Raw genomic sequence first — 56,081 nt, forward strand, 5'->3', positions numbered from 1 at the left:
CGTCTCCATGCGTGAGCTGGGCTGGTCCGGCTTCGTGACGATGATGGTCTTCATCGCCGAGTTTGTGGTCGGTTTTTGGTATATCTGGAAGAAAGGTGCCCTTGATTGGGAATAAGCCATGTCAATTGAAGGCGTATTAAACGAAGGTTTCATCACCACGACAGCAGACAAGCTGATCAACTGGGCGCGTACCGGGTCGATGTTCCCGATGACGTTCGGCCTGGCTTGCTGCGCCGTCGAAATGATGCACACGGGCGCGGCCCGCTACGACATGGACCGCTTCGGCGTCGTGTTCCGTCCCTCGCCGCGCCAGTCCGACGTGATGATCGTCGCCGGCACGCTGTGCAACAAGATGGCCCCGGCCCTGCGCAAGGTCTACGACCAGATGCCGGAGCCGCGCTGGGTCATCTCGATGGGCTCGTGCGCCAACGGCGGCGGCTACTATCACTATTCGTACTCGGTGGTGCGCGGTTGCGACCGCATTGTGCCGGTCGATGTCTACGTGCCGGGCTGTCCGCCGACCGCTGAAGCGCTGCTGTACGGGATTCTGCAACTGCAGAACAAGATCAAGCGCACCAATACCATCGCACGTTAAGAAGCGGTTTCCACCATGACGACAAAACTCGAAGCCCTTGAACTCGCCCTGCGCACCGCACTGGGTGAGGGCGCCGCTATCAGCGTGGCGCTGGGCGAGGTGACCGTAGTGGTCAAGGCCGCCGGCTATATCGCCGCGATGCAGACCCTGCGCGACCACCCGGCGCTCAAATTTGAACAATTGCTCGACCTGTGCGGTGTGGATTACTCCACCTACGGCGAAGGCACCTGGGATGGCGCGCGCTTCGCGGCCGTCTCGCATCTGCTGTCGATCGAACATAACTGGCGTGTGCGCGTGCGCGTGTTCGCCGAGGACGACGACACGCCGGTACTGGCCTCGGTCGTCGAGCTGTGGCGTTCGGCCAACTGGTACGAGCGCGAAGCGTTCGACCTGTACGGCATCCTGTTCGAAGGCCACAACGACCTGCGCCGCATCCTGACCGACTACGGTTTCATCGGCCATCCGTTCCGCAAGGACTTCCCGATGTCCGGTTACGTCGAAATGCGTTACGACCCCGAACAGAAGCGCGTGATCTACCAAGCCGTGACGATCGAGCCGCGTGAAATCATTCCGCGCGTGATCCGCGAAGAAACCTACGGGATGAATCCTGGGAGCAAAAACCTTGGCTGAAATTAAGAACTACACCCTCAACTTCGGTCCGCAGCACCCGGCCGCGCACGGCGTGCTGCGCCTGGTGCTCGAGCTCGACGGCGAAGTGATCCAGCGTGCCGATCCGCACATCGGCCTGTTGCACCGCGCCACCGAAAAGCTGGCCGAAACCCGCACCTACCTGCAATCGGTGCCCTACATGGACCGTCTCGACTATGTGTCGATGATGAGCAACGAGCACGGCTATGTGATGGCGATCGAGAAGCTGCTCGGTATTGAAGTACCGGTGCGCGCCCAATATATCCGCGTCATGTTCGACGAAATCACGCGCCTGCTGAACCACCTGATGTGGCTCGGCACGCACGCGCTCGACGTCGGCGCGATGGGTCCGTTCCTGTACGCCTTCCGCGACCGCGAAGATTTGTTCGACTGCTACGAAGCGGTCTCCGGCGCGCGTATGCACGCCGCTTACTACCGCCCGGGCGGCGTGTACCGCGACCTGCCGGACGCGATGCCGAAGCACAAGGCCTCGATCATCCGCAGCGCCAAGGCGATCGACGAACTGAACGAACACCGCCAGGGCTCGCTGCTCGACTTCCTCGACGACTTCTGCAAGCGTTTCGTCACCTATGTGGACGAGTACGAAACCCTGCTGACCGATAACCGCATCTGGAAACAGCGTACGGTCGGCATCGGCGTGGTGAGCCCGGAAGCGGCGAAAGCCATGGGCTTTACCGGCGCCATGCTGCGCGGCTCGGGCGTGGAGTGGGATCTGCGCAAGAAGCAGCCGTACGCCGTGTACGACAAGATGGATTTCGACGTCCCGGTCGGCACCAATGGCGATTGCTACGACCGCTACCTGGTGCGCGTGGAAGAGATGCGCCAGTCGAACCGCATCATCAAGCAGGCGTCCGCCTGGCTGCGCGCCAACCCGGGCCCGGTGATGACCGACAACCACAAGGTCGCGCCACCCAAGCGCACCGAGATGAAGTCGAACATGGAATCGCTGATTCACCACTTCAAGCTGTTTACCGAAGGCTTCCACGTGCCGCCGGGCGAGGCGTATGCCGCGGTCGAGCATCCGAAGGGCGAGTTCGGCATCTACATCGTGTCGGACGGCGCCAACAAGCCGTACCGCCTGAAGATCCGCACCCCGGACTATGCGCACTTGCAGAGCCTGGACGAAATGGCGCGCGGGCACATGCTCGCCGACGCCGTCACCATCATCGGCACCCAGGACATCGTATTCGGCAGTATCGACCGCTAAGCTGTCGATTAATTGAGGCACAACCATGTTGTTATCAGAGCAGTCATACAAAAAAATCGACCGTGAAGTCGCCAAGTATCCGCCCGACCATAAAGAGTCCGCGGTCATGGCGGCGCTCGCCATTGCGCAGGATGAAAAAGGCTGGCTTCCGCCGGAAGTGATGCAGGACGTCGCCGATTACCTCGGCATGCCCGCCATCGCCGTGCAGGAAGTGGCCACGTTCTACAATATGTACAACGTCAAGCCGGTCGGCAAGTACAAGATCACCGTGTGCACCAACCTGCCGTGCGCCCTGTCGGGCGGCGAGCACGCCGGTCACTATCTGCAGGAAAAACTCGGCATCGGCTACCGCGCCACCTCGGCCGACGGCCAGTTCACGCTGGTCGAAGGCGAGTGCATGGGCGCCTGCGCCGATGCGCCCGTGATGCTGGTCAATAACAAGCGCATGTGCAGCCTGATGTCGGATAGCAAAATCGATGAATTGATTGATACTCTGGTCGAGGAAGCGAAGAAATGACATCCCTCCACTCACGTCACATCGACCCGGTCATCCTGGCCGGCCTCGACGGCCAGAACTGGCACCTGCAGGATTACGTGAACCGCGGCGGCTATTCCGCGCTGCGCCGCATCCTGGAAGAGAAAATCACGCCGGAAACGATCATCGCCGAACTGAAAGCCGGTTCCCTGCGCGGCCGCGGCGGCGCCGGTTTCCCGACGGGCCTGAAGTGGAGCTTCATGCCACGCCAGTTCCCGGGCCAGAAATACCTCGTCTGCAACACCGACGAAGGCGAGCCGGGCACGTTCAAGGACCGCGACATCATTCGCTACAATCCGCACGCGCTGATCGAAGGCATGGCCATCGGCGCCTACGCGATGGGCATCACGGTCGGCTACAACTACATCCACGGCGAAATCTGGGCCGAATACGCGCGCTTTGAAGACGCACTGGACGAGGCGCGTGCCGCCGGCTTCCTGGGCGACAAGATCATGGGCAGCGAATTCAACTTCCAGCTGCACGCCGCGCACGGCTACGGCGCCTACATCTGCGGCGAAGAAACCGCGCTGCTCGAATCGCTCGAAGGCAAGAAGGGACAGCCGCGCTTCAAGCCGCCGTTCCCGGCTTCGTTCGGCCTGTACGGCAAGCCGACCACGATCAACAACACCGAAACGTTTGCCGCCGTGCCGTTCCTGCTGAACATGGGTGGCGAGAAATACGCCGCCATCGGCAAGCCGAACAATGGCGGCAGCAAGATTTTCTCGATCTCGGGCGACGTCAACCTGCCGGGCAACTACGAAGTGCCGCTCGGTACGCCGTTCGCCAAGCTGCTGGAACTGGCTGGCGGCATGCGCGGCGATAAAAAGATCAAGGCGGTCATTCCCGGCGGTTCGTCCGCCCCGGTGATCCGCGGCGACGTCATGATGAACACCGATCTCGACTACGATTCGATCGCCAAGGCCGGCTCGATGCTCGGTTCGGGCGCCGTGATCGTCATGGACGAGACGCGCTGCATGGTCAAGTCGCTGCTGCGCCTGTCGTATTTCTATTATGAAGAGTCTTGCGGCCAGTGCACGCCGTGCCGCGAAGGCACGGGCTGGATGTACCGCATGGTCCACCGCATCGAGCACGGCCAGGGCCGTCCCGACGACCTGGACATGCTCAACTCGATCGCCGACAACATCCAGGGCCGCACCATTTGCGCCCTCGGTGATGCGGCGGCGATGCCGGTACGCGCTTTCGTGAAGAACTTCCGCGAAGAATTTGAATATCACATCGAGCACAAGCACTGTCTGGTGCCCGCTTATATCTAAGGCCAGAGAACTCTCATGGTTGAAATTGAAATTGACGGTAAGAAGGTAGAAGTCCCACCGGGTAGCATGGTGATGGACGCAGCCAACAAGCTGGGCACCTACATTCCGCACTTCTGCTATCACAAGAAATTGTCGATCGCAGCGAACTGCCGCATGTGCCTGGTTGAAGTCGAGAAGGCACCGAAGCCTTTGCCGGCTTGCGCCACGCCGGTGTCGGCGGGCATGATCGTGCGCTCGAACAGCGAGAAGGCGGTACAGGCACAGAAATCCGTGATGGAATTCCTGCTGATTAACCACCCGCTCGACTGCCCGATCTGCGACCAGGGCGGCGAATGCCAGTTGCAAGACCTGGCGGTTGGCTACGGCAAATCGAACTCGCGCTACGAAGAAGAAAAACGCGTGGTTCCGCCGAAAGATGCCGGCCCGCTGATCTCGATGCAGGAAATGACCCGTTGCATCCACTGCACCCGCTGCGTGCGTTTCGGCCAGGAAGTGGCCGGCGTCATGGAACTGGGCATGCTGGGCCGCGGCGAACACGCCGAAATCACTTCCTTCGTCGGCAAGACCGTCGACTCTGAAGTGTCGGGCAATATGATCGACCTGTGCCCGGTCGGCGCACTGACCTCGAAGCCGTTCCGCTATAGCGCCCGTACCTGGGAACTGTCGCGCCGCAAATCGGTCAGCCCGCACGATTCGCTTGGCACCAACCTGATCGTCCAGGTCAAGGGCGGCAAAGTCATGCGCGTCTTGCCGCTGGAAAACGATAGCATCAACGAATGCTGGATTTCGGACAAAGACCGTTTCTCGTACGAAGCGCTGGATAACCAGTCGCGTCTGACCAAGCCGATGATCAAGCAGGGCGGCCAGTGGGCCGAGACCGACTGGCAGACCGCGCTCGAATACGTGGCGCACGGCTTGCGCAATATCAAGCATGAGCATGGCGCCGACAGCATCGCCGCCGTCGCCACCGCGCATTCGACCGTCGAAGAGCTGCATTTGCTGCAAAAGGCGATCCGCGGCATCGGTTCCGAGAACATCGACTTCCGCCTGCGCCAGAGCGACTTCGCGCTGGACGGCCAGGTCACGCCATGGCTGGGCATGCCGATCGCCGAACTCTCGACGGTCAAGCGCGCCCTCGTCATTGGTTCGTTCGTGCGCAAGGATCACCCGCTGGTCGCCACGCGCCTGCGCGCCGCGGTCAAGAGCGGCGCCAAGCTGTCGCTGGTGCACGCGTCGGATGACGAACTCTTGATCCCGACCGCCAACAAGATCATCGCCGCGCCGTCCGACTGGCTGGCCGCCTTGTCAGGCATCGTTGCCGCTGTCGCCGCCGCCAAGGGCGTGGCCGCCCCAGCCGGTTTCGAATCGATTGAAGCCACCGACGCCGCCAAGGCCATCGCCGCCAGCCTGAACACCGGCGACGAGAACCTGCCGGGCGTGGTCTTGCTGGGCAACGCCGCCGCGCACCACCCGCAAGCGTCCGCGCTGCATGCGGCTGCGCAGTGGATCGCCGAACAGACCGGCGCCAAGTTCGGCTACCTGACGGAAGCTGCCAACACGGTTGGCGGTTACCTGGTCGGTGCATTTGCCAAGAACGCGGTTCCGGTTTTCTCGGCACCGAAAAAAGCTTACGTGCTGCTCAACGCCGAGCCCGAGCTCGATTGCGCCAACCCGCAGCAAGCCCGCGCCGCGCTCGATAGTGCCGAAATGGTCGTCGTCATGTCGGCCTTCCAGCATGGTTTCGAGTACGCCGACGTGCTGCTGCCGATTTCGCCATTCAGCGAAACCTCGGGCACCTTCGTGAACTGCGAAGGCCGCGCGCAAAGTTTCAACGGCACCGTCAAGCCGCTCGGCGACACCCGTCCGGCATGGAAAGTGCTGCGCGTGCTGGGCAACCTGCTGGGCCTGTCCGGTTTTGAATACGACACCTCCGAAGCGATCCGCGACGAGCTGTTCGGCAAAGGCGTGACCGACCTCTCGGCCAAGCTGAACAACACCGGCAAGGCCGCCCTGAAGTCCGCGACCTTCGGCACCAGTGGTGCCCTCGAGCGCGTGACCGACGTGCCGATCTATTTTGCCGACGCCATCGCGCGCCGTTCCGAGCCGCTGCTGCGCACCGCCGACGCCAACGCGCCGCTGGTCACCCTGCCGTCCGCCCTGGCCGAGAAGCTTGGCGTGCAGGCTGGTGCCAGAGTCTTGGTGTCGCAGGGTTCCGGCTCCGCGATCCTGGTGGCCGGCATCGATGCGCGCCTGCCGGCGAACACCGTGCGTGTCGCCTCGGCCCACCCGCTGACCGCCACGCTGGGCGCGATGTTCGGTGCTATCACAGTTGAAAAAGCAGGGGAGGGGGTCTGATGGCTCTGCCTGAAATGATTGACGGCATCAACGCCTGGGGCGCGACCAACGTCGGCTACATCTGGCCGCTGATCTGGACCATGGCCAAGATCATGTGCGTCTTGCTGCCGCTGATGGGCCTGGTTGCCTACGCGACCCTGTGGGAACGCAAGCTGATCGGCTGGATCCAGATCCGCGTCGGTCCCAACCGCGTCGGCCCGATGGGTCTGCTGCAGCCGATCGCCGATGCGCTCAAGCTGCTCTTCAAAGAGATCGTGGTCCCGGCCAAGGCATCGAGCGGCCTGTTCGTGCTCGGTCCGATCATGACCATCATGCCGGCCCTGGCCGCCTGGGTGGTGGTGCCGTTCGGTCCCGGCATCGCCCTGGCCGACGTCAATGCCGGCCTGCTGCTGCTGATGGCGATCACCTCGATCGAGGTGTACGGCATCATCATCGCCGGCTGGGCGTCGAACTCGAAATACTCGTTCATGGGTGCGATGCGCGCATCGGCCCAGATGATTTCGTACGAAATTCCCATCGGCTTCGTGCTGGTGGTGATCCTGATGGTTTCGGGCAGCCTGAACTTCTCCGACATCGTCGCCGGCCAGAACATGGGCTGGGGCGTGGCGCACGGCGTCTCCATGCTGTCGTGGAACGTGTGGCCGCTGCTGCCGCTGTTCGTGGTCTACCTGACCTCCGGTCTGGCCGAATGCAACCGTTCCCCGTTCGACGTGGTCGAGGGCGAATCGGAAATCGTGGCCGGCCACATGGTCGAGTACTCGGGCATGTCCTACGCCATGTTCATGCTGGCCGAATACGCCAACATGATCCTGATCGGCACCCTGGCATCGATCATGTTCCTGGGCGGCTGGCACGCGCCGTTCGCCTTCATGGAAGTTGGCGGCGTGCTGGGCGGCTTCCTCGGCTTCTTCTGGCTGTTCGCCAAGGCCTTTGTGATTGTCTCGCTGTTCATCTGGGTTCGCGGCACCTTCCCGCGCTATCGCTATGACCAGATCATGCGCCTCGGCTGGAAGATTTTCATTCCGATTTGCCTGGTCTGGCTGGTCCTGGTCGCAGGCTGGATGCAGACATCCTGGAATATTTGGAAGTAAGGAAGAGATAATGGAACGAGTGAAAGACTTTTTCAGCAGCATGCTGCTGACCGAACTGATCAAGGGATTGGCGCTGACCGGACGCTACGCGTTCTCGCGCAAGATCACCGTGCAGTATCCGGAAGAGAAGACCCCGATGTCGCCGCGTTTCCGCGGCCTGCATGCGCTGCGCCGCTATCCCAACGGGGAAGAGCGCTGCATCGCCTGCAAGCTGTGCGAAGCGGTGTGCCCGGCCATGGCGATCACGATCGAATCGGAACAGCGCGACGACGGTTCGCGCCGCACGACGCGTTACGACATCGACCTGACCAAGTGCATTTTCTGCGGCTTTTGCGAAGAATCCTGCCCGGTTGACTCGATCGTCGAGACGCACGTGCTGGAATACCACGGCGAAAAACGCGGCGATCTGTACTATACGAAAGAGATGTTGCTGGCTGTCGGCGATCGCTACGAAGGCGACATCGCCGCCGCGCGCGCGGCCGATGCCCCTTACCGCTAGTCGTTAGCCAACGATGTATTTAGCAAATTCAATTGCAAGAACTCTGGGTTAGTTATGGAATTTAAAACTGTGTTGTTCTACGTGTTCTCGGCGATTATGATCCTCGCCGCGACCCGCGTTATCACCGCCCGCAATCCGGTCCACGCGGCACTGTTCCTGGTGCTGGCGTTCTTCAATGCGGCCGGCATCTGGATGCTGCTCAAGGCCGAGTTCCTGGCCATCGTGCTGGTGCTCGTGTATGTCGGCGCGGTGATGGTGCTGTTCCTGTTCGTGGTCATGATGCTCGATATTAATATGGACCGCATGCGGGAGGGCTTCTGGTCCTACCTGCCGCTGGCCACCGGCATCGGCGCGCTCATCGTGCTGGAAATGGCGGCGGTGCTGTGGCGCGGTTTCATGAAGTTCGAGCAGGAGGCCGAAACGGTCGGCGCGAACATCGGCGGCACCAAGGAATTGGGCTTGCTGATCTACACCAAGTACATCCTCGGCTTCGAGATCGCCGCGGCGATCCTGCTGGTGGCCATCGTCGCCGCCGTCGCGCTGACCCTGCGCCGCCGCAAGGACACCAAGGCCTTCAACCCGGGCGATGCCGTGCGCGTCAAGCGTAACGACCGCCTGCGCATCGTGAAGATGGCCACGGTCGACCAGCCCGCCATCGACGCGGCATCGAAAGCGGCCGCGCTGGCCGCCGCCGAAGCCCAGGCCGCCACCGCGCCTGACGGCGCTGCCGCTCCCAAGGAGACAAAATGACCTTATCGCTCGCACACTACCTGGTCCTGGGCGCGATCCTGTTCGCGATCTCGATCGTCGGGATCTTCCTGAACCGCAAAAACGTCATCGTCCTGCTGATGGCGATTGAATTGATGCTGCTGGCCGTGAATTTGAACTTCATCGCGTTTTCCCACTACCTGGGCGACGCGGCGGGGCAAATCTTCGTCTTCTTCATCCTGACCGTGGCCGCCGCCGAATCGGCAATCGGCCTCGCGATTCTGGTGGTCATGTTCCGAAACCTGGACACGATCAATGTGGAAGACCTCGATACCCTCAAAGGCTAATCCGGTCCGTTTGGCGCTTACATTCATACTCGAATACATAACGATTAAGGTTCAACATGGCGGGGCAACTTCTTAACCCTAACGTCCTTCTTGCCGTACCACTGGCGCCGCTGGCTGGTGCTGTGATTGCGGGCTTGTTCGGAACAAAATTCTTCGGTAACCTGGTCGGCCGTAAAACGTCGCATACCGTCACGATTTTGGGCGTGCTGATCGCGCTGGTCCTGTCGGTGCAGACCTTGATGGCCGTGCTCGACGGCGCCAGCTTCAACGGCACCATCTATAACTGGATGACCGTCGGCACGCTGAAAATGGAAGTCGGCTTCCAGATCGATTCGCTGTCGGCGATGATGATGTGCGTGGTCACCTTCGTCTCGCTCATGGTGCACATCTACACCATCGGCTACATGGCCGAAGATGAAGGCTACAACCGCTTCTTCGCCTACATTTCGCTGTTTACGTTCTCGATGCTGATGCTGGTCATGGCCAACAACTTCCTGCAGCTGTTCTTCGGCTGGGAAGCGGTGGGCCTGGTCTCCTATCTGTTGATCGGTTTCTGGTACACCCGCCCGACCGCGATCTTTGCGAACATGAAAGCGTTCCTGGTCAACCGCGTGGGCGACTTCGGCTTCATCCTGGGTATTGGACTGCTGCTGGCGTACGCAGGTTCCATGAATTACACCGAAGTCTTCGCCAAAAAAGAAGCGCTGGCCCTGATGACCTTGCCCGGTTCGGACTGGATGCTGCTCACCGTTGCCTGCATCTGCCTGTTCATCGGCGCGATGGGCAAATCGGCCCAGTTCCCGCTGCACGTCTGGCTGCCCGATTCGATGGAAGGCCCGACCCCGATCTCGGCACTGATCCACGCCGCGACCATGGTGACCGCCGGCATCTTCATGGTGGCGCGCATGTCGCCGCTGTTCGAGCTGTCGGATACCGCGCTCTCGTTCGTGCTGGTGATCGGTTCGATCACGGCGCTGTTCATGGGCTTTTTGGGCATCATCCAGAACGACATCAAGCGCGTGGTCGCTTACTCGACCCTGTCGCAGCTCGGCTACATGACGGTCGCACTCGGTTCGTCCGCCTACTCGGTCGCCGTATTCCACCTGATGACGCACGCATTCTTCAAAGCGCTGCTGTTCCTCGGCGCCGGCTCGGTCATCATCGGCATGCACCACGACCAGGACATCCGCAACATGGGCGGCCTGCGCAAGTACATGCCGATCACCTGGATCACCGCGCTGCTCGGCTCCCTGGCGCTGATCGGTACCCCGTTCTTCTCCGGTTTCTACTCGAAGGACAGCATCATCGAAGCGGTGCACGCGACCCATATCTGGGGCGCTGGCTTTGCCAACTTCGCGGTGCTTGCCGGCGTGTTCGTCACGGCGTTCTACTCCTTCCGCATGTACTTCCTGGTATTCCACGGCGAAGAGCGTTTCGGCAAGGCGCATGCGCATGACCATCATGCGCACGACGCGAAGCACGATGCCAAGCACGATGCGAAGCAAGCCAAGAAGAACGCCAAGAAGAACGCTGCAAAACACGACGCTAAGCACGACGCCAAGCACGCCGATGCGCATGCGCACGCGCACGACTCCGACGCGCATCACGAAGAGGCTGCGCACGCGCACCACGACGAGGACACGCACGCGCACCACGGCCTGGCCCCGGGCCAGAAGCCGCACGAGTCGCCGCTGGTGGTGACCCTGCCGCTGATCCTGCTGGCCATTCCATCGGTGATCATTGGCTTCCTGACCATCGAGCCTATGCTGTTCGGTAAATTCTTCGAGGGTGTCATCACCGTCGGCGACAACCACGGTGCCATGAAGGCACTGGCCGAAGGCTTCCATGGCCCGGTCGGCATGGTCGTCCACGGCCTGCAAACCGCGCCGTTCTGGCTGGCCCTGGGCGGCGTGGCCGCGGCTTACTACTGCTACATGATCAATCCGCGTGTACCGGCCTGGTTCTATGCCAAGTTCAAAGCCATCCATACGCTGCTGGACAACAAGTACTACATGGACAAGTTCAACGACGTGGTGTTCGCCGGTGGCGCGCGCCTGCTTGGCAACGGCCTGTGGAATATCGGCGACAAGGGCCTGATCGATGGCCTGGTCGTCAACGGAAGCGCGAAAGTGGTTGGCTGGTTCTCGTCCATCGTCCGTCTCGGACAGACCGGCTATATCTACCATTACGCGTTCGTGATGATCATCGGCGTGCTTGGCGCACTGATGTACTTCCTCCCGTTCTGGCACGCTTAATCAGACACGCAAAGACAACAAAACATGATGCAGTCTACGATTTCTAACTTCCCTCCGTATCTGAGCCTGGCGATCTGGCTCCCGATCGTCCTTGGCGCGGCCATTCTTGCGATAGGCCGCGACGACAAGCCGGGCATGACCCGGTGGATGGCGCTGATCGCCTCCATCGCCAGCTTCCTGGTGACGCTGCCGCTGATCCAGCACTTCGATAACGTCGCTCACGGCATGCAGTTCGTCGAAAGCACGCCGTGGATCGGCCGCTTCAACATCATGTACTCGCTGGCGATCGACGGCCTGTCGCTGTGGTTCGTGCCGCTGACGGCTTTCATCACCGTGATCGTCGTGATCTCGGCCTGGGAAGTGATCGAAAAGCGCGTGGCCCAGTACATGGGTTCCTTCCTGATTTTGTCGGGCCTGATGATCGGCGTGTTCTGCGCCATGGACGGCTTGCTGTTCTACTTCTTCTTCGAAGCGACCCTGATCCCGATGTTCATCATCATCGGCGTGTTCGGTGGCGAGAATCGCGTGTACGCGTCGTTCAAGTTCTTCCTGTACACCTTCCTCGGTTCGCTGCTGACGCTGGTCGCGATCATCTACCTGTACAACGTCTCGGGCGGCAGCTTCGACATCCTGACGTGGCACAAGCTGCCGCTGACGATGAAAGAGCAGATCTTCATCTTCCTGGCCTTCCTGATGGCGTTTGCCGTCAAGGTGCCGATGTTCCCGGTCCACACCTGGCTGCCGGACGTCCACGTCGAAGCGCCAACGGGCGGTTCGGCCGTGCTGGCCGCGATCATGCTGAAACTGGGCGCGTACGGCTTCCTGCGTTTTTCGCTGCCGATCACCCCTGACGCATCGCACTACATGGGCGGCTTCATCATCACCCTGTCGCTGATCGCCGTGATCTACATCGGCCTGGTGGCGCTGGTCCAGAAGGACATGAAAAAACTGGTCGCCTATTCGTCGATCGCGCACATGGGTTTCGTGACCCTGGGCTTTTTCATGTTCAACCAGATGTCGGTGTCGGGTGGCATCGTGCAAATGATCTCGCACGGCTTCATCTCGGGCGCCATGTTCCTGTGTATCGGCGTTCTGTACGACCGCATGCACTCGCGCCAGATCGCCGACTACGGAGGGGTGGTCAACCGCATGCCCAAGTTCGCCGCCTTTATCGTGCTGTTCTCGATGGCCAACTGCGGCCTGCCGGCGACCTCCGGTTTCGTGGGCGAGTTCATGGTCATCCTGGGCGCCGTCGAATTCAATTTCTGGATCGGCATGCTGGCGGCGACCGCCCTGATCTTCGGCGCGGCTTACTCGCTGTGGATGGTCAAGCGCGTTGTCTTCGGCGCTGTCGCCAACAAGCACGTCGCCGAACTGACGGACCTGAACACGCGCGAATTCGTCATGCTCGGCATCCTGGCCATCGCCGTGATCGCCATGGGCCTGTACCCGGCGCCGTTCACGGACACGATGCAAACCTCGGTCGCGGACCTGCTCCAGCATGTCTCCGTGTCGAAACTGCCGCAATAAAGAAGACTATGATCCAGACTACGAATCCCAACCTGATCCCGGTTTACGCCGAAATCTTCCTGCTGGTCGCCGCTTCGGCGATCCTGCTGATCGACATGTTCCTCAAGGATGGCAAGCGCGTCCTGACCTACTGGCTGTCGCTGGCGGCACTGGTCGGCTGCGCCGCCCTGACTTACTCGGACTACGCGGCCGGCACCACGGTCTACACGTTCCACAACATGTTCGTGTCGGACCCGATGGCGAACCTGCTCAAGCTGTTTACCTACCTGGCCATCGGCATCACCCTGGTCTACTCGCGCACCTATGCGACCGAACGCGGCATGTTGTCCGGTAACTTGGGCGGCGAATTCTATGTGCTGGCGCTGTTCTCGATGCTCGGCCAGATGATCATGATCTCCGGTAACAACATGCTGATCATTTACCTGGGCCTGGAACTGATGTCGCTGTCGCTGTACGCCCTCGTTGCGCTGCGCCGCGATCACGCCGTCTCGACCGAAGCGTCGATGAAGTACTTCATCCTCGGCGCGCTGGCATCCGGCTTCCTGCTGTATGGTATTTCGATGCTGTACGGCGCCACCGGTTCGCTCGACATCAACGAAATCTCGAAGGCGGCGGCATCGTCCACCGCCAACCTGAACATCCTGGTGTTCGGCCTGGTGTTCCTGGTGGCCGGCCTGGCGTTCAAGCTCGGCGTCGTTCCGTTCCACATGTGGGTGCCGGACGTGTACCAGGGCGCGCCGACCGCGGTGACCCTGCTGCTGGGCGGCGCGCCGAAACTGGCGGCGTTCGCGATCTGCATCCGCCTGCTGGTGGAAGGCTTGCTGCCGATGGCGATCGACTGGCAGCAGATGCTGATGGTGCTGGCCGTGCTGTCGCTGGCGATCGGTAACCTGACCGCGATTGCCCAGACCAACCTGAAACGCATGCTCGCGTATTCGACCATCGCGCAGATGGGCTTCGTGCTGCTGGGCCTCCTGGCCGGCGTGGTCGCCAATCCGCTTGATGCCAACGCGATTCCCGACGCCAGCAATGCCGCTTCCGCCTACAGCGCCGCCATGTACTACTCGATCACGTATGTGCTGACCACCCTCGGTACCTTCGGCCTGATCATGATGCTGGCGCGTACCGGCTTCGAAGCGGAAGAACTGAACGACTTCAAGGGCCTGGCCAAGCGCAGCCCGTGGTTCGCGGCCGTCATGGCGATCCTGCTGTTCTCGCTGGCCGGCGTGCCGCCGATGATGGGCTTCGCCGCCAAGTTCGCGGTGCTCGAATCGGTGCTCTCGACCGGTGCCGTGTGGCTGACCGTGCTGGCGGTGATGTTCTCGCTGATCGGCGCGTTCTACTACCTGCGCGTGGTCAAGGTGATGTACTTTGACGAACCGCTTGATACCACCCCGATCGTGGCGCCATTCGACATGCGCGCCGTGCTCTCGATGAACGGGATCGCGACCGTGCTGCTGGGCGTGTTCGCAGGTCCGCTGCTGGCCGCTTGCCTGAACGCGATGACGAAGACTATCGGTTCCTGATGGACGTGTCGGCATCGAGCTGGTTGGCCATCGCCCTGGCATTGGCGGCGGCCAACCTGCCGTTCATGAATGAACGGCTGTTCGGCTTTATCCCGGTCGGCCGCGCGAGCGCCGACCAGGGGCCGGTCAAGGCCGGCTGGTGGCGCGTGCTGGAACTGGTGGTGCTGTACTTTGCCGTCGGCGGCATCGCCTATCTGCTGGAAGCGCGCATCGGGAACGTCTTTAGCCAGACCAAGGAGTTCTACATGATCACCGTGCCGCTGTTCGTGGTGCTGGCGTTCCCCGGCTTCGTCATGCGCTACCTGCGCAAGCGCCATCACTAATTCATCGGAGGGCGCATGGAGCCGAACCTGAACGAGGACCATCTGACGGAGCGCCGCATCGACGGCGAGTTGGCCTACGAGGGCAGCTTTCTGAAGGTCTCGCGCGACCGCGTCAGCCTGCCCGACGGCGCCATCGCCACCCGCGAATACATCCGCCATCCGGGCGCCGTCGTCATCCTGCCGCTGCTGGACGACGGCCGGGTACTGCTCGAACGCCAGTTCCGCTATCCGCTGGGACGCGTCTTCATCGAATTCCCGGCCGGGAAAATCGATGCGGGCGAGGAGCCGCTGGCCTGCGCCAGGCGCGAGCTGCAGGAAGAAACCGGCTACACGGCGACCGACTGGCAATTCATCAGCACCATCCACAACGCGATTGCCTACTCCGACGAGCACCTTGAGCTGTTCGTCGCGCGCGGCCTTACCGCCGGCCAGGCGCGCCTGGACGAGGGCGAGTTCCTGGAGACCTTCAGCGCCACCGTTCCCGAGCTGCTCGAGATGGTGCGCAGCGGCCAGATCACGGACGTGAAGACCATCATCGGCGCCTTCTGGCTCGATAAACTCCTCGGCGGAAGCTGGCCGCCGGCTTGATCCGCCATGAAAATGCTGGCATTCGTGGTCGCCATCCTCTGCTCGTCCAGCGGCTGGGCGGCGCGCAGCGCCTTCCAGGCGCAGTGCGAGGACGCGATGGACAAGGGGATCTCGGTGCTGCACTCTATCCCGAGCGGCTACACCATCAATAATACGGTGTCCTTCCACGGCCTTACCGCCATGAAGCCGGGCGCGGCCGGTACCTTTGTGCTGGGCCTGACCCGGACCGAGTCGCGCTCGACGATTTCGCTCAAGGCACCGATGCTGATCGATCCCGTCACCGGCTACGAGTGCGTGGCGCCGCGGATCACCGTCTCGCTGCTGTACAGCCCGGTAGTGGTGTACGTCGGACGCGAGTTTCGCCCGGGTTCTTGTGCATATCAGGAAATTCTTGCGCATGAGATGCGGCATCTCAAGACCTATCTCGACCATTTGCCGAAAGTGGAAGTAACGGTGCGCGCGGCACTGGCACGGCGCTTCACCGACAAACCCCTGTACGCGCCGCGCGGCCAGGCCATGGCCTTGCTACAGCAGGAACTCAATACCGGCTGGGCGCCGTACATACAAAAAGAGATGGCCAAAGTAGACCCGCTACAAGCCGCCATCGACACGCCGCAAGAGTATGCGCGCCTGAGCAAAGTTTGCGCAGGTGAGGTACAGTCCCTTGTAAGACCGGCTAACCGAGACAGATGAAGACAGCCATGAAGCAGATCGCACCGCGCTATGTTGCCCTGATCCCCGCCGCCGGCGTCGGCGCGCGCATGGCATCGAGCAGTCCAAAGCAGTATCTGCCCATCGGCGCCAAGCCGATGCTGCGTCATACGCTCGACGCCTTCGTGTCGAGCCCCCTGATCGCCCATACCTACGTCGTGGTCAGCGCGCACGACGAGTATATCGACGCCATCGTGCCGTCCGGCGCAGCCACCGTGCTGCGTTGCGGCGGCGCCAGTCGCATGGAGTCGGTCCGCAACGCCCTGCGGGCGCTGGAGGGCGAGCTGCACGAACATGACTGGGTGCTGGTGCACGACGCGGCGCGGCCGGGACTGAATGCCGCGCTGATCGGAAAATTGATCGATGCGGTCGGCAACGATCCGGTCGGCGGCCTGCTGGCCTTGCCCGTGGTCGACACCGTCAAGCGTGGCGGCGATCACGTCAGCACCGTCGCACGCGGCGGCCTGTGGCTGGCGCAGACCCCGCAGATGTTTCGCTACAAGCTGCTGTGCGATGCACTGGCGGCGGCCACCGACGCCAGCGTCATTACCGATGACGCCAGTGCGGTCGAGGCCCTGGGCTTGTCGCCCAAACTGGTTGAAGGACATCCCCGTAATTTAAAAGTGACGCTGCCGGCGGACATCCGGATCGCCGAGATGTACCTGGCCGCGCCTTAACCTGAAATGAGTGAGACCATGGCACTGGCATCCTACAATCCCACCCCGCCGTTCCGTGTCGGAACCGGCTACGACTGCCACGCCCTCGTCGAGGGCCGCAAACTGATCATCGGCGGGGTGGCAATCCCGCACCGCATGGGCCTGTTGGGCCATTCGGACGCCGACGTCTTGCTGCACGCGATCATCGATGCGATGCTCGGCGCGGCCGGCCTCGGTGACATCGGCAAGCATTTCCCGGACACCGACCCGATGTTCGCCGGCGCCGACTCGCGCACCCTGCTGCGCGAAGTGGCGCACCGCGTGGTCGCCACCGGCTATACCATCGGCAACATCGACGCCACCATCATCGCCCAGGCGCCGAAGATGGCGCCGCATATTGCGCAGATGATTTCGCGCATCGCCGAAGACATCGGCGTGTCGCCCCAGCAGGTCAACGTCAAGGCCAAGACCAACGAAAAGCTCGGCTACCTGGGGCGGGAAGAGGGCATGGCCGCCGAGGCGATCTGCATGCTGATCAAGTCCGCCTCCGCGTAAGCATCGGCGGCAACGCCTGCCGGAAAGGCGACCGGGAACCTTGATCGCCGTCAGGCGGGCCTGAAAACGCGCCCCTAGACTTGAGCTTGATTCATCAGGTTCAACCACGGGGAGAAAGATCATGAAATCCGCATTATCGGCCCTCGCCGCCGCTCTGGCGTTCGCGAGCGGCCCGGCGCTGGCGCAGGTGTTCGTCGACACCACCCAGCAGGGCAGCGGCAACAAGAGCAATGTCGAGCAGCGCGAGAGCAACGACTATGCCCAGGTTACCGTGACGCAAATCGGTACCGACAACGTCATCGGCGACCCGGCCTTGGGTGAAAGTGGCATTGTCCAGATCGCCACTGTGGCGCGTGTGCATGTTCGTCAGGAAGGCAGGGCGAACTACGCCAACATCCTGCAGGACCATACGGACCGCAGCGACAACAACATGCTCCAGATCGGCCAGGGTAACGTGGCCGTGTTCAGGCAGGACCATGCGAACAGTTCAACCCTGACCCTCGAACAGCGCGGCAGCGCCAACTACACTTCCATCAACCAGAAGGACATTCCCACCTTCTCGGTGCGCGCGCGCCAGACCGGAGCGGATAACCGGATCGTGGTGCAGCATTACTTTTCGGGATACGGCGGACCGGACATCGAGCAGGCCGGCAGCGCCAACAAGGTACTCATCGACCAGTCCGAAGCCGCCTATTCCTTCGTCCGGGTCGAGCAGGCCGGCACCTTGAACGCCGCCTACGTGCGCCAGAACGGCACCACCTTCACGGTCGACCAGTCGATCGTGCAACGGGGCGAGCGCAACGTCGCCCGCGCCGATGAAAGCGGGCAGGTCAACGGCTCGACCATCGTCCAGACCGGGAACGAGAACCTTGCCTCGGCGACGTCGACCTTGAACGGCAGCGTATCGGAGATCGTCCAGACCGGCAGCTACAACCGCGCCACCGCGCTGCAGAACGGCGCGCTCAGCTGGACGACCGGCAACTTCTCGAGCATCACGCAAACCGGCAATGCCTTCACGGTCGGCGTGCTGCAAAATGGCAGCGGCAATTTCAGCATCATCAACCAGCGCTGATCTCGAACACCAGGCAGGTTGTCGTCGCAAAGGCGTACAGCTTGCCATTCGCATCGGTGATGCGCGCTTCGGCCACGCCGACCTGGCCTCCCACGCTGACCACCGTCGCCTCGGCCCGCACCGGCCCGGTCGTATCGGTCATCGCGCGGATATAGTTCACCTTCAGCTCCAGGGTCGTGTATCCCTTGCCGGCCGGGAGCATCGTGTGGATCGCGCAGCCGAGCGCGGTGTCGAGCATGGTCGCCGCGTAGCCGCCGTGCACCACGCCGCTCGGATTGTAGTGCGCCCGCTCCGGGGTTCCCTGGAATACGGCGAGGCCGGGCTCCACCGACATCGGCAGGATCCCCATCAAGTGCGCGATCGGCGCCGGGGGCAGGGCGCCGCTGCCGATGCCTTCCAACAATTCCATGCCGCTGCTGCTGCGCAAGGTGGCGCGGTCCGCCACGCCCGGCGCGGCCAGCCTGGCGCGCATTGCAGCGGCCTCGTCCAGCCATTGCTGGCGTTTGTCTTGCTGTTCCATGATCATCCTTTTGCTCGATGGTTAAAAAGCGGGGAGAGGCGCACACGGCGCGTGAATTGTAATATACTTCAAACAATCAGTGTACCTGCACCTATTTCCGCAACACCACGATATGACCGATCCGATTGAGAAACCGCTGGGCTGTACCTGCTTCAAGCTGCGCAAGCTCACGCGCGCCATGTCGCGCGTGTACGACCACCACATGGCCACCGTGGGCCTGAAGACCACCCAGTACAGCGTGCTGGCCAACGTCGCGCGCGAGGCGCTGCCGGTGGCCGAGCTGGCCGAACGCCTCGGCATGGAACGCACCACGCTCACGCGCAACCTCAAGCCGCTGATGGATGCCGGCTGGGTGGTCCCGCGCCCCGGCGCCGACAGCCGCCAGCGCATCGTCACCATCACCGAGGCCGGGCAGCAAAAACTCGCCGAATCCTACCCTGTGTGGTGCGGCGCCCAGCGCGCCTTCGAACAACTGGTTGGGCGCGAGGCCGTGCGCGCCCTGCACACCCAGCTTGAATCCACGCTTGCCCAATTAACGCCATTGATCGAGGACCTGCCCCATGCCCACCCAGAATGAGATGACGCCGCGCGCCGCGTGGCTGTTGATCCTCGCCGCCTCGGCGATTTTGATGATCACCATGGGCGCGCGCCTGACCACGGGTTTGTTTCTCTCGCCGATCAACACCTCGACCGGGCTGGGAGTGGCATCGATCAGCTTCGCCATGGCGATCGGGCAGTTCGTGTGGGGCGCGGCGCAGCCGGTGTTCGGCGCCGTGGCCGACAAATGGGGCTCGGCCAAGGTCATCATCCTGGGCGCCGTCATGCTTGCCGCCGGCATGGCGGCGACGCCCTTCGTGTCCTCGCAGTGGGGCCTGATGCTGACCATGGGCTTGCTGACGGCGGCGGGGGCGGGCGCCGGCAGCTTCTCGATCCTGATCGGCGCCACCGCGCAGCGCTTGCCGGCCGCGCGCCGTCCGTTCGCGGCAGGCTTTATCAACGCCGGCGGCTCGTTCGGCCAATTCGTGTTCGCGCCGCTGATGCAGGCGATCATCAACAGCGCCGGCTGGATTGCGGCGATGCTGACCATGGCCGCGACCACCTTGCTGACGATTCCCCTGGCTTGGCCGCTGCGCAAGGGTGCCGGGCTGGCGAAGGCCGATCCCGCTGTTGTGGCGCCGCCAAAGCCGGCCGAGGTACCCGGCATCGGCCTTGGCGCGCAGATCAAGATCGCACTGCGCGACCGCAGCTACCTGTGCCTGCATGCCGGCTTTTTCACCTGCGGCTTTCACATCGCCTTTCTGGTTACGCACCTGCCGGGCGAGGTCGCCCTGTGCAGCCTGCCGGCGGGGGTGTCGGCCAATGCGCTTGCGCTGATCGGCTTATTCAACATCGCCGGCAGCCTGACAGCGGGCGCGCTGTCGACCCGCTACCGCATGAAGTCCCTGCTGGCCCTGATGTACGCCAGCCGCGCCGTGATCGTCGTCGCCTACCTGCTGGCGCCCAAGACCCCCATGACCTTCTACGTATTCGCCGGCGCGCTCGGTTTCACGTGGCTGGCGACGGTGCCGCCGACGGCGGGCCTGGTCGGCAAACTGTTCGGCATGCGCTACCTGTCCACGCTGTTCGGCCTGACCTTGCTGTCGCATCAGGTGGGCGGCTTCTTCGGCGCGTGGCTGGGCGGGCTCTCGTTCGTGGCCTACGGCGACTTTACCTGGATGTGGTACGCCGACATCGTGCTCGCCTTGGCCGCGGCTCTTATCAACCTGCCGATCCGCGAAGCGCATGTCGTTCGCGAACCGGCCCTGGCAGCGAAGGCATAAACATGGCACGCGATACCTGGGCATACCGCGACGTGGCGGTCGAATCGTACGAGGATGCGCGCACTGGCGCCTTGCGCATCCGCCCGATGGCGGGGCAGGCCTTCGCCCCCAGCCTGCGCGTGCAGTGCGCGCGCGCGCTGGTGGACCGGGCGCTCCATCCGGCCGGCACGCGCTTCCTTCTGTCGGCCAAGCTGACCGACCGCCTCGGCGGCACGCCGTTTTTGTATGCGTGGCATGGCGACCCGGTGGTCGTTTTGAGCGCCGCGCAGGCAAAGAAATTCCTGGCCGAGTTCCGGCGTGGCAGGATTTAGCGATGGAGTTGCTCGAACAATTGGCGGCGCTGGAAGACGATGTCGATTGCTACCACGGCACTGAATTCGGCAGCGAGGAAGAGGGCGCGCGCGCCAACCGCCGCCTGAAGCTGCGCATGCGCGATCTGATCGTCGCGGCGCACGGGGCGGGGCAGGCGCGGGTGCTGAAACAGGTGCTCGATCTGCTGTCCGCGAACACCGGCTGCGCCGACGACTACGCGATCTTCCTTGAGATTGGCGGGGAGCTGACAGGGCGCGGCATCGTCGACGAAGCGCGCATGATGGCGTGCCTGCGCAATGCACCTGTCAACCGCTGGCTGTAGGGTCCCGATTCGAGGCCTGCGCCGGTTTTATCTTTCTTACGATGCCAAACCTTTCAAGTGTCCCTGAAATTCCTCGATGTTTTTGTCGATGACGATTTCATCACCAAAATAGGAATTCGCCATTCCCAGGCTCAGCGGCCGGATTTCCAGTGCGGACGGGTTTTTATAATCGAACTTCAGATCGTAATTTTTCTCGCTATCGACCGTGGCCACGATGACGACAGGCCGCTCCCGCCCCTCGCTCACGATCTCGTCGGATAAATTCTCCGCCAGCTTCTCCAGCGTGGTCTGATATGTCATTTCCAGTTGCGCGATACCCTGAAAATAATCCAATTCCCTGTTTTTTCGATAAAGCCATTCGGAGCTGGTTGTTCCTCCGCCAGGGCTGGCAAAACGGAAATAGGTGGCATCCCAATCGAGCTTGGTCAGCGCCATGAACTCCAGCAGTACGCCGGCCATTTCCCGCACTACTTCATCTTTCTTACTCATGATGCCTATCCCATTTAAAAACGCGCAAAAAAAATCATACTGCACAATGCGCTTGCCACTCATCAAATAGTGTCGGCGCGCTGCAGATAGGCCCGATAAAAGTCGATGAACGCACGCACCCGCGCCGGCGCCTGGCGTCCGGGCGGTAGCACGGCGTACATGCCGCCGCGCGGCAGCGACCATTGCGCCAGCAGTTCGACCACAGTGCCGGCCTTGAAGCTCGCACTCAGCGTTTGCCCTTCCATCACCGTCATCCCGGCGCCTTGCTCGATCAGCGCCAGCAAAGCGGCCGGCGAGTCGACCTGGATGCGTGACGCCGTCTGCACCACAGTCCCGGCGCCATCGGCTCCGGTGAAGGTCCAGGTGTGCGGGGTGCGCATCAGCGACAACGCCACCCAGTCGTGCTGCGCCAGGTCCTGGGGCGTGGCCGGATAACCGCGCCGCTGCAAGTACGACGGTGCCGCCACCACGTGCTGGGTGAATTCGCCCAGCTTGATGGCGCGCTGGGTCGAGTCGCGCAGCCAGCCCATGCGAAACGACAGGTCGATGCCTTCGGCGATCATGTCGGCCACCTTGTCGGCGGTGCGCAGGTCGACCGTGATGCGCGGGTGGCGCGCCATGAACTGCACCAGCGCCGGGCCGATGGAGTGGGCCACCTGCAGCGCCGTGGTGGAGATGCGCAGCATGCCGGACAGCTCGCCCTGGTCGCTGCCGGCCTGCGCCAGCGCGTCGGACAGGGCGCGCAGCAGCGGCTGGCATTGCGCGTGCAGCGCGCGTCCGGCATCGGTGGGCGCCACCTGGCGCGTGGTGCGGGTAAACAGCGACACGCCCAGCTGCCGTTCCAGGCGCGCGATCTGCACGCTGATCCTGGCCTTGGCCACGCCCAGTCGGTCCGCCGCGGCTGTAAAACTGCCCGCCTCGGCGACGGCGTCGAAGATGGTCAGGCTGTTCAGGTCGATCTGATCGAGAGGCGTCATCTGGATTGATAAGGAATTGAAATCAATCCATTATCAACCATGCGAGATCGGCGATCAATCGCCACCGGCAGCGCACGCTGCCGGTGGGGGCGATCAACCGCTTACGGCTGCGCGTCCCGTGGCTGAAGCTGCCATGTGACCCTCCCGACCTCCTGTTTTCTCCACAACTGCCGCACATAAATCTGGTAGGCCTGGTCACGGTTCTCTTGAGGAATCTGGACCAGCAGCCGGAACGGCATGCGCGACCTGGCGGGGAACAGGACGTAGCCGAAATTGGTGCGCCTGTTCGGATTGACCGCGATCCGGGCAACGCCGCGTTCCTGGTCGATGATGGCGTCGGCCGCCAGCTGGCGCGCTTGCAGCATGCGGAAAAACACCAGCGGCATTTCCAGCAGGGCGCCGGCGCCGGGCGGCAGCCTGCCGACGACCTCCAGCGCCATCTCGCGGCCCCGGTCGGGCGCACCGGGCGCAATGAATTCGAGCGCCTTGAAATCCGGCGTGGACGGATCGTCCGCATCCGGTGCATTTTCCTCGACGTTGAAGTTGCGCCATGTGACGTTGTTATTCGCCCGGACGAAGGTCGTGAAATTTTCCCAGACCAGGAATTCGGCGGGCGCCGGCGCCGGGTCGGCGGCATTGCCGATCAGCGCGACAAAACAATAGTGCCCGGGCGCCGGGATCGCGGCCTGCGGCCAGACGATGGCGGACGATACGGTCAGCACGTCTCCCGCCGGCACCGATGGCAGGGTGGTGCTGCCGACCAGCGTCCACAGGTCCGGGGTGACCAGGGTGGCGACGGGCGCCCAGTACACGGTTGCCACGACCGACGTGGCGGCGGCGCCACCCCGGTTCTTGACCCGCACGTAGATGTAGTTGTCCTGGCCCGTTTCGGCCGTCCAGCCCAGGGCGGCGCTGTCGGCCAGGGTGCTGCCGGCACCGAATTCGGCCTGCGGGTCGGCGGCCAGCGTCGGCCTGAGGAACACGTCCGGGCTGGCGGAAATCGCGCCGCCGTGCGGCTCGCCCGTGTCGCCGACGAAGTCGCGGATATAGAGGTCGGGCGTGGCACCCAGGACCTCGTCGAATATCTTGCGCAAATCGGGCATCACCGCGATGCGTGTCGTTTCGGCGTGTGATGGAAGGGTCCCCGTTGCCGCACTGCTCAGGATATCGCGCATCTGGCGCGGGCTGACGCGTCCGCTCGCGGGCGACTGCGCTACCGCGCCACCCTGGACGGCCAGCGCTGCACCGGCGATGATCGCCGAGGCGCCCGAGGTGCCGCTAAAGCCCGTGGTGTACCCGTTGGTCAGGCCGCTCGCATCCGAGCGCAGGGTGGTGATGCTCTCGCCCCAGGCATAGCAGTCGATGCGCTTGCCGTATGGGGCAAAAGGCAGCCGCGTATGCGGCGCGGCGGCGCTGGCCGCCGTGACCATGATCGCACCCGAATCGCGGAATTCGGGATTGGCATCGTCGCGGTTGAGGATAGCCTGGCCCGACAAGGTAGTGTAGGTATCCATGTTCAGCGGCGGCGTGAAGCCGTTGTTGGTGCCGTTGCCGCCGGCTTCGATCACGATGATGCCCAGCGCCGTGGCCAGGCGGATCGCTTCGTAATCCGCGTCGTAGGCTTCGATCGGCCCGAGCAGCAAGCTATCGTTCAAGTAGACCTGCGCCTCCAGCAGCAGCACTTCGCCGAAGCTCTGGTGGGCGATGGCGGCGAAGATGGCGTTCGGCCGCGTATTCATGTAATGCGACACGACACCAACGGCATCGAGCGCCGGCACGATACCAACGCAGCCGATCGTATTGTCGACGGCGCAAATGGTGCCGAGAACAGAGGTGCCATGGTTGCGGAACGTGTCGGCGTTTGATCCGTACAGCAGCGTGATGCCGTGCGCCGCAAGGTCTTCGTGGTCCAGGGTCCAGCCGTACTCCAGGTCGACCAGGCGCTGGCCCGCGCCATCGCCGCCAAGCTGGGTCCACGCGAATTCGGCATCGATGCCGTCCGGCGCCGGATCGAGGTAGCCCTGATTGACCCGTTGCGGGTCATCCGACGGATTGACGGGCGGTGGTCCGGCCCGGTCGACATAGGCGGTTTGCACGCTGTTCCAACGCATCAGCGTCTTGGCCAGCGCGGCCAGATCGGTATCGGAGGGCGCGTCGATATAAAAGAACGTGCCGAAGTCGGCCGGCTTGTAGGTCGGGTCCATCTGGACCGCGCGCCGGATCAGTTGCTCCAGCTGGTTTCCCCTGACCAAAGTAAATACCGGGCGTACCGTGAGACCGGGGAATTGCCCAAGCAGTTTCCTCCATGATCCGAGATTGTTTCTGTCGATCTGCTCGCCCAGGTCACCCCGGTCATCGAGCCTCACGCCTGCGCGAAAACGCACCACCACCCGTGGGCGGTCATAAGTATCGTCATTCGGCCTGCCTTGTAGTTTGTCCTGTTCATCCATCACACTCTCCTGTAAATGCCGCGCATGGCGGCCACTGCACAGAGGCTGTCCGGCTGGACCGCTGCTTGGGCGCCGCTCCTTGTTACAAACCCATGAGGCCGTTCGTCCGGGCGGCAAGGTCGGCCGCCTGGCGAGCAACATGATGGAAGCGGAGCATCATTGGCTGAGCGTCCGGATCGCATCCGGCGCTTCGTTAGTAGTGATTAAATAGTCCGCCTCGCAGGCGTCCGCGCTTTATGCCGTCGCAACGCCGGTCAGGATTGTCCAACCGGTTGTATTGATTAGAATTTCGTAACAATGAATTATTCCAATCGCTGTTTATTGAATCAATGCTTGCAGTCATCATGCATCTCATCCAAACAACAGCAGGAGTTTCGCAATGAACATCGTACTGATCGGCGCCACCGGATTTATCGGCACAGCCTTGCTCAATGAAGCCCTGGACCGCGGCCATGCGGTCACCGCGCTGTCGACCCGTCCGGACAAGCTGGCCGCGCGCGCGCGCCTGCAGGCACGCGCGGCGGACGTGATGGACGTCGCCGCGCTGACCGCGCAACTGGCCGGCGCCGACGCCGTGCTGTCGGCTTTCAGCGGCCATGCGCAGAGCGACGTGCAGGCTTACTATCTGACCGGCGCACGCAACATCGTCGCGGCCGTCAAGGAAGCGCGCGTGCCGCGCCTGCTGATGGTCGGCGGCGCCGGTTCGCTGGAAGTGGCGCCGGGCGTGCAGCTGCTCGACACGCCCGGCTTTCCGGAGGCGTACCGCGCCAGTGCCGAAGGCGCGCGCCAGGCGCTCGCGCTGCTGCGCGCGCAAGCCTCGCTCGACTGGACCATGCTCAGTCCCGCCGCCATGATCTCGCCCGGCGAGCGCACCGGCGTATTCCGCCTGGGCGGCGACGCGCTGCTGCTTGACGCCGCCGGCAACAGCGCCATTTCGGTGGAAGACTACGCGCTGGCCATGATCGATGAACTGGAACAGCCGGCGCACAGCCGCCAGCGTTTCACGGCGGCTTACTAAGTACCCGTTCGACGGGGGTGTTCGGGAAAGTGCGCGCGGTGCTGTGAAAATTGTTAAGATTTACAGTTGCTCCACCGCCGACCAACCGACCACCCCCGAAAGGACCGCCATGGCTTCAAGAAAAATCGCTGTCATCATTGGCAGCTTGCGCAAGGATTCGTTCAACCGCAAGGTCGCCAAGACGCTGATGCTGCTGGCGCCGCCCACGCTGGACCTGGAGATCGTCGACATCGGCCAGCTGCGTCTGTACAACCAGGACGACGACGCCGCGCCGCCGCCGGTCTACATCGAGTTCCGCGACAAGCTCAAGGAATTCGACGGGGTCCTGTTCTGCACCCCGGAATACAACCGTTCGATGCCCGCCGCGCTGAAGAACGCGATCGACGTCGGCTCGCGTCCGTACGGCCAGAGCGCGTGGGGCAGCAAACCGTGCGCCGTGGTCAGCGTCACGCCCGGCGCGCTCGGCGCGTTCGGCGCCAACCATCACCTGCGTCAGTCGCTGGTGTTCCTGAACATGCCCACCATGCAGCAGCCCGAAGCCTACCTTGCCAATATCGGCAGCCAGTACGAAGGCGACAACCTCACCAACGACAGCACCAAAGCCTTCCTGCAAAAGTTCGTCGACGCCTTCGCGGTCTGGGTCGAACGGCACGCCGACTGAACCCGGGACGCCGCGATGATACATATCCGTGAGATCGACCACGTGGTTCTGCGCGTGGTCGACCTGGAAGCGATGATCGGCTTCTACCGCGACGTGCTTGGGTGCACCATCGAGCGGCGCCAGGACCACATCGGCCTGGTGCAGCTGCGCGCCGGCCGTGCGCTGGTCGACTTGGTGCCGGTGGACGGCAAGCTGGGACGGGCCGGCGGTGCGGCGCCCGGGCGCGAAGGGCGCAATATGGACCATGTGTGTTTTCGGGTCGAACCGTTCGATGCGCAGGCGATCCGGGATCACCTGGCTGCATGCGGCGTCACGCCCGGCGCGGTCGAATCGCGCTACGGCGCCGAAGGGGAGGGGCCGTCGATCTACCTGGACGACCCCGAAGGCAACACGGTCGAGCTGAAAGGTCCGGCCTGGCCGGGCTGACCGCACACCACGACGACCGATACACCCACGCCGGCAGAGGCCATCGCTCCGCACACGCCGCCGGCCTTCGGCAAGCCCGACACCGCCTGCGCCGGCGCATCTAGACGATTATTTTTGAAGCCGACACGAGCACCGGCAAGACGTTCGACGTGCTGCTGGTGGCGGTCATCCTGCTCAGCATCGTCGTGGTCCTGCTCGACAGCGTGCCTTCGATGGTGGGCCGTTTCGGGCGTCCGCTCAACGTGATGGAGTGGACGTTCACGCTGCTGTTTACGGTCGAATACGTCGCGCGCCTGTGCTGCGTGCGCCATCCGTGGCGCTACGCGACCAGCTTTTTCGGCGTGATCGACCTGATATCGGTACTGCCGACTTATTTTGCGCTCTTGGTGCCGGAAGTGTCGGCCTTCCTCGACATCCGCATCCTGCGGCTGCTGCGCATCTTCCGCATCTTCAAGCTTACGCTGTACATCACCGAATACATCCGGCTTGGGCGCGCCCTGCGCGCGAGCGGGCGCAAGATCCTCATATTCCTGTCGGTGGTGATGATGGCGGTGCTCATTCTGGGGACCGTGATGTACGTGGTCGAAGGTCCGGAAAACGGCTTCACCAGCATTCCGATGGCGATGTACTGGGCCACCGTGACGATGACGACGGTCGGCTATGGCGACCTGACGCCGCAGACCACCCTGGGGCGCTTCATCGCCTCGTTCATGATGCTGCTGGGCTGGGGCGTGCTGGCGGTGCCGACCGGAATCGTGACGGCGGAAATGACATCGCAGCGAATGAACTGGAAGCCGACCACCCGAACCTGCCCCTCATGCCTGAGCGAAGGGCACGAGCCGGAGGCAAAGTTCTGCAAGGATTGCGGAGAACCCTTGCCGGCGTATGAGTACGATACATCCTGACGCCCGGCCCGAGCACCCAGGTTCACGCACTTGATCTGTAACGAAGCCGCCGCGCTCGCGGTGCGCGTCCGCGCCGGACTCCATTTGTTGGCGGCGAACGCTCATTCCAGCCGCAAGGAAAAGCGGCCTCCCGGAGGAAGCCGTCGTTGCTATGCGTGCTCGTTTCTGATGCGCTGCATCATAGCGGCGCGGTGCACCGGGCGATGATTCAGGCCGCCGCGCTGGCGGCGGGCGCGTCCTTGCCGATCCAGTAATTGAACTGGCCGAAGGTGGGCAGCAGTTCGGCATCGCGCGCGTCGAAGAAATCCTGGATCATTTGCCGGTAGGCGCCGCGCCGCGAGAACTGGGCATGGGTGGCGCTGTAGCGCGCCACCGCCGCGTGAAAGGTGCGGCGGATGCCATCGTCGGCATTTAGGCCCGGATGGCTGCCCGATTTGCGCGGCCGGCCGCGCTTGACGTTGGCGCTCGAGCCACGCGACTTGCCCGGTGCGCCGGAGTTTTTATAGTCCGGCAGCAGTGCATCCGGATGCTGGCCGCGCTCCCAGAAGCGGCGCAGATAGCGGTAGACCGATGGATGTGACACCCCGTGCAGCGCGCTTTGCGCCATCACCAGGCGCCCGCGGTGGCGCGCCTGGTAGATCGCCGGTTCGTCGGCGACCAGCGCCTGCACCACGGCCCAGGCCCGGTCGCGCACCTGGCGATGGCGCGCGGGCAGGGCTGCGGAGTCGCCGTTGCTCGCGTGCGGGTCGCTTGCCAGAACGCGCGCGCGCTGTTCGCGCAGGTCGGCGCCAAGGGCCGCCAGCGGCGCAAGCACCGGGTGCGCGCCTTTCGCGCCCAGTTCGAAGGTGTAGGCGACGCTGGCGGCGCTATCGATCCACAGGATGCGGATCGTGCGCGCCTGCGCCGGGTAATAGAGCAAGTCATTTTTCAGCAGCATGGCAGCGCTCCCTTGTCGAGTTGGTTAATGCGTGCATCCATGCAAGTTTCACGCCATGGCTGAGTGCGGCTGTTTTCCCCTGTGGCGACGCAACGCGGGCCGGAAAACGGCATGCTTTTGGTGCAACGCAGCACGCTTGCACCGTTTCAAGCCAGCAAGGCTGTCGAGAACGTTGCCGACTTGAACACATTTGATCTATATCAAACTCTGATCGCTTTTGTCGCCTAGTCTTGGGGCTCGTGCTGAAGACAAGATCTTGCAGAAGGTTTGATACGAGACAAGGTGCTTTCACCACGCCTGCGCTGCGGCGGCGCGATAAGGGTCACACACCAGGCCGCTTGTCCCCGGTACAGCAACTCCGTTTATTTGAAAAAACTACTTTATCGAGGTCTACATGTTTCCATATTCACAATCCGTGACTCCCGCTGTGCGAAGCCACCTGGACGCACAAGTTTCTTTCCTCAACGATATGTCGAAATCGTTGTTCAATTCGTTCCAGCAACTGTGCAATCTGAACATTCAGCTGACCCAGACCTTGCTGGAAGAAACCGCCATCAGCAGCCAGCAACTGCTGACGGCCGACCGCCAGACCGACGTGATCAGTGCAGCCGCATCGCGCGCCCAGCCTGCCAGCGAAAAACTGCGTGCCTATCAACAGCACATTTCCCGCGTGGCTGCCGATGCGCAGGTCGAGCTGGCCCGCGTGACCGAGCAGCACGTGCAGGAAACCACCCGCACCGCGCGCGCCCTGGCTGACGAAGTGGCCCGCGTCGCTTCCGAAGAAACCGAGCGCAGCGTGCGTAATCAGCAGGAAAACATGCGCAAGTTCAGCGATCCGTTCACCCAGAACGCCGGCGCATGGCGTGGCAACGGCAGCACCGAAGTGCGTGGCAGCACCAGCATGCAGAGCGGCCAGACCGGCAGCGCGCAGGGCGGTTCGGCCGGCAGCAGCCAGAGCGACATGCACGGCAGCATGCAGGGCAACAGCACCAGTGCGGGCGCCACCTCGGCTGGTCAGGCCGGCAGCTCCGCGAGCGCGAGCGGGAAAGCCGGTAGCGCCAGCACCGGCAAAAACAGCTAAGAGTACTCGCCGGAGTCCGGCCGGCATGGAGCCGGCCGGACTCTGTCACGCGGTTGCCGCGGCGGGCCGCTTGCCCGCCGCGGCAACCGCGTGTGCGCTGGCGCGGGGAGCGATGCCGAAGAGCGGCCCCAGCACGCGTGAGCGCCGCACGATGTCGGCCGCACCGAAACTGAGGGTCAAGGTCAGCACGATCAGCACCAGCGCTTCGACCGGCGGCGCCAGCTTGGCCGGCTGGATCGCATGCGCGATCACGACGATCAGCGTCTGATGTACGATATACACGGGGAACACCGCCTGCGCCAGATAGCGCCGGTTGGCGCTGTCGCGATTGAGGTGGCGGTGCGCAAATCCCAGCACGGCCACGATTGCGCTCCACGCGAACAGGCAATACACGATGCGCTGCGCGTGCATCAGCGGTTCGACCGCCTGCGCGGAGACCAGGTCATCGGGCAGGGCATAATATATGGTCAGCGCGGCCCAGCCGGCTGCCGCCATTCCCAAGCCGTGCCAGCGCAGCGCTTCCAGGCGCGGCCAGCATAGCGGCGTGCGCGCGAGCATGGCGCCGAGCAGGAACAGGAACAGATAGGTCGCGTGGTTGAACCAGTCGTCCACCAGTGCATGCGTGGTTGGAAAGCGCGACAGCAGCGCCATGCGCGCGATGGAGAGCACCGCCACCGGCAGCACGATGATCTTCCATCCGGCCAGCAGCGCGCCGACGCGCGCTGCCAGCCGGTCGAACCGCGCACCAAACGCGATGACCAGGCCGCCCAGCAGGAGCGTGTACACCCACAGGTAGGCCACGAACCACAGATGGTTCCAGGTCGGCATGATCAGGCAATCGCTGCCCCGGCAGAAGCCGCGGTAACGGCCCAGGTACAGCTGCATGAAGTCGGCGTAGCCGCCCTGGTAAGCCACCTTTTCCACCACTTCGAAGTACGCCTGCGGCGGCACGATCACCAGCATGCCGAAGATAAGCGGCAGCAGCAGGCGCGCGCTGCGTTGGCGCAGGAAGCGGCCGGCGCCCATCTTTGCCAGCATCAGGCTCGATGCCGCACCGGACACCAGGAACAGCAATCCCAGGCGCCACGGCGACGACAGCAGCATCAGCGGTTCGATGGCATGGCTGGCGAACGGACTTTTGACGTGCCAGTCCCACGTCACGTAATACATGCCGACGTGGTAGAGAATCAGTACAAAAAAAGCGAGGATGCGGACCCAGTCGAGGAACCAGAGTCGGGTGGGGGAAGTAGTCATGGCGCGCGCTTCGTGAATGGAAAACCCCAGCCTGAATCAACACGCTTCGGCGCGCCAGCGAAATGGGGCGAGCCGGGACCACGGTGGGGCGAAACGGCGCGGGGCCTTACGGCACGGCCTTACGGCACGGCCTTACAACAGCGCCATGACGGCGGCCCGGTACTGGCGGCTGCACGGCACGCGCGCGCCGTCGCGCAGCACCAGTTCGCAGTCGCCTTTGTCGAGCGCCTCGACCCGCTCGATCCATGCCAGCTGCACGGCAGCGCGCCGGTGGCAGCGTACGAAACCCGGCCCCAGCTTGTCGAGCAGGCCGGCCAGCGTCTGCCGCATCAGCGGCTGCTCGCCGGCCGTATGCAGCACCACGTAATTGTCGGCGGTCTCGATCCACCCGATCCGGTCGACGCGGATCACGCGCGTGACGCCCCGTTCGGTCACCAGCAACTGGCGCAGCGCATGCTCGCCCGCGAACGGCGGCAGTGGCTGCGCGCTGCGCGCCAGCAGGCGTTCGCGCAGGCGCTGCAAGGCGCGCCCCAGGCGGGCCTGGTCGTAGGGCTTGAGCAGGTAATCGATGGCGTTGGCGTCGAACGCCTGCAAGGCATACTGGTCGTACGCGGTGGCGAACACGATCAGCGGCGCCGGCGCGGGCAGCGAAGCGGCCAGTTCAAGGCCGCTCACCTCGGGCATCTGGATATCCAAAAACAGCGCGTCCGGTGCGAACGCCGCGATCTGCTGCATGGCGTCGACAGCGTCGCGCGCTTCGGCAATGGCGTTGATGCCGGTTTCCTGCGCCAGCAGGTGGCGCAGCCTGTCGCGCGCGGGGCGCTCGTCGTCGACGATCAGGATGCGCATGGCACCCTCATTTCCGCGCGCACCCCGGCTGGCGTGAGCGCCGACAGGGCCAGGCTGGCGCGTTCGCCGTACAAGGCCGCCATGCGCTCGCGCAGGTTGGACAGGCCCACCCCGGGCGGCGCATCGGGCGCCAGGGTGCCGATGTCGTCGTCCAGGGTCACCACCAGCATGCCGTCGCGGCGGCTGGCGCTAATGGCGATGTGCGCCGTCTCGCGCCGCTTCTCCACGGTGTGCTTGAAGATATTTTCGAGCAGCGGCTGGATGCTCATCACCGGCACTGAACAGGCCAGCGCATCGTCGTCGATCCGCCATGCGATGGTCACGCGCTCGGCGTAGCGCTCCTGCATCACGCGCGCGTAGCCGCGCACCAGCCGCAGTTCGGTCGACAGCGGCGCGACCTGCAGTTCGCCCACGTCGAGCGTGGCGCGCAGCACGTCGGCCAGTTCGATCAGCGTGGCGTCGGCGCGCATCACATCGGTATGCATCAGCGATGAAATGGTATTGAGCGCATTGAACAAAAAGTGCGGCTGCATCTGCTGGCGCAGGCGTTGCAGGTGCGCCTCGCGCAACAGGGCGTTGGCCTTCTCGGCGCGCAGCTTCGCTTCCAGCAGCTGCTGGTACGACAGGATGCCGAACACGATGACCACGAACAGGCCGACGAATACCGACAGCTTGAGCGACTCGTAAAAGAAGGTCGGCCCCCATGCTTCGTGCTCGTAGCGCATGCCGGCCAGCGCGTACACGCCATGGCGGATGCCGAACGCGATCGGCACGAACGCCACCCAGTACATCGGCAGGAACAGCGCCTGCAGGCCGAACCAGCGCCACGGCGTTGCCAGCAGATGGTCGTACTTGCGCGTCAGGCGCCGCTGCAGCGCCAGCAGGCTGGTTGCGGCCAGCATCGAGGAGCTTTCCCACAGCACCGGCTGCCACAGCGTCTTGCCGCCATCGCGCAGATAGTCTTCGACGGCGACCGATACCATCAGTGCCCAGAACAGCAGCCAGGCGACGCCGATGACGATGGTGGAGCGTTGAAGTCGCATGATTGGGCGGGGTAGGTGACGCAGGGGCTGGCCGAAGCGCTGATGATTGCGTATTCTGTCTCCCATGTCAAAGAATCGGGAGAAACCGGATGGGAGGCACATTGGAGACACCGCTGGCGCAAGATGACGCCCCGCGCGCATTCGCTTCGCAGGCCGCATGGGCGCAGTGGCTGGCCGAACACCATGCCGCCTCGCGCGGCGTGTGGCTGCGCCACGCGAAGAAAGGCGCGCCGGAGGCGACCGTGACGTACCAGGAAGCGCTGGAAGTGGGGCTGTGTTTCGGCTGGATCGACGGCCAGAAACGCAGCGAGGACCAGCATCACTGGCTGCAGCGCTGGACGCCGCGCGGCGCCAGGAGCATCTGGTCGCGCGTGAACCGCGACAAGGCGCTCGGCTACATCGCCGAGGGCAAGATGCAGCCGGCCGGCCTGGCCGAGGTGGAGCGCGCGCAAAAGGATGGCCGCTGGGACGCGGCGTACGAACCGGCCAGCACGGCGCAGGTGCCGCCCGACCTGGAAGCGGCCTTCGATGCGCATCCTGGCGCGCGCGAATTTTTCGCCACGCTGAACTCTCAGAATCGCTACGCGGTGCTGTTTCGCATCCAGACCGCCGTCAAGCCCGACACGCGCGCGCGCCGCATCGCCACCTTTGCGGCCATGCTGGCGCGCGGCGAAACGCTGCATCCGCTGATGGCCAAGAAAGCCTGAGGCGGCTCAGTCGTCGCCGCTGTCGCCCTTGACCTTCTTGCCACGTTCCGCATCGAGCCTGGCCTTCATGGCGGTGACGTCGCCCATGAATTCATCGACGCTGTGGTCGGGGCTGACGCGTGCCGACGGCGGCATCAGCACCGACATGAACAGTTCGTCGCCCATGCGTCCGTAGCGCTGCTGGTTGCTGATCAGGGTCAGGCCCGAGCCGATCATGGCCAGGATCAGGCAGGCCAGTCCGAAGCGGCGGGTCTGGTGCGGTTTGACCGTGCCCAGGTGAAAGAAGATCACGCCGGCCACGATGGCGATCGCCACGTGCGAACTGTAGCCGGTCAGCGATTCGAGCGAGAACGCGTAGGCCGCGGCGCTCGATGCCATTTTGTAGACCAGTATCGCGGTCAGGCCGCATCCGAAGATGAACAGGTGGCGCCCGAGCCGCGCGTGGCGGCCGAACAGGCGGTTGGCGAACGCCCACGCGCCGCTCCATATCAGGCCGGCGCCGACGCCGTAGGCCAGTCCGAGCAGGTAGCGGATCAGCTGGAACGGCTGGGTGTCGCTCAGCCACGTGGTAAACAGCGCGAAGGCGCCGATCAGCAGCATGCCGACCAGGCCGGGAATGCCGCCCTCCCAGCCGTGCATGGTGCGGTCGACCATCTCCGGCCCGACCGGAAAGTCGGCCCCGCGCACGCGCAGGCTGGTGTGGCCGATGCGGATCACGGTGTCGCCGGTCAGCACAAGGCTGGTCTTGCGCTGGCCCAGGTGGACCACGCCGTTCCTGGTCCCGAGGTCGCGCAGCACGGCCTGGCCATTCTCGTCCGCTTCGAGCACGGCGTGGCGCGGCGCGGCGAAGGCATCGTCGAGAATGAAGTCGTTGTCGTAGCCGCGGCCGAAGCGGATCGGCAGCGCGTTGACCTGGTGCCGGTGCAGCACGTCGCCGTTGCGCGCCAGCGTTTCGATGAAGTAGGGCGCGTTCATTGCTTGTGCCCGCGCGCCAGCGCTTCGAGGAAGGCGCGCGTGGTGCGCAGGCCGTTTTCGTACGAGACGCCGGAGACGTCGAGACGGCTCTGCAAGGTGGCGCGCGCGTCGTCGGTGCTGGCGGTGAGCAGGGTGAAGTTGTACAGGCCCGCGAACTTGCGGTAGGCGCGCACGCAGGTCACCGCGCGCAGCGGGAGCGATTTGGTCTTGACGAATTTTTCGGTGCACATTGGCCCGGTCAGGCGCGTGTCCTTGGTGCTGCCCAGGTTATCGGTCTTGAACAGGGTCGATGCCAGCACCGCGAAGCGCACCGGGTCCAGGATGGCCGAGCGCACGTACTGGTGCGTCATCGATACGTGCCCGGTCTGCTGCGAGTCCGATACGAAGATGGCGGACTCCATCGCGCAGGCCATGGTGTCGGCGTTGAAGGTCGCTTCGGCCTTGACGTTCGAGCGCCCCCAGCAGCGCACCTGTTCCGATTCGCGCACCGGCACCTGGTACGGGCCCATGGTCTTGAGCGAGAGCGGAGAGTCGAGCAGGCGGTCGATCATGCCGCGCTGGTGGGCCAGCAATTGCTGGCCGATCAGGGGATTGAAATCCTTGGGCGTGCTGGTCTGCGCCGCGACTTTTTTCAGCAATTCCTGGGCAAAGCGCACCGGCACCAGAAAGCTGATCAATTCGCCATCGCGCCGCTTCGACACGTTCACTCCGGCCACGTCGCCGGCCACGGTCACGCTGGGGCCGCCGCTCATGCCCGAGTTGATCGGGCCGGTAAACATCAGCTGGTCGTAAAAGCTGCGCGTGATGATGCCGTTGTAGGAGCCTTCCGAAATAGCGAAGCCGAGGTCGAGAGGGTTGCCCAGTGAATACAGATACTGGCCCTGGGTGAGCTTCACCAGTTTCTCGGGGATATTGAAAAAGCCGCTGCCGTGGCGGTTGATGCGCACCACCGCCAGGTCATGCAGCACGTCCACGGCGAGCAGCTCGACCGGGCCGCTCTTGCCGTCGGTATCGATATATTCGCCCACGTACACATCGGGGTCGAGCGCCATTTGCGACACCACGTGGTAATTGGTCAACACCAGGTTGCTGGTGCCGACCATGAAGCCCGAGCCCACGGTCGACTGGCTGCGCCCGTTCTTGAGCAGCATGCGGATTTGCAACAGGTCGCCCTTGGCGGCGGAATACACCTTTTGCGCGGCCGAGGATGGCGGCGGCAGGGCCGCGTTTTCTTCGACTTCAGGGATGGTGGCCGGGGGCTGGGCGCCGGGCGGAATGACGGCCGGGGCTGGCGGGGGGACGACGGCGGGAATGGTCAGGGAAGCGGGCGGGCGGACCGGCGCGGGAGGCGCCGCGGGCGGGGCCGCCGCGATCGCATGGGCGGCGAAACAATAAGCAAGCACTGCAGTATTGACAAATTTCATGCAATCCTTCGGTGGCAAGAGCTGTTTCCGCTATCTTGCCACCAGCTTAGCTTATTTGCGCGTTACGAGCCTTACAGTTCGCCGTCCAGCGCGACAGGCTCGGCCAGCGGGGTCATCATGTGGCCGAGTTTGGCTTCCTTGGTATTCAGGTAGCTGTTATTGAAGGCGTTGCGGTTCACCAGCAGAGGCACGCGTTCGCTGACGGTGACGCCGAGTTTTTCCATCGCATCGATCTTGCGCGGGTTGTTGGTCATCAGGCGCAGCGCGTGGATGCCGAAATGGGCGAACATCGGCTGGCACAGCTCGTAGTTGCGGGCGTCGGCGTGAAAGCCAAGGGCCAGGTTGGCCTCGACCGTATCGGCGCCGGCTTCCTGCAGGCGGTAGGCGCGCATCTTGTTGACCAGGCCGATGCCGCGTCCTTCCTGGCGCAGGTAGAGCAGGATGCCGCGGCCTTCCTCGGCGATGCGCTTGAGTGCGCCTTCGAGCTGGGCGCCGCAATCGCAGCGTTGCGAAAACAGCACGTCGCCGGTGAGGCATTCGGAGTGCACGCGCGCGAGTACCGGTTCGCCGTCGCCGATGTCGCCCAGGGTCATCGCCAGATGCTCCTTGCCCGTTGCGTGCTCGACAAAGGCGTGCAGGGTGAACTGCGCCCAGGGAGTGGGCAGCGCGCACGAGGTGGTGTAATCGAGGAGTTCTTCAGTGACGGGGGAGGGCATGGCCATGTTCTCAAATCTGTTGCTGTAGCCGCAAGTGTAGCGGAAAATGGGGGTAGCCGTTGGGGGAGGGGCTCTAAACACGGCCGGGGAAACCCTGACGCACGCGCCAATAGCGGTGTTCTGAAAGAAAATGCCGGTTGGACAAAAAACGATACACTTGTATTTTAACTATTGAGTTGCCATGTCTCAATCCTATCTCGAGGCCGACCGCCTGAACCTGTTCATTTCCAAGGTCACCGATTACGCGATCTATATGCTGTCGGCCGATGGCGAGGTCGTGAGCTGGAATGCGGGCGCGGAACGCTTCAAGGGCTACTCGCCGGATGAAATCATCGGCAAGCACTTTTCGACTTTTTACACGGCCGCGGACAAGGCCAAGGGTGTTCCGTACAGGGCGCTGTATCTGGCCCGCACGGCCGGCAAATTCGAAGACGAGGGTTGGCGCGTTCGCAAGGACGGGTCCCTGTTTTGGGCCAGCGTGGTCATCGATCCCATTTTTGGCGCGGATGACGAGCTGTTGGGATACACGAAGATCACGCGCGATATCACGGAAAAGCGCCGCACGGCCGAAGCGCTGCACGCCAGTGAAGAGCGCTTCCGGCTGCTGGTGCAGAGCGTGACCGATTACGCTATCTATATGTTGTCGCCTGGCGGGCTGATCACTAACTGGAACGAGGGCGCCAGGCGCATTAAAAGGCTGGACTTCGACGAAGTCGAAGGAAGTCATTTTTCGCGCTTCTATACCGACGAGGACAAACTCAAGGGGATCCCGGAACAAGCGCTGCGCACGGCGGAGCGGGACGGTCGCTACGAGACGGAAGGGTGGCGCGTGCGCGGCGACGGTACGCGGTTCTGGGCCCATGTCGTTATCGATCCTGTATTTGACTCGGCAAAGCAGCTGATCGGCTTCGCCAAGATCACGCGCGATATTACCGAGCGGCGCGAGGCGGCGCTCACGCTCGAGCGCACCCGGGAAGCGCTTCAGCAATCGCAAAAACTTGAGGCAATCGGCAAGCTGACAGGCGGCATTGCCCACGACTTCAATAACCTGTTGAGCGTTATCTGCAGTGGCATCGACTTAATGCGTGCGATGCCAGCGGACCTGGCTCAACACCGCAAGGTCATTGACAGCATGGAGCGCGCCGCGCAGCGGGGCGCCGCGCTGACCGGCCAATTGCTTGCGTTCGCACGGGAACAACCGCTGACCCTCGAAGTGCTTGATATCAACCACGTCATTGCGTCGTTTGAAGCCGTGCTGAGACGGGCGATCCCCAACTCGGCCGGATTCACGATTAAAAAGGCGCACGTCGGCCGGGTGCAGACCGATGTCTCGCAGTTCGAATCGGCACTCCTTAATCTGGTGATCAATGCGCGCGATGCGATCGGTGAAGACGGATCGATTACGCTGGAAACGCGCCAGGCCATCCTGGAGGAAAACGAAGTTGAGCGGCTCCCTGCCGGCATGTATGCGGTGATTGCTGTAAGCGATAACGGCGCCGGCATGGCGCCCGAGGTCGCGGCCCGTGCGCTCGAGCCTTTTTTCACGACCAAGGCCGTAGGTAAGGGAACCGGCCTCGGTCTGAGCCAGGTGTATGGTCTCATGCAGCAATCGGGCGGCCATCTCGGCATCGAGTCGGCTCCGGGACAAGGCACCTGCGTTTCCTTGTACTTCCCGACGCAGGTAGCGCAGCACGCCAGCGAGTCTGAAGCGCCCAGTCTCGAAAAGGCGCTCGTCGTCGATGACCAGCCCGATGTGCTCGACATGACGGTCGCCATCTTCCAAAGCCTCGGTTACGAAGCCATCGCTGCGAACAGCGGGGCGGAGGCGATGCATCTATTGCAGCAGCATCCTGATATCCACGTGCTGTTTACCGATGTCGTGATGCCCGACATGAACGGCGTGGTGCTCGCGCAGGCCGCCAGAGAGCTTATGCCCGAGATGAGAATCCTCCTCACCTCCGGGTACATGGGTGGTCCGCTGCGCGAGCAATTTGGCGACGCCCTCGCGCAGTTCGAACTGATCACCAAGCCGTATAGGCTGGCGGACGTGGCCAAGCGCCTGCGCACTGTCACCACGTAACAGGCAAGCGCCCGAACCAGGGTAAGAATGGAGCGCAGAGCACACTGCGCACCATCGGTGACCAGTTAGTATGGCAGGTCGAACACCAGCACCTCTGCCGCCTCGGCGTTCTCGATCCTGACCGCGCTCTCCTGCGTCATTTTCAGCGCATCGCCGCCCTTGAGTTGCACGCCGTTCACCGTCAGCGAGCCGCGAATCAGGTGAACGTATCCGGTGCGCCCTTCGGCCAGCGGGTGCGCGATCGCCTCGCCACCGTTCAGAATCCCGGCGTAAATCGCGGCATCCTGGTGAATCAGCACCGAATCCTGGCGTCCGTCGCTCGACGCAATCAGGCGCAGCTGGCCGATTTTGCTTTCCGGGGTGAAGTGCTTTTCCTCGTAGCTTGGAGCGATGCCGGTCACGTTCGGCTGGATCCAGATTTGCAGAAAATGCACCGGCTCCGTCGGCGAGCCGTTGAACTCGCTGTGCCGCACACCGGTTCCGGCGCTCATCCGCTGCACATCGCCGTAGTGCAACACCGAACCGGTGCCCATGCTGTCCTTGTGTTCCAGCGCCCCCTCCAGCACGTAGGAAATAATCTCCATGTCGCGGTGGCCGTGGGTGCCGAAACCTTGCGATGGCGCCACTTTGTCTTCATTAATCACCAGCAGCGGGCCGAAACCGGTCTGTTTCGGATCGTGATAGTGACCAAAAGAAAACGTATGTTTGGATTGCAGCCAGCCATGGTTTGCGTTGCCACGTTCTGCGCCTGGACGAATTTCTAACATGATATGCTCCGTTTCTTTAAAGTTAATGTGCAATAATTTCGATCCACGTTATCGGTGGATTTCTGTTTCGCTGCACCGATGAAGCTAGTATGGGGGGCGTCAAGCGAATCAAAAAACGGAAAATTTTGTCCCCTATGATCGAAAAAATCGAATGTTAAAACTAAGCCTCGAAGCACTGCTGATCATCGACGCCATCGACCGCCGCGGCTCCTTCTCCAAGGCGGGGCAGGAATTGCACCGGGTGCCCTCGACCATCTCCTACACAGTGGCCAAGTTGGAGGATGACCTGGGAGTCCAGGTGTTCGAGCGCCACGGCCCGCGCATCCTGCTCACCCCGGCCGGGCGTGAACTGCTCACCGAAGGGCGCTACCTGCTCAAGGCCGCGCAAGACCTGGAACACCGCGTGCGCCGGGTCGCCTCCGGCTGGGAAACCGAACTGGGCATCGGGATCGATTCGATGTTTTCCGCGCTGGCGCTGCGGGACGACATCCGCGCGTTCTATGAAGTGGCGCAGCAGACCCGCCTGCGTATCGTGCAGGAAACCCTGTCCGGCCCGTGGGAAGCCTTGCTCGACCGCCGTGTCGACCTGCTGGTCGGCGTGGCCGGCGACGGTCCGGCCGGCGGCGGCTATGTGGCGCGCGTGATCGGCTCCATGCCCTTCGTGTTCGCCGTCGCGCCCGGCCACCCGCTGGCCGGCATGCCCGAGCCGCTCGGGCGCAGCCAGTTGCAGAACCACCGCGCCATCGTGGTGGCCGATTCGGCGCGCAACATGGCGGCGCGCACGGTCGGCCTGCTGCTGGGGCAGGACGCGCTGACGGTGCCGACCATGCAAGCCAAATACGATCTGCAGATCGCCGGACTGGGCTTCGGCTTCCTGCCCGAAGCCTGCGCCCGCCCGGCCATCGAACGCGGGTTGTTGATTGAGAAACAGGTCGAGGAAGTACGCGGCGCCGAAACGTTTTACCTGGCCTGGCGCGTGGGCGAGGAGGGCGCGGCCCTGCGCTGGTGGCGCGAGCGCATGCAGCGCCCCGACCTGTTGGCGCAACTGGCCGATTTTGTGCCGGGCGGATTTGCAACACCTGCTTGACACCGGGAGAATTTTTTCCGCGAATCACCTTAGTTCTTGATCGAAACGTTGGTGAGGGTAAATAACTCGGGGGTACCATGAACTTCACTGTTACCCACCTCCTCGATCCCAATGACCTGCTCGAGCCCGGCGCCACTCCTTGTTTTACGCGTATTAGCGGACCGCCGCGGCTTGCCATCCGGCCTGCTGATCGAGGCCGATGCGGGAGCGGCAGCGGCGGCAGCGGACGATGCGCTCGCCGCGCCGTCCATCGTGGCCGCGCTGGGCGCCTTGTGCGACGAGTTTTCGTGCCTGTACCGCAGCAGCCTTGATGTGCGGCTGGCCGATGTGCTGCGCGGCCAGGGCTGGACCGAGCTGGCCGCGCGCAGCCTGTTTTGCGCCGACGAGCGCCTGAGCGCGGCGCTGCTGCCGCCCGAAGCGCGCTGGATCGATGGCGACTGGTGCATGGCCGCACCGGCCAGGGAGCCGGCCCGCCAGGCGGCATCGCGCGCGCTCGCCCTGCAACTGGTGCAACTGGTCGCCGCCGACGCCGACACCCACGAAATCGAAGCGCTGCTGCGGCTCGACCCGACCCTGTCCTACCAGCTGCTGCGCCTTGTGAATTCACTCGGCATGGGCGTGGCACGGCGCATCACCAGCTTCGGCCAGGCGCTGCTGATCCTCGGGCGCCAGCAACTGCGCCGCTGGCTCAATCTGATGCTGTTCGCCGCCAACAAGGACGACATCCGCTCGCCCATGCTGCTGGCGCGCGTGGCGGTGCGCGCCCGCTCGCTCGAACTGCTGGCGCGCACGCGCGGCCTGGACAAGCTCACCCAGGAGCAGGCATTCATGACCGGGATGTTTTCGCTGCTGGGCGTGCTGTTCGGCATGCCGCTGCCCGCCATCCTGGCGCCGCTCTCGATCAGCGAGGCGGTACTGGGCGCGCTGCTGCACCGCGACGGTGAACTGGGGGCGCTGCTGGACCTGGTCGAATGCGCCGAACGGAGCGAACCCGATGCGGTGGCGGCGCGCGTCATGGCGCTGCAAATGACGCCGTGCGACTTCAACGGCGCCATCATCGAAGCGAACCGCTGGATGCTGGGCGCCTTGCGCGACAGCGGCGCGCGCGATCATGGCTGAATCGGCCCTCGACCGCAGCCTCGACCTCGTGCGCACCGCGCGCGCGATGGAGGGCACTGCGCTGACCCAGATGCTGGTGCGGCTCGAAGCCGAGCTGCTGCTGGCGAAAGAGGCGCAGCAACCGCCGGCGCGGCGCCTGCTGCGGCACCACGCCGACACCTACGAATCGTCCGACGAACCGGTGATCGTGCTCGATTTGTCCGGCTACCTCACCAGCTGGAACCGCGGCGCCGAAGCGGTGTTCGGCTACACCAGCGAGGAAGCGATCGGCCAGCACGTGCTGTTCCTGTACGCCGACGACACCGACGAAGCGGATCCGGGCATCGCCGAACTGTTCCTCGAACATGGCAGCTGCCTGGTCGAAGTGAGGCGCCGCCGCAAGAGCGGGGACGTGATCTGGGTGCGGCTGGCGCTGTCGCTGATCCACGATGACGACGGCCAGGCGATCGGCATGCTGGTGCACCTCTCGCCGCTGGCCGAACATCTGACCGAAGAAGACAAGATTCGCCTGTACGCGCGCATCATCGAAGACAGCGACCAGGGCGTGCTCATTACCGACGCCAGCGAGCGCATTGTGTCGATCAACAGTTCGTTCACCCGCATCACCGGCTACTCGGCGGCCGAATCGATCGGCCAGACGCCCGACCTGCTGCGCTCCGGCGTGCATGACGCCGAGTTCCGCGCCAAGGTGCGCGCCGCCATGCAGGGCAACGGCCCGTTTCGCGGCGAGATTGTCGGCAAGCGCAAAAATGGCGAGCTGTTTCCGCAATCGGTCACCATCAGCGTGGTGCGCAATGGCGAAGGCAGGATCACGCATACGTTCTCGCTGTTTTCCGATATCAGCGTGCACAAGGACGCCGAAGCGCGCATGCAGCGCATGGCCAACTACGACAGCCTGACCGGCCTGCCGAACCGCTCGCTGTTCAATCACCTGGTCGGCCAAGTGCTCAACGAGGCGCGGCGCGGCAACGAATACGGCGCGCTGATGGTGGTCGAAGTGAACCGCATCGGCGCCATCAGCGACACGCTCGGCCACGACGTGGCCAATGAAGTGCTGTGCATGGTGGGGCGCCAGTTCCGCAGCGTGCTGCGCGAGCCGGACATCCTGGCGCGCATCGACGGCAGCAAATTCGCCATTGCCCTGCCCACCATCGGCCAGCGCGAGCACGCCGGCATCGTCGCGCAAAAGCTGCTGGCGACACTGGCCGCGCCGCTGCTTGTGGCGGGCCATGGCTTGCAGGTGAGCGCCAATATCGGCATCGCGCTGTACCTCGACGACAGCATGGATACGGCCTCGCTGCTGCGCTTTGCCGAGGTGGCCCTGGCCAAGGCCGGCGAATTGGGCAGCGGCGGCTTCCTGTTCTACCGCGACGAAATGGACCAGCGCGCGCGCGAGCGCCTGCGCCTGGAAACCGAGTTGCGCGAAGCCCTGGCCGGGAACCAGTTCGAGCTGCACTACCAGCCCAAGGTGAGCCTGCGCAGCGGCCGCATCGTCGGCGCCGAAGCGCTGATCCGCTGGCGCCATCCCGAGCGCGGCATGGTCTCGCCGGGCGTGTTCATTCCGCTGGCCGAGGAGACGGGCCTGATTTTCGATATCGGCAACTGGGTGATGAACGAAGCGTGCCGCCAGATCCGCGCGTGGGACGACGCCGGGCTGTCCATGCCGCCGATTGCGATCAACGTGTCGGCGCGCCAGTTCGACCGCAGCCTGCCGGGCCGCATTAGCGACGTGCTGGATCAGCACCGCGTGGAGCCGGCGCAGATCATGTTGGAGATTACAGAGAGCTTGCTGGTGCGTGGCACCGACGGCGTCATCGCGATCATGAATGAACTGGTGGCCATGGGCCTGGCGCTGGCGCTGGACGACTTCGGCACCGGCTATTCGAGCCTGGCCTACCTGAAGAAATTTCCGATCAGCACATTGAAAATCGACCGCTCGTTCGTGGTCGGCTTGCCGTACGAGGAAAACGATTGCGCCATCGCCCGTGCCATCGTGACGATGGCCCAGCAATTGCGCCAGGAAATCGTGGCCGAAGGCGTCGAAACCCCCGAGCAGATGGCCTTTTTGCGCGACCTCGGCTGCGACCAGCTGCAAGGCTACCTGTTCAGCCAGGCGGTGTGCGCCGACGAATTTGCCCGCATGCAGCGCGAAGCGAAACGGCTGATGGTGAGCCGCTGAGGCACCCGCGCGCCAATTGCGCGCACCTCTGTTCAACATCAAACGGAACGCGCATTTTCCGCGCATGCTTTCTTCACAGGTCAACCATCCTTTGAAGAGTCCGCTTTGACAAGCCCTTTCCCAACCGAACCGCAGGTCACTGTGCTGATGCCGACGTACGGCCAGTGCCACTTCATCCGGCGCGCGCTCGACAGCCTGCTGGCCCAGTCCCTTGGCGCGTGGGAAGCCATCGTCATCGACGACGGCTCACCCGACGACACGGCCGGCGTGGTCCAACCGTTCCTGCGCGATGAACGCGTGCGCTACCAGCGCCTGCCGCACAACACGGGCCTGGGCAATGCCCTGAACTGCGCGCTGGACCTGGCGCGCGCGCCGCTGATCGCCTGCCTGCCCAGCGACGACGTGTTTTACCGCGAGCACCTGGCCACATTGTGCGCGGCGCTGCGGGCCCGGCCCGACGCCGTTCTCGCGTACGCGGGCGTGCGCCATCATTACAACCGCGCTGCCGGCGGCCTGATCGCCGGCAGCGCGCTGCAGCTGGTCCAGTGCATGTACCGCAAGAGCGAGCTGCGCTGGACCGACCGCGACGAACTCGAATCTGACGACCTGGAACGCCTGTTCTGGGGCCGACTGCGCGAGCAAGGTTGCTTTACCGGCACCGGCCGGGTGAGTTGCGAATGGACCAGCCACCCGGCCCAGCGCCACAAGCTGATGCAGGAGCCGGTGGGCGGCATCAACCCGTTTCGCCAGCATTACCGGGTGCGCGAGCCGCTGCGCTTTCACACCACGGCCGGCAATGCGATCGACGAGGTGGCGAAGTACCGCGCCATGCGCGCACGAGCGCCCACGCCGGCTGCGGAAGATGGCTTGAACATTCTGTTGGCCGGCGAACTGGCCTATAACGCCGACCGCGTGCTGGCGCTGGAAGAGCGGGGCCACACGCTGCACGGGCTGTGGATGCGCGAGCCGTACTGGTACAACACGGTCGGGCCGCTGCCGTTCGGGCATGTGCGCGAACTGCCCTCCGGCCGCTGGCGCGAGGCGCTCGGGTGGCTGCGGCCGGACATCATCCACGCCCAGCTGAACTGGCAAGCGGTGCCGTTTTGCCACCAGCTGATGCTGGGCACGCCAGGCGTGCCGTTCGTGTGGCACTTCAAGGAAGGCCCGTTCATCTGTCTTGAAAAAGGCACCTGGCCGCAATTGGTGGAGCTGTACGAGCTCGCCGACGGCTGCATCTTCAGCAGCCCGGAAATGCGCGACTGGTTCGATACCGTGCTGCCGGGCCTGTCGACGTCCAAGCCCTGCCACGTGCTCGATGGCGACCTGCCCAAGGCCAGCTGGTTTGGCGAGGCGCGCACGACCTTGTTGTCCGCCGCGGACGACGGCGAATTCCACACGGTCGTTCCGGGCCGCCCCATCGGCCTGCATCCCCACACCGTGGGCGAACTGGCGGCCCAGGGCATCCACCTGCATTTCTACGGCGACTTCACGCACGGCCAGTGGCGCCAATGGATAGCCGACGCACGCCGCCTGGCGCCACGCCATCTGCACCTGCATGCCAATGTCGACCAATCGCGCTGGGTGGAAGAATTCTCACGCTACGACGCCGGCTGGCTGCACGCCTTCGCCAGCACCAACGACGGCGAACTGCGGCGCGCCAACTGGGATGACCTGAACTATCCGGCGCGCATGGCCACCCTGGCGGCAGCCGGCCTGCCGATGATCCAGCGCAGTAACGAAGGCGCCATCGTCGCGACGCAGTCGCTGTCGCACCGGCTCGGCACCGGCCTGTTCTACGATTCGATCGAGCACCTGGGCGCCTTGCTGCGCGACCGCCCGCGCATGGACGCGCTACGCGAGCAGGTGTGGTCGCAGCGCGCGCAGTTCACCTTCGACGCCCATGTGCCCGAACTGGTCGCGTTTTTCCGGCGTGTGATCGCGGCGGCGGGCAGCAATGACGCGCGCCGGCGCAGGCCGACGATTTCCTGACCGTCACCGTACCGGTCAGCGGCGAGCGCGCAAGGGGGCGAGCAGGCTGCGCAGGTCGTTGTGATCGAGTTCGTACATCAGGGCGAGCAGTTCGCCGATCTCGCCGCGCGGAAAGCCTTCGCGCGCAAACCAGCCAAGATAGTGGCCGGGCAGGTCCGCGATGACGCGGCCTTTGTATTTGCCGTAAGGCATCTCACGGGTCAGCAGCAGCTGGAGGTGTTCAGGTTTCATGATCCCGCTACTTTAGCAAAAACCACGTCTGCCGGCCGGTCTCGCGTTCGCGAATGCCTTCGGCTTGACATCGCCAGTTAACGTAACTATCATTGTTACGTTAAAACTCGGCAAGCTGGCCGAGTCGCCAACCACCCCGAAAGGCACACGATGGATACCCCTATGGACACCGACTTTATCGTCGTCGGCGGCAGCTTCGCCGGCATGGCCGCCGCCATTCAACTGGCGCGCGCCAACCGCCCGGTGCGCGTGATCGACGCCGGCCAGCCGCGCAACCGCTTCGCCGCCGCCGCCCACGGCTTTGTCGGCCACGACGGACGCCCCCCGCGCGCCATCATGGACGACGCGCGCCGCCAACTCTTGGCCTACCCAAGCGCCAGCGTCATGGATGCCACAGTCGACAGCGCGGCCCGGGTCGACGGCGGCTTTGAAATCGTCCTGGCCGGCGGTGAGCGCATGCGCGGCAAGCGCCTGATCCTGGCGACCGGCGTGGTCGACCAGTTCCCGGCGATTCCCGGCGTGCGCGAGCGCTGGGGCACATCCATCCTTCACTGTCCTTACTGCCACGGCTACGAATTCCTGGGCCGGCGGCTCGCGGTGATCGGCATGATGCCGATGTCGTCCCACATGGCGCAGCTGATCGCCGAGTGGTCGCCGTTCGTCACCTACTGCGCCAACGGCATCGCGCTCGACCCGGAGCAGGAGCAGATCCTGCGCGCGCGCGGCATCCGCATCGAACATAGTCCGGTGGTGTCGCTCGGTGGCGTGGCGCCGGCGCTGGACGGCATCGCCCTTGCCGATGGCACGCTGGTGCCGGCCGATGCCGCGTTCCTGGCCACACAGGTGTCCACAAGCCCGCTCGCGCAGCAGCTCGGATGCGCCTTTGACGAAGGCCCGCTCGGTCTCTACGTGCGCACCAACGAGTTCCAGGAAACCACCGTGCCCGGTGTGTTCGCCGCCGGCGACGTGGCGCGCATGCCGCACAACGCCACCTGGGCCGCCGCCGATGGCGTGACCGCCGGCACGGCAGCCCACCGCTCGGTGATCTTTGCCTGACACGGCCTGACATGCTATCGTCTGGCTCTCACAAGGAGCCGAAATTGACCTGCCTGCGCCGCCTGTCCTGCCTTCTCGCGCTCACCATGCTGGCCTCCTGCGCCGCGCCCGGCGGCACCGGCTCGCCGGCCGCGCAGATCGAGCGCCTGGAGATCGTCAGCCGCGGCCCCGCCTTCGACGGCAAGGTCTTCGACGACGCTGGCGCCTACGAGAAAATCGTCGCCGTCGCGCACATGCGCATCGACCCGCATCATCCGGCCAACCGCGCCATCGTGGACCTCGACAAGGCGCCCGCCAGCGGCGGCTGGGTCAGATACCGCACCGACGTTATCCTCCTGCGTCCGCGCGACGCCGCCAGTGCCTCGCGCGTGCTCCTGCTCGATATCCCCAACCGCGGCGGCAAGCTGGCGCTCCAGATGGTCAACGAGGCCGGAGCCGGCGATACCGGCAACGGTTTCCTGATGCGGCGCGGGCATACGCTGGCGTGGATCGGCTGGCAGGGCGATATCGGCCTGTCGGCCAACGGCGAATCGGCCGGTACCGCCTTTCCCACGGCGCGTGCGGACGGCCAGCCGATCACCGGCCAGAGCGTCGAAGAGAAGGTCTTCGACGACATCAAACCCACCGGCGCCATTGACCTGGCGTATCGGGCAGCGTCCACCGGCCAGGCGGGGGCGGTGCTGAGCGTGCGCGCCCATGCCACCGCCGCGCCGCTCATCCTGCCGGCCAGCGCGTGGAGCTACGCCAGTCCCACGCGGATCGACATCACCCGCCCGCGCGGCTTCGACGCCGGCGCGATCTACCAGTTCCAGTACGAGGCGGTCGACCCGGTGGTCATGGGCCTGGGCATGGCGGCGCTGCGCGACGTTACCAGCCACCTCAAATCCGGCCTCGCCGACGGCGCCGGCCAACCCAATCCCCTGGCCGACATCAAGCCGGACGTCACGCTGGCACTGGGCGTGTCGCAGCCGGGACGCTTTTTGCGTGACCTGATCTGGCAGGGTTTCAATGCCGATCCGCGCGGCGGCAGGGTATTCGACGGCGCCATGCCGCTCCTTGCCGGCAGCCGCAAGAGCTTCGTCAACCGCCGCTTCGGCCGGCCGGAACGCTACTCCACCCAGCACTTGAACCACTGGAGCTACGGCGACCAGTTCCCGTTCAGCTATGCGGTCACCACCGATCCGGTGAGCGGCGCCACCGACGGCATTTTCGCGCGCTGCCAGGCAAACGATAGCTGCCCCAAGCTGATGCACGTCGACAGCAGCACCGAATTCTGGCAGGGCCGCGCCTCGCTGGTGGCGACCGACGGCGCCGGCAAGGATATCGCCCTGCCGGCCGGCGTGCGCGCCTACCTCATGGCCTCTACCCAGCACATGGCCGCGAGCCGCGCGACGGTCGGCATCTGCAAATGGACGAACAATACTGCGCAGCAGGGGCCTGCCGTGCGCGTGCTGCTCGATCGTCTGGTGGCGTGGGCGCGCAACGGCAAGGAGCCTCCGGCCAGCCGCTTTCCGCGGATCGGCAACGCCATGCTCGTGCCGCCGCAGCGCGACGCGGTCGGTTTTCCGGACCTGCGCGCGTTAGGGGTGAGCTATCCGGAAGGCTTGAATGAGTTGACGGTGGTCGATTACGCCAGCCTGCCGCCCAAGCCGGCGGCCGACAAACGCTATCAGGTGCTGGTGCCGATGGCCGACGTGGACGGCCACGATATCGCAGGCATCCGTTTGCCCGATGTCGAGGTGCCGCTGGCCACCTACACCGGCTGGAACCTGCGCCGCGGCGGCTTTGCGGAAGGCCAGTTGTGCGGCCTGAATGGCTTGTCGGTGCCGTTTGCGGCGCTGCCGCGCGCGGGCGATCCGCGCCGCGCGCTCTCGCAGCGCTACCCGACGCGGCTGGAATACGCCAAGGCGGTGGCGCTCGCCGCAAGAGCCCTGCGCGACGAGGGCCTGCTGCTCGATGAAGACGTTACCCGTTTCATTGAGCGCGCCAAAGTCGAGCAGCGGGCCGGCCCGCAGGTGCCTTAACGCTGCCGTTCTTTAGTGTTGTGCGCCTTGATGATCACCTTCCACTTGTTGCGGGCGGCGATGCGCTCGAGCGGCGTTTGCTGGCTGCGCCGTGCATCGCGCAGCAGCTTGCGGTAGTTCAGCAAACGGTCCGGATCGACCGCGCCGCGCACCGCGCAGCCGGGTTCCTCTTCATGCGCGCAATCGCGGAACTGGCAATGCCGCGCCAGCTCGCCAATGTCGTCGAAGCTGGCCGCCAGCGCTTCTTCATCGGCGTCCGGCTGCCACGAGCGCAGGCCGGGGGTGTCGATGATGCAGGCGCCGCTCGGGCACTGGTGCAGCGAACGCGCGGTGGTTGTGTGGCGCCCGCGGTTGTCGCCGCGCCGCACGCCGCCGGTCTCCTGGCTGCTGGCCGACAGCGCATTGGTCAGGGTCGACTTGCCCGCGCCGGATGTCCCGAGCAGGATCAGCGTCTGCCCGGGTGCCAGCCAGGGCGCGAGTACGCGCGCCGGCTCGTCGCCCAGGGCGTTGAGCGCAAACGCCTGCACCCGGCGCGGCAGGCGCTCCGTGAGCTGGCGCATGCGCTCCTCGACGTCAACGCCGATATCGGCCTTGGTCAGCACCACCACCGGTTGGACGCCGGACGATTCGGCCAGCGCCAGGTAGCGTTCGAGCCGGCGCAGGTTGAAATCGTGGTCCAGGCCCATGACCAGGAACGCGGTATCGACGTTGCTGGCGAGTGACTGGCGGCGCCCCTCGCTGGTGCGGCGCGCGAGGTGGGTCACCGGCGGCAGCCGTTCGGACAGCCATTGCTCGTCGTGGGCGTGGGTTTCAACCAGTACCCAGTCGCCCACGGCGAGGGCAGCGTCGTTCGCTTGCAGCGACTGGATCAGTTTATTGAGCGAGCGCGCGCGCGATTCGGCGGCGCCGTCATGGATGACGGCCCAGTCGCGATGGATTTCGGTGACGCGCGCCAGGCGCGTGCCCTCTGATGGGTCGTTGATGGTGGCGAGTTGGCTGGCGACCGATTGCGTCAGCCCGATAGTGCGCAGAGATTCAAAATCGATGTGGATCATGGTGAGAATGTGTTCCCGGATTCGTCAAGCCCGCGACGCGCGCGGGCACAAGCCGCGCGCAATAGCACGCAGGCAAAGGAAAACGGAGGTCGGCGCGCGATCAGGCGCGCATCAACACACGATGCTCAGTCCAGAAGAACAGCAGTAAGGCGGGTTGTGGCGGGATCAGGCAGCCGACAGGAGGGCAATGTCATTCGTATGCATGGTGTAGTCTCCTGTGGAAGTGAATTAAAGTGGGAAGTGTGACAGTGGCGGCCAGGCGCGTCAAGCGCGGGGACAATGTTATATTCGCTGCACCCGCCCTGCGCGAAGGAGCACCATGGAGCTGAAGCGATGACCAACCCCGCCCGCCTGCGCGACTTCGTACGCGCTTTTACCAGCCTTGCCGATACGGCGGCGCAGGATGAAGTGCTTATGCTGGAGCAGGGCAGGGCGCTCCTCGCCGATCTGGTTACAGTTGATGACTGGCTGCCCGCGGCCTTCGCCCAGCCTCACCCCGACCGCTATCAGCAATACCTGCTCCATTGCGACCCGCGCGAACGCTTCTCGGTGGTGAGTTTTGTATGGGGTCCGGGCCAGGCCACGCCGGTGCACGACCACACCGTCTGGGGCATGGTCGGCGTGCTGCGCGGCGCCGAACAGTGCGAGGAGTTCGCCCCTCCCGCAGGCAGCGGCCCGCTGCAAGCGCTTGGCGCGCACCACCTGCCGGCGGGCGCCATCGACATCGTGTCGCCGCGCGTGGGCGACATACACCGCGTCTCGAATGCCTGCCCCGGCGCGGTCTCGGTCAGCATCCACGTATACGGCGCCGACATCGGCCGCGTGGAGCGCCATGTGTACGAGCCGGCCACCGGCGCCGCCACACGTTTTGTCTCCGGTTACAGCGCCCGCGCCACACCTGAAAACTGGCAGTAATTGCCCATATCGGGTTGTTGCGTATAATCTAAGATCAGCTTGGCAAAACCATTATTAGAGAACAGATCATATGGCTTCATCCTCAGACAATATCAGCATGGCGGTGTTTTGCGACTTCGAGAACGTCGCACTCGGCGTGCGCGACGCGAACTACGAAAAATTCGACATCAAGCCGGTCCTCGAACGGCTTCTGCTCAAGGGCAGCATCGTGGTCAAGAAGGCGTACTGCGACTGGGAGCGCTACAAGGGCTTCAAGGCCACCATGCATGAAGCGAACTTCGAGCTGATCGAGATTCCCCATGTGCGCCAGTCCGGCAAGAACTCGGCCGACATCCGCCTCGTGGTCGATGCGCTCGACCTGTGCTACACCAAATCGCACGTCAACACTTTCGTGATCATCAGCGGCGACTCCGATTTTTCGCCGCTCGTGTCCAAGCTGCGCGAAAACGCCAAGCAGGTGATCGGCGTGGGCGTAAAGCAGTCCACCTCGGACCTGCTGGTGGCGAACTGCGACGAGTTCATTTTCTACGACGACCTGGTGCGCGAAGTAAAGCGCGCGGCCGCCAAGCGCGACGAGCGCAAGGTGCAGCCGCAGCCAAAGCGCTCGCCCGACGAAGGCAACCGCCGCAAGGAAGAACTCGAAGCGCGCAAGGCGCAGGCGATCGACCTGGTGGTCGAAATGTTCGATGCGCTGGTGTCCGAGCGCGGCGACAGCGGCAAGATCTGGGCGTCGCTGCTGAAAGACACGCTCAAGCGCCGCCGTCCCGACTTCAACGAAACCTACTACGGCTTTCGCACCTTTGGCAATCTGCTGGAAGAAGCGCAGAACCGCGGCATGCTCGAATTCGGCCGTGACGAAAAATCCGGTGCCTACGTTTACCGCAGCAGCAATGCCGCGAACAACAACCATGCGCTTGCGGTGGAGCTGCAAGCGCCAGCCGTGCAGGACGCGCCAGTGGACGCCGAGGTAGCGGAAGAAGCTGCGGCCAAGCCGGAATCGTCGCGCCGCGGCCGCGGTCGCGGTGGACGCAACCGCAACGACACGGTCGAAGCAGCCGCGCCGGAGGTGGTGGAGGCGGAGGACGCAGTCGAAGCGGTAGACGCCGAGCCGGTAGCAAGCGTGCCGGCCTGGTACGACCCGCAGCCGGAAGCGGCCGATACCGCACCGGTCGTTCCCGAGTCGTCGCGCCGTCGCGGCCGTGGAGGACGCAACCGCAACGAGCCGGTGGCCGAGGCCAGCGTGGCGCAAGCCGAGGAGCCGGTTGCAGCCGCTCCGGCATGGTACGACCCGGTCCCGCAGGTCGAGGACACGGAGCAGCCGGCCGAAGCTGAGGTGGCGCCGGTGCCGCCAGCGCAGGAAAAACGTCGCCCCGCGCGTAAGCCCGCGGCGAAAAAGGCGGCCAAGCAGGCCGACGTGGCGCCGCAAGCCGAGCCGGAACCGGCACCGCAAGCGGAACCGGAACCGGAACCGGTGGCGCTTGAGCTGCCGGCAGGCGACGAAGCCGCCGCCAAGCCAGTCCGCAAGGCGATCCCGCGCAGCCGCCGTCCGGCCAAGCCGAAGGCGCCGGCGAAGAGCAAGTAAGAAGCCTCAGCGCGGGGGCGCCACGCTCCCGCGCGCATCGACTGTCGATTGCATCGCCAATCCGCCGTCCACCAGCACCGCTGTCCCCGTGACGATCCCGATATGCCGCATGCATGGCCGCTTTCCAAGTGCCGCGCGCACATATGCCGCCCCTGCACGCAATCGCAAAATGGTGCAAACTTCAAGCTATCGCCCATGATCGTCCGAAAAGGAAGCCCGCCATGCGTATGCTCACCGTCCTTGCGCTGTCACTGGCCGTGCTCGCGCCCGTCGCCCACGGCGCGCCGCTGGCGGCCAGCCATCCCATTCTCGGCATCTGGACGCTCAAGCTGCCCGGCGGCGGCTGCTCCGAAACCTACCGCTTCCGCGGCGACGGCACCACGCTCGTGATCAGCGCCGCCGAGGTCTCCGAAAGCAAATTCGAGATTCCGGCCAAGCCGAGCGCCGCCGGCTTCTACAAGCTGGTCGACAAGAACGTCAAAGTCAACGGCAAGCCCGATTGCTCGGGCAAGGTCATGAAAACCGGCGCCACGGGGATCAATTTCATTCGCTTCCATCCGTCCGGCACCCTGTTTGTGATGTGCGCCGCCGAGTCCCTCGATGCCTGCATCGGCCCGTTCCGGCGCGTGGCAGGCAAGGAGACCTGATTGCTGCGCATCGGCGTGATTTCGGACACCCACGGCTTGCTGCGTCCCGAGGCCATGGCTTTTCTCGCCGGTAGCGACTACATCGTGCATGGCGGCGACATCGGCAACGCCGCCATCCTGGCCGATCTTGCCGCGATCGCGCCCTTGACGGTCGTGCGCGGCAATAACGACAAGGGCGAGTGGGCCGCCGCCGTGCCGCACAGCGCTCTGTTGACCGTGGGCGGGGTGCGCCTGTACGCGCTGCACGACATCGCCGATCTGGATGCGGCCGCGCTGCCCGATGATGTGAGGGTGGTGGTGTGCGGCCACTCGCACCGGCCGCTGGCCGAGCAGCGCGGCCGGCTGCTGTACCTGAACCCCGGCAGCGCCGGTCCGCGCCGTTTCAGCCTGCCCGTCACCGCGGCCGAACTGCTGGTCGATGGCGATGAGGTGAGGGCCAACATCGTCGAGCTGATTTCGCGCCGTTGAGGCCATCCCCGAAAGCTCCCTCGTCCGATGCCGCGACCCGGCTCGGTGTATATTGCTGCCGGTTCGAATATCCAAGGCAATTCCATGTCCCCGGCTTTACTTCTTTGCATCCTCATCGCCTACTTCGCCCTGCTGCTCGGCGTCGCCTGGGCCACCTCGCGCGACGCGACCAACGACAGCTTCTACATCGGTAATAAAAGCAGCAACTGGAAGCTGGTCGCCTTCGGCATGGTCGGCACCACCCTGTCCGGCGTGACCTTCATCAGCGTGCCCGGCGCGGTCGGGCGCGACGGCTTCGGCTACATGCAGATCCTGATCGGCTACGTGATCGGCTACATCGCGGTCGCGTACATCCTGCTGCCGCTGTACTACCGCCTGAAACTGACCTCGATCTACGACTACCTGAACCAGCGCCTCGGCCGGCGCGCCTACCAGAGCGGCGCTTCCTTTTTCATTATCTCGCGCCTGCTGGGCGCCACCGCGCGCCTGTACCTGGTGGTGAATATTTTGCAGGCCATCATCCTCGACAGCCTGGGCGTACCGTTCTGGCTCACCACCCTGGTGATCCTGGCCATGATCCTGATGTACACCTACCAGGGCGGCGTCAAGACCATCGTCTGGACCGATACCCTGCAAACGAGCTGCATGCTATTCGGGCTGCTCGCCTGCATCGCCATCCTGCTGTTCCAGATGGACCTGTCGGTCGGCCAGAGCCTGGCCCAGATGCAGGAGCGCGGCCTGGCGCGCGTGTTTACCACGTCCTTCGACAGCCCCAATTTCTACCTCAAGCAGATCGTGGCCGGCGCCTTCATCGTCCTCGCCATGACCGGCATGGACCAGGAGATGATGCAAAAGACGATCTCCGTCAAAACCCTGGCCGACTCCCAGAAAAACCTGCTCAGCCTCACCGTGATCCTGTTCGTGGTGCTATCGCTGTTCATGTTCCTGGGCGGCCTGCTGTACCTGTACGCGCCGGTGGTGGGTGCCACCGCCACGGGCGACAAGCTGTTCCCCGCCATCGTCATGGGCCACTTGCCGGCGACGCTGCAGATCATCTTCCTGATCGCGCTGATCTCGGCCCTGTTCCCCAGCGCCGATGGCGCCATCACCGCGCTCACCTCCACGGTCTGCATCGACCTGCTTGGCCTCACGCGCCGCCAGGACCTGACGGAGCAGGACAAGGTGCGCTGGCGCCAGCGCGTGCACCTCGGTTTTGCGCTGCTGTTCCTGGTGCTGGTGATGGCCTTCAAATGGGTCGACAGTCCCAGCATGATCGGCGTGATCCTGAAAGTGGCCAGCTATACTTACGGCCCGCTGCTTGGCCTGTTCGCCTTCGGCATCCTGACCCGGCGCACGCTCAGGGACCGCTGGGTGCCGCTGGTGGCCGTCGGCGGCCCCGTGATCTGCGCTTTCCTTGAATATAATCAAACATTGCTGTTGGGAAGTTATCGCCTCGGACTTGAGTTGCTCATGATTAATGGCATATTGGTGTTTGCCGGC

General features: G+C 64.1%; 56 protein-coding genes (2 of these 56 running past the window's edge). 42 read left to right on the plus strand and 14 right to left on the minus strand.

Annotated elements, in window-relative coordinates; all coding sequences use genetic code 11:
• The 20 genes from CR152_RS17760 to CR152_RS17855 form a co-directional block, all read left to right on the plus strand.
• On the plus strand, nt 1-115 hold the final stretch of the coding sequence (locus CR152_RS17760; RefSeq protein ID WP_099876556.1) for an NADH-quinone oxidoreductase subunit A. The gene continues 245 nt to the left of window position 1, outside the view; 115 of the gene's 360 nt are visible here — the last part of the coding sequence; its start codon lies beyond the left edge, outside the window; it ends in the stop codon at nt 113-115.
• Between the two features lie 3 nt (nt 116-118).
• Nucleotides 119-595, plus strand: a complete 477-nt coding sequence (locus CR152_RS17765) for a NuoB/complex I 20 kDa subunit family protein (RefSeq protein ID WP_054263649.1) — start codon at nt 119-121, stop codon at nt 593-595.
• A gap of 15 nt (nt 596-610) precedes the next feature.
• A complete protein-coding gene (locus CR152_RS17770) occupies nt 611-1,225 on the plus strand; it encodes an NADH-quinone oxidoreductase subunit C (RefSeq protein WP_099876559.1) in 615 nt (204 codons plus the stop codon).
• Nucleotides 1,218-2,471 carry an NADH-quinone oxidoreductase subunit D gene (locus tag CR152_RS17775; protein WP_099876561.1) on the plus strand — a complete coding sequence of 418 codons (1,254 nt, stop codon included), beginning with the start codon at nt 1,218-1,220 and terminating at the stop codon, nt 2,469-2,471. The genes CR152_RS17770 and CR152_RS17775 overlap by 8 nt, the downstream gene beginning before the upstream one ends.
• Nucleotides 2,472-2,496: 25 nt before the next feature.
• Nucleotides 2,497-2,988: an NADH-quinone oxidoreductase subunit NuoE gene (nuoE, locus tag CR152_RS17780; RefSeq protein ID WP_099876564.1), complete on the plus strand. Its 492-nt coding sequence runs from the start codon at nt 2,497-2,499 to the stop codon at nt 2,986-2,988.
• Nucleotides 2,985-4,280 carry an NADH-quinone oxidoreductase subunit NuoF gene (nuoF, locus tag CR152_RS17785; protein WP_099876567.1) on the plus strand — a complete coding sequence of 432 codons (1,296 nt, stop codon included), beginning with the start codon at nt 2,985-2,987 and terminating at the stop codon, nt 4,278-4,280. Before nuoE ends, nuoF begins: the two co-directional genes overlap by 4 nt.
• Nucleotides 4,281-4,295: 15 nt before the next feature.
• Complete coding sequence (nuoG, locus tag CR152_RS17790) at nt 4,296-6,635, plus strand: NADH-quinone oxidoreductase subunit NuoG (RefSeq protein ID WP_099876570.1); 2,340 nt, start codon at nt 4,296-4,298, stop codon at nt 6,633-6,635.
• Complete coding sequence (nuoH, locus tag CR152_RS17795) at nt 6,635-7,726, plus strand: NADH-quinone oxidoreductase subunit NuoH (RefSeq protein ID WP_099876572.1); 1,092 nt, start codon at nt 6,635-6,637, stop codon at nt 7,724-7,726. Before nuoG ends, nuoH begins: the two co-directional genes overlap by 1 nt.
• Nucleotides 7,727-7,736: 10 nt before the next feature.
• Entirely contained in the window at nt 7,737-8,225 is a 489-nt protein-coding gene (nuoI, locus tag CR152_RS17800) for an NADH-quinone oxidoreductase subunit NuoI (protein ID WP_099876575.1), read from the plus strand.
• A 54-nt stretch (nt 8,226-8,279) separates the two neighbouring features.
• Nucleotides 8,280-8,975 carry an NADH-quinone oxidoreductase subunit J gene (locus tag CR152_RS17805; RefSeq protein ID WP_099876577.1) on the plus strand — a complete coding sequence of 232 codons (696 nt, stop codon included), beginning with the start codon at nt 8,280-8,282 and terminating at the stop codon, nt 8,973-8,975.
• A complete protein-coding gene (gene nuoK, locus CR152_RS17810) occupies nt 8,972-9,280 on the plus strand; it encodes an NADH-quinone oxidoreductase subunit NuoK (protein WP_099876580.1) in 309 nt (102 codons plus the stop codon). The genes CR152_RS17805 and nuoK overlap by 4 nt, the downstream gene beginning before the upstream one ends.
• A 56-nt stretch (nt 9,281-9,336) precedes the next feature.
• Nucleotides 9,337-11,535, plus strand: coding sequence for an NADH-quinone oxidoreductase subunit L (nuoL, locus tag CR152_RS17815; protein ID WP_099876583.1), 2,199 nt, complete (start codon nt 9,337-9,339; stop codon nt 11,533-11,535).
• A gap of 24 nt (nt 11,536-11,559) precedes the next feature.
• Nucleotides 11,560-13,065 (plus strand): NADH-quinone oxidoreductase subunit M, encoded by a 1,506-nt coding sequence (locus CR152_RS17820; protein WP_099876586.1) that lies wholly within the window; start codon nt 11,560-11,562, stop codon nt 13,063-13,065.
• 8 nt (nt 13,066-13,073) lie between these two features.
• Nucleotides 13,074-14,591 carry an NADH-quinone oxidoreductase subunit NuoN gene (nuoN, locus tag CR152_RS17825; RefSeq protein WP_099876588.1) on the plus strand — a complete coding sequence of 506 codons (1,518 nt, stop codon included), beginning with the start codon at nt 13,074-13,076 and terminating at the stop codon, nt 14,589-14,591.
• Entirely contained in the window at nt 14,591-14,914 is a 324-nt protein-coding gene (locus CR152_RS17830) for a DUF2818 family protein (RefSeq protein WP_099876591.1), read from the plus strand. Before nuoN ends, CR152_RS17830 begins: the two co-directional genes overlap by 1 nt.
• A gap of 15 nt (nt 14,915-14,929) precedes the next feature.
• On the plus strand, nt 14,930-15,502 hold the full coding sequence (locus CR152_RS17835) for an NUDIX domain-containing protein (protein ID WP_099876594.1): 573 nt from the start codon (nt 14,930-14,932) through the stop codon (nt 15,500-15,502).
• Between the two features lie 6 nt (nt 15,503-15,508).
• Entirely contained in the window at nt 15,509-16,195 is a 687-nt protein-coding gene (locus tag CR152_RS17840; RefSeq protein WP_099876598.1) for a hypothetical protein, read from the plus strand.
• A gap of 8 nt (nt 16,196-16,203) precedes the next feature.
• Nucleotides 16,204-16,890, plus strand: coding sequence for a 2-C-methyl-D-erythritol 4-phosphate cytidylyltransferase (gene ispD / locus CR152_RS17845; RefSeq protein ID WP_099876600.1), 687 nt, complete (start codon nt 16,204-16,206; stop codon nt 16,888-16,890).
• Between the two features lie 18 nt (nt 16,891-16,908).
• On the plus strand, nt 16,909-17,424 hold the full coding sequence (gene ispF / locus CR152_RS17850) for a 2-C-methyl-D-erythritol 2,4-cyclodiphosphate synthase (RefSeq protein WP_099876603.1): 516 nt from the start codon (nt 16,909-16,911) through the stop codon (nt 17,422-17,424).
• A gap of 121 nt (nt 17,425-17,545) precedes the next feature.
• A complete protein-coding gene (locus CR152_RS17855) occupies nt 17,546-18,496 on the plus strand; it encodes a hypothetical protein (protein ID WP_099876605.1) in 951 nt (316 codons plus the stop codon).
• Here CR152_RS17855 and CR152_RS17860 read toward each other — a convergent pair.
• Nucleotides 18,483-19,016 carry a PaaI family thioesterase gene (locus CR152_RS17860; RefSeq protein ID WP_099882453.1) on the minus strand — a complete coding sequence of 178 codons (534 nt, stop codon included), beginning with the start codon at nt 19,014-19,016 and terminating at the stop codon, nt 18,483-18,485. The genes CR152_RS17855 and CR152_RS17860 overlap by 14 nt on opposite strands.
• 112 nt (nt 19,017-19,128) lie before the next feature.
• Here CR152_RS17860 and CR152_RS17865 point away from each other — a divergent pair, with 112 nt between their 5' ends.
• The 4 genes from CR152_RS17865 to CR152_RS17880 are packed head-to-tail and all read left to right on the plus strand — an operon-like array spanning nt 19,129 to nt 21,470.
• Nucleotides 19,129-19,593: a MarR family winged helix-turn-helix transcriptional regulator gene (locus CR152_RS17865; protein ID WP_229413436.1), complete on the plus strand. Its 465-nt coding sequence runs from the start codon at nt 19,129-19,131 to the stop codon at nt 19,591-19,593.
• Complete coding sequence (locus CR152_RS17870) at nt 19,577-20,836, plus strand: MFS transporter (RefSeq protein WP_099876608.1); 1,260 nt, start codon at nt 19,577-19,579, stop codon at nt 20,834-20,836. Before CR152_RS17865 ends, CR152_RS17870 begins: the two co-directional genes overlap by 17 nt.
• Before the next feature lie 2 nt (nt 20,837-20,838).
• Nucleotides 20,839-21,147 carry a hypothetical protein gene (locus tag CR152_RS17875; protein WP_099876610.1) on the plus strand — a complete coding sequence of 103 codons (309 nt, stop codon included), beginning with the start codon at nt 20,839-20,841 and terminating at the stop codon, nt 21,145-21,147.
• A 2-nt stretch (nt 21,148-21,149) separates the two neighbouring features.
• On the plus strand, nt 21,150-21,470 hold the full coding sequence (locus CR152_RS17880) for a hypothetical protein (protein ID WP_099876613.1): 321 nt from the start codon (nt 21,150-21,152) through the stop codon (nt 21,468-21,470).
• A gap of 36 nt (nt 21,471-21,506) precedes the next feature.
• On the opposite strand, the gene CR152_RS17885 is transcribed toward CR152_RS17880, so the two are convergent.
• The 3 genes from CR152_RS17885 to CR152_RS17895 all read right to left on the minus strand — a co-directional run bounded on the left by CR152_RS17885 (nt 21,507) and on the right by CR152_RS17895 (nt 25,386).
• Nucleotides 21,507-21,959, minus strand: a complete 453-nt coding sequence (locus CR152_RS17885; protein ID WP_157778572.1) for a hypothetical protein — start codon at nt 21,957-21,959, stop codon at nt 21,507-21,509.
• A gap of 62 nt (nt 21,960-22,021) precedes the next feature.
• Nucleotides 22,022-22,936 (minus strand): LysR family transcriptional regulator, encoded by a 915-nt coding sequence (locus CR152_RS17890; protein ID WP_099876620.1) that lies wholly within the window; start codon nt 22,934-22,936, stop codon nt 22,022-22,024.
• 101 nt (nt 22,937-23,037) lie between these two features.
• Nucleotides 23,038-25,386, minus strand: coding sequence for a S8 family serine peptidase (locus tag CR152_RS17895; protein WP_157778573.1), 2,349 nt, complete (start codon nt 25,384-25,386; stop codon nt 23,038-23,040).
• A 379-nt stretch (nt 25,387-25,765) separates the two neighbouring features.
• Between CR152_RS17895 and CR152_RS17900 the strand changes: the two genes are divergently transcribed.
• The 4 genes from CR152_RS17900 (at nt 25,766) to CR152_RS17915 (ending at nt 28,396) form a co-directional block, all read left to right on the plus strand.
• Nucleotides 25,766-26,404 (plus strand): NAD(P)-dependent oxidoreductase, encoded by a 639-nt coding sequence (locus tag CR152_RS17900; RefSeq protein ID WP_099876625.1) that lies wholly within the window; start codon nt 25,766-25,768, stop codon nt 26,402-26,404.
• Nucleotides 26,405-26,513: 109 nt separating this feature from the next.
• On the plus strand, nt 26,514-27,065 hold the full coding sequence (locus tag CR152_RS17905) for an NADPH-dependent FMN reductase (protein WP_099876628.1): 552 nt from the start codon (nt 26,514-26,516) through the stop codon (nt 27,063-27,065).
• Between the two features lie 15 nt (nt 27,066-27,080).
• A complete protein-coding gene (locus CR152_RS17910; RefSeq protein ID WP_099876631.1) occupies nt 27,081-27,491 on the plus strand; it encodes a VOC family protein in 411 nt (136 codons plus the stop codon).
• 149 nt (nt 27,492-27,640) lie between these two features.
• Nucleotides 27,641-28,396, plus strand: a complete 756-nt coding sequence (locus CR152_RS17915) for an ion transporter (protein ID WP_307718585.1) — start codon at nt 27,641-27,643, stop codon at nt 28,394-28,396.
• 208 nt (nt 28,397-28,604) lie between these two features.
• Here the strand turns inward: CR152_RS17915 and CR152_RS17920 are convergent, their stop codons facing one another.
• Nucleotides 28,605-29,333: a hypothetical protein gene (locus tag CR152_RS17920; RefSeq protein ID WP_099876637.1), complete on the minus strand. Its 729-nt coding sequence runs from the start codon at nt 29,331-29,333 to the stop codon at nt 28,605-28,607.
• 394 nt (nt 29,334-29,727) lie between these two features.
• On the opposite strand from CR152_RS17920, the gene phaP reads away from it, so the two are divergent.
• Nucleotides 29,728-30,414: a TIGR01841 family phasin gene (gene phaP, locus CR152_RS17925; protein WP_099876639.1), complete on the plus strand. Its 687-nt coding sequence runs from the start codon at nt 29,728-29,730 to the stop codon at nt 30,412-30,414.
• Between the two features lie 45 nt (nt 30,415-30,459).
• On the opposite strand, the gene CR152_RS17930 is transcribed toward phaP, so the two are convergent.
• The 3 genes from CR152_RS17930 to CR152_RS17940 form a co-directional block, all read right to left on the minus strand.
• On the minus strand, nt 30,460-31,668 hold the full coding sequence (locus tag CR152_RS17930; RefSeq protein WP_099876642.1) for an acyltransferase family protein: 1,209 nt from the start codon (nt 31,666-31,668) through the stop codon (nt 30,460-30,462).
• Nucleotides 31,669-31,800: 132 nt separating this feature from the next.
• Nucleotides 31,801-32,517 (minus strand): LytR/AlgR family response regulator transcription factor, encoded by a 717-nt coding sequence (locus CR152_RS17935; RefSeq protein ID WP_099876644.1) that lies wholly within the window; start codon nt 32,515-32,517, stop codon nt 31,801-31,803.
• Nucleotides 32,505-33,560, minus strand: coding sequence for a sensor histidine kinase (locus tag CR152_RS17940; protein WP_099876647.1), 1,056 nt, complete (start codon nt 33,558-33,560; stop codon nt 32,505-32,507). Before CR152_RS17940 ends, CR152_RS17935 begins: the two co-directional genes overlap by 13 nt.
• Before the next feature lie 89 nt (nt 33,561-33,649).
• Here CR152_RS17940 and CR152_RS17945 point away from each other — a divergent pair, with 89 nt between their 5' ends.
• The gene (locus CR152_RS17945) at nt 33,650-34,267 is read left to right on the plus strand and encodes a YdeI/OmpD-associated family protein (RefSeq protein ID WP_099876650.1); all 618 of its coding nucleotides are present in this window, start codon (nt 33,650-33,652) and stop codon (nt 34,265-34,267) included.
• A 6-nt stretch (nt 34,268-34,273) separates the two neighbouring features.
• Here CR152_RS17945 and CR152_RS17950 read toward each other — a convergent pair whose 3' ends face one another.
• The 3 genes from CR152_RS17950 to ribA all read right to left on the minus strand — a co-directional run bounded on the left by CR152_RS17950 (nt 34,274) and on the right by ribA (nt 37,382).
• Nucleotides 34,274-35,242, minus strand: coding sequence for an FHA domain-containing protein (locus CR152_RS17950; protein WP_099876653.1), 969 nt, complete (start codon nt 35,240-35,242; stop codon nt 34,274-34,276).
• Nucleotides 35,239-36,666 (minus strand): S1 family peptidase, encoded by a 1,428-nt coding sequence (locus CR152_RS17955; RefSeq protein ID WP_099876656.1) that lies wholly within the window; start codon nt 36,664-36,666, stop codon nt 35,239-35,241. The genes CR152_RS17950 and CR152_RS17955 overlap by 4 nt, the downstream gene beginning before the upstream one ends.
• Nucleotides 36,667-36,737: 71 nt before the next feature.
• Nucleotides 36,738-37,382 (minus strand): GTP cyclohydrolase II, encoded by a 645-nt coding sequence (gene ribA, locus CR152_RS17960; protein ID WP_307718586.1) that lies wholly within the window; start codon nt 37,380-37,382, stop codon nt 36,738-36,740.
• A 181-nt stretch (nt 37,383-37,563) separates the two neighbouring features.
• Here ribA and CR152_RS17965 point away from each other — a divergent pair, with 181 nt between their 5' ends.
• A complete protein-coding gene (locus tag CR152_RS17965; RefSeq protein ID WP_229413438.1) occupies nt 37,564-39,462 on the plus strand; it encodes a hybrid sensor histidine kinase/response regulator in 1,899 nt (632 codons plus the stop codon).
• 65 nt (nt 39,463-39,527) lie between these two features.
• On the opposite strand, the gene CR152_RS17970 is transcribed toward CR152_RS17965, so the two are convergent.
• The gene (locus CR152_RS17970) at nt 39,528-40,229 is read right to left on the minus strand and encodes a pirin family protein (RefSeq protein WP_099876661.1); all 702 of its coding nucleotides are present in this window, start codon (nt 40,227-40,229) and stop codon (nt 39,528-39,530) included.
• A 151-nt stretch (nt 40,230-40,380) separates the two neighbouring features.
• Between CR152_RS17970 and CR152_RS17975 the strand changes: the two genes are divergently transcribed.
• The 4 genes from CR152_RS17975 to CR152_RS17990 all read left to right on the plus strand — a co-directional run bounded on the left by CR152_RS17975 (nt 40,381) and on the right by CR152_RS17990 (nt 46,603).
• The gene (locus CR152_RS17975) at nt 40,381-41,316 is read left to right on the plus strand and encodes a LysR family transcriptional regulator (protein WP_099876664.1); all 936 of its coding nucleotides are present in this window, start codon (nt 40,381-40,383) and stop codon (nt 41,314-41,316) included.
• A 171-nt stretch (nt 41,317-41,487) separates the two neighbouring features.
• Nucleotides 41,488-42,435, plus strand: coding sequence for an EAL and HDOD domain-containing protein (locus CR152_RS17980; RefSeq protein ID WP_157778574.1), 948 nt, complete (start codon nt 41,488-41,490; stop codon nt 42,433-42,435).
• On the plus strand, nt 42,428-44,614 hold the full coding sequence (locus CR152_RS17985; RefSeq protein ID WP_099876669.1) for a putative bifunctional diguanylate cyclase/phosphodiesterase: 2,187 nt from the start codon (nt 42,428-42,430) through the stop codon (nt 44,612-44,614). Before CR152_RS17980 ends, CR152_RS17985 begins: the two co-directional genes overlap by 8 nt.
• Before the next feature lie 105 nt (nt 44,615-44,719).
• Nucleotides 44,720-46,603, plus strand: coding sequence for a glycosyltransferase (locus tag CR152_RS17990; protein WP_229413439.1), 1,884 nt, complete (start codon nt 44,720-44,722; stop codon nt 46,601-46,603).
• Between the two features lie 15 nt (nt 46,604-46,618).
• Here CR152_RS17990 and CR152_RS17995 read toward each other — a convergent pair whose 3' ends face one another.
• Nucleotides 46,619-46,834, minus strand: coding sequence for a DUF3820 family protein (locus CR152_RS17995; RefSeq protein ID WP_099876675.1), 216 nt, complete (start codon nt 46,832-46,834; stop codon nt 46,619-46,621).
• A gap of 162 nt (nt 46,835-46,996) precedes the next feature.
• Here CR152_RS17995 and CR152_RS18000 point away from each other — a divergent pair, with 162 nt between their 5' ends.
• Together CR152_RS18000 and CR152_RS18005 are read left to right on the plus strand one after the other, a co-directional pair.
• Nucleotides 46,997-47,890, plus strand: coding sequence for an NAD(P)/FAD-dependent oxidoreductase (locus CR152_RS18000; RefSeq protein ID WP_099876677.1), 894 nt, complete (start codon nt 46,997-46,999; stop codon nt 47,888-47,890).
• A 44-nt stretch (nt 47,891-47,934) separates the two neighbouring features.
• Complete coding sequence (locus CR152_RS18005) at nt 47,935-49,914, plus strand: alpha/beta hydrolase domain-containing protein (protein WP_099876680.1); 1,980 nt, start codon at nt 47,935-47,937, stop codon at nt 49,912-49,914.
• Here CR152_RS18005 and rsgA read toward each other — a convergent pair.
• Nucleotides 49,911-50,969, minus strand: a complete 1,059-nt coding sequence (gene rsgA / locus CR152_RS18010) for a ribosome small subunit-dependent GTPase A (RefSeq protein WP_099876683.1) — start codon at nt 50,967-50,969, stop codon at nt 49,911-49,913. The genes CR152_RS18005 and rsgA overlap by 4 nt on opposite strands.
• A gap of 333 nt (nt 50,970-51,302) precedes the next feature.
• On the opposite strand from rsgA, the gene CR152_RS18015 reads away from it, so the two are divergent.
• The 5 genes from CR152_RS18015 to CR152_RS18035 all read left to right on the plus strand — a co-directional run.
• Complete coding sequence (locus tag CR152_RS18015; protein WP_099876686.1) at nt 51,303-51,884, plus strand: cysteine dioxygenase family protein; 582 nt, start codon at nt 51,303-51,305, stop codon at nt 51,882-51,884.
• A 70-nt stretch (nt 51,885-51,954) separates the two neighbouring features.
• A complete protein-coding gene (locus tag CR152_RS18020) occupies nt 51,955-53,466 on the plus strand; it encodes an NYN domain-containing protein (protein WP_099876689.1) in 1,512 nt (503 codons plus the stop codon).
• Between the two features lie 221 nt (nt 53,467-53,687).
• Nucleotides 53,688-54,113 carry a hypothetical protein gene (locus tag CR152_RS18025; RefSeq protein WP_099876692.1) on the plus strand — a complete coding sequence of 142 codons (426 nt, stop codon included), beginning with the start codon at nt 53,688-53,690 and terminating at the stop codon, nt 54,111-54,113.
• Entirely contained in the window at nt 54,114-54,581 is a 468-nt protein-coding gene (locus tag CR152_RS18030; RefSeq protein ID WP_099876694.1) for a metallophosphoesterase family protein, read from the plus strand. It abuts the gene before it with no gap.
• An 84-nt stretch (nt 54,582-54,665) separates the two neighbouring features.
• Nucleotides 54,666-56,081, plus strand: partial view of a sodium:solute symporter gene (locus CR152_RS18035; RefSeq protein ID WP_099876697.1) — the 5' portion only. The gene runs 78 nt beyond the window's last position; 1,416 of the gene's 1,494 nt are visible here — the first part of the coding sequence; its start codon is at nt 54,666-54,668; its stop codon lies beyond the right edge, outside the window.

The organism is Massilia violaceinigra, assembly GCF_002752675.1.
Taxonomy (GTDB): Bacteria; Pseudomonadota; Gammaproteobacteria; order Burkholderiales; family Burkholderiaceae_D; genus Telluria_A; species Telluria_A violaceinigra.

Excerpts from the sequence above, each read along its gene's own strand:
- CR152_RS17935 (WP_099876644.1), bottom strand. The coding sequence starts at position 32,517 with ATGCGCATCCTGATCGTCGACGACGAGCGCCCCGCGCGCGACAGGCTG.
- CR152_RS17905 (WP_099876628.1), top strand. The coding sequence starts at position 26,514 with ATGGCTTCAAGAAAAATCGCTGTCATCATTGGCAGCTTGCGCAAGGAT.
- CR152_RS17835 (WP_099876594.1), top strand. The coding sequence starts at position 14,930 with ATGGAGCCGAACCTGAACGAGGACCATCTGACGGAGCGCCGCATCGAC.
- CR152_RS17950 (WP_099876653.1), bottom strand. The coding sequence starts at position 35,242 with ATGAACGCGCCCTACTTCATCGAAACGCTGGCGCGCAACGGCGACGTG.
- CR152_RS18015 (WP_099876686.1), top strand. The coding sequence starts at position 51,303 with ATGACCAACCCCGCCCGCCTGCGCGACTTCGTACGCGCTTTTACCAGC.
- nuoL (WP_099876583.1), top strand. The coding sequence starts at position 9,337 with ATGGCGGGGCAACTTCTTAACCCTAACGTCCTTCTTGCCGTACCACTG.
- CR152_RS17955 (WP_099876656.1), bottom strand. The coding sequence starts at position 36,666 with ATGAAATTTGTCAATACTGCAGTGCTTGCTTATTGTTTCGCCGCCCAT.
- CR152_RS17880 (WP_099876613.1), top strand. The coding sequence starts at position 21,150 with ATGGAGTTGCTCGAACAATTGGCGGCGCTGGAAGACGATGTCGATTGC.
- CR152_RS17875 (WP_099876610.1), top strand. The coding sequence starts at position 20,839 with ATGGCACGCGATACCTGGGCATACCGCGACGTGGCGGTCGAATCGTAC.
- nuoI (WP_099876575.1), top strand. The coding sequence starts at position 7,737 with ATGGAACGAGTGAAAGACTTTTTCAGCAGCATGCTGCTGACCGAACTG.
- nuoE (WP_099876564.1), top strand. The coding sequence starts at position 2,497 with ATGTTGTTATCAGAGCAGTCATACAAAAAAATCGACCGTGAAGTCGCC.
- CR152_RS17985 (WP_099876669.1), top strand. The coding sequence starts at position 42,428 with ATGGCTGAATCGGCCCTCGACCGCAGCCTCGACCTCGTGCGCACCGCG.
- CR152_RS17975 (WP_099876664.1), top strand. The coding sequence starts at position 40,381 with ATGTTAAAACTAAGCCTCGAAGCACTGCTGATCATCGACGCCATCGAC.
- ribA (WP_307718586.1), bottom strand. The coding sequence starts at position 37,382 with ATGCCCTCCCCCGTCACTGAAGAACTCCTCGATTACACCACCTCGTGC.
- CR152_RS18020 (WP_099876689.1), top strand. The coding sequence starts at position 51,955 with ATGGCTTCATCCTCAGACAATATCAGCATGGCGGTGTTTTGCGACTTC.
- nuoG (WP_099876570.1), top strand. The coding sequence starts at position 4,296 with ATGGTTGAAATTGAAATTGACGGTAAGAAGGTAGAAGTCCCACCGGGT.
- phaP (WP_099876639.1), top strand. The coding sequence starts at position 29,728 with ATGTTTCCATATTCACAATCCGTGACTCCCGCTGTGCGAAGCCACCTG.
- CR152_RS17895 (WP_157778573.1), bottom strand. The coding sequence starts at position 25,386 with ATGGATGAACAGGACAAACTACAAGGCAGGCCGAATGACGATACTTAT.
- CR152_RS18000 (WP_099876677.1), top strand. The coding sequence starts at position 46,997 with ATGGACACCGACTTTATCGTCGTCGGCGGCAGCTTCGCCGGCATGGCC.
- rsgA (WP_099876683.1), bottom strand. The coding sequence starts at position 50,969 with ATGATCCACATCGATTTTGAATCTCTGCGCACTATCGGGCTGACGCAA.
- CR152_RS17945 (WP_099876650.1), top strand. The coding sequence starts at position 33,650 with ATGGGAGGCACATTGGAGACACCGCTGGCGCAAGATGACGCCCCGCGC.
- nuoK (WP_099876580.1), top strand. The coding sequence starts at position 8,972 with ATGACCTTATCGCTCGCACACTACCTGGTCCTGGGCGCGATCCTGTTC.
- CR152_RS17970 (WP_099876661.1), bottom strand. The coding sequence starts at position 40,229 with ATGTTAGAAATTCGTCCAGGCGCAGAACGTGGCAACGCAAACCATGGC.
- CR152_RS17770 (WP_099876559.1), top strand. The coding sequence starts at position 611 with ATGACGACAAAACTCGAAGCCCTTGAACTCGCCCTGCGCACCGCACTG.
- nuoH (WP_099876572.1), top strand. The coding sequence starts at position 6,635 with ATGGCTCTGCCTGAAATGATTGACGGCATCAACGCCTGGGGCGCGACC.
- CR152_RS17995 (WP_099876675.1), bottom strand. The coding sequence starts at position 46,834 with ATGAAACCTGAACACCTCCAGCTGCTGCTGACCCGTGAGATGCCTTAC.
- CR152_RS17865 (WP_229413436.1), top strand. The coding sequence starts at position 19,129 with ATGACCGATCCGATTGAGAAACCGCTGGGCTGTACCTGCTTCAAGCTG.
- nuoN (WP_099876588.1), top strand. The coding sequence starts at position 13,074 with ATGATCCAGACTACGAATCCCAACCTGATCCCGGTTTACGCCGAAATC.
- CR152_RS18025 (WP_099876692.1), top strand. The coding sequence starts at position 53,688 with ATGCGTATGCTCACCGTCCTTGCGCTGTCACTGGCCGTGCTCGCGCCC.
- CR152_RS17805 (WP_099876577.1), top strand. The coding sequence starts at position 8,280 with ATGGAATTTAAAACTGTGTTGTTCTACGTGTTCTCGGCGATTATGATC.
- CR152_RS17900 (WP_099876625.1), top strand. The coding sequence starts at position 25,766 with ATGAACATCGTACTGATCGGCGCCACCGGATTTATCGGCACAGCCTTG.
- ispF (WP_099876603.1), top strand. The coding sequence starts at position 16,909 with ATGGCACTGGCATCCTACAATCCCACCCCGCCGTTCCGTGTCGGAACC.
- CR152_RS17830 (WP_099876591.1), top strand. The coding sequence starts at position 14,591 with ATGGACGTGTCGGCATCGAGCTGGTTGGCCATCGCCCTGGCATTGGCG.
- CR152_RS17910 (WP_099876631.1), top strand. The coding sequence starts at position 27,081 with ATGATACATATCCGTGAGATCGACCACGTGGTTCTGCGCGTGGTCGAC.
- CR152_RS17870 (WP_099876608.1), top strand. The coding sequence starts at position 19,577 with ATGCCCACCCAGAATGAGATGACGCCGCGCGCCGCGTGGCTGTTGATC.
- CR152_RS17840 (WP_099876598.1), top strand. The coding sequence starts at position 15,509 with ATGAAAATGCTGGCATTCGTGGTCGCCATCCTCTGCTCGTCCAGCGGC.
- CR152_RS17940 (WP_099876647.1), bottom strand. The coding sequence starts at position 33,560 with ATGCGACTTCAACGCTCCACCATCGTCATCGGCGTCGCCTGGCTGCTG.
- CR152_RS17860 (WP_099882453.1), bottom strand. The coding sequence starts at position 19,016 with ATGGAACAGCAAGACAAACGCCAGCAATGGCTGGACGAGGCCGCTGCA.
- nuoF (WP_099876567.1), top strand. The coding sequence starts at position 2,985 with ATGACATCCCTCCACTCACGTCACATCGACCCGGTCATCCTGGCCGGC.
- CR152_RS17855 (WP_099876605.1), top strand. The coding sequence starts at position 17,546 with ATGAAATCCGCATTATCGGCCCTCGCCGCCGCTCTGGCGTTCGCGAGC.
- CR152_RS17885 (WP_157778572.1), bottom strand. The coding sequence starts at position 21,959 with ATGAGTAAGAAAGATGAAGTAGTGCGGGAAATGGCCGGCGTACTGCTG.
- CR152_RS17930 (WP_099876642.1), bottom strand. The coding sequence starts at position 31,668 with ATGACTACTTCCCCCACCCGACTCTGGTTCCTCGACTGGGTCCGCATC.
- CR152_RS17890 (WP_099876620.1), bottom strand. The coding sequence starts at position 22,936 with ATGACGCCTCTCGATCAGATCGACCTGAACAGCCTGACCATCTTCGAC.
- CR152_RS17765 (WP_054263649.1), top strand. The coding sequence starts at position 119 with ATGTCAATTGAAGGCGTATTAAACGAAGGTTTCATCACCACGACAGCA.
- ispD (WP_099876600.1), top strand. The coding sequence starts at position 16,204 with ATGAAGCAGATCGCACCGCGCTATGTTGCCCTGATCCCCGCCGCCGGC.
- CR152_RS17965 (WP_229413438.1), top strand. The coding sequence starts at position 37,564 with ATGTCTCAATCCTATCTCGAGGCCGACCGCCTGAACCTGTTCATTTCC.
- CR152_RS17820 (WP_099876586.1), top strand. The coding sequence starts at position 11,560 with ATGATGCAGTCTACGATTTCTAACTTCCCTCCGTATCTGAGCCTGGCG.
- CR152_RS17920 (WP_099876637.1), bottom strand. The coding sequence starts at position 29,333 with ATGCTGCTGAAAAATGACTTGCTCTATTACCCGGCGCAGGCGCGCACG.